Origin of the sequence: Micromonospora sp. NPDC048999 (assembly GCF_040649295.1) — a bacterium.
In the GTDB taxonomy this organism is placed as follows: Bacteria; Actinomycetota; Actinomycetes; order Mycobacteriales; family Micromonosporaceae; genus Micromonospora.
This window is the reverse complement of sequence record NZ_JBEZFI010000043.1, coordinates 1-47,989: the sequence shown is the minus strand read 5'-3', so window position 1 is coordinate 47,989 and position 47,989 is coordinate 1. Positions and strand designations below refer to the sequence as shown.

40 protein-coding genes, 5 tRNA genes and 3 pseudogenes are annotated in these 47,989 nt (G+C 72.4%); 27 read left to right on the top strand and 21 right to left on the bottom strand.

Features of this window, described 5'->3' with window-relative positions; all coding sequences use genetic code 11:
• Positions 1 to 129: 129 nt before the first annotated feature.
• The 4 genes from AB0C02_RS28520 (at position 130) to AB0C02_RS28505 (ending at position 4,570) form a co-directional block, all read left to right on the top strand.
• Complete coding sequence (locus AB0C02_RS28520) at positions 130 to 1,107, top strand: sugar ABC transporter permease (protein WP_357552097.1); 978 nt, start codon at positions 130 to 132, stop codon at positions 1,105 to 1,107.
• A gap of 105 nt (positions 1,108 to 1,212) precedes the next feature.
• Positions 1,213 to 2,013 carry a carbohydrate ABC transporter permease gene (locus tag AB0C02_RS28515; RefSeq protein WP_357552100.1) on the top strand — a complete coding sequence of 267 codons (801 nt, stop codon included), beginning with the start codon at positions 1,213 to 1,215 and terminating at the stop codon, positions 2,011 to 2,013.
• Positions 2,010 to 3,443 (top strand): GH1 family beta-glucosidase, encoded by a 1,434-nt coding sequence (locus tag AB0C02_RS28510; RefSeq protein ID WP_357552095.1) that lies wholly within the window; start codon positions 2,010 to 2,012, stop codon positions 3,441 to 3,443. The genes AB0C02_RS28515 and AB0C02_RS28510 overlap by 4 nt, the downstream gene beginning before the upstream one ends.
• 80 nt (positions 3,444 to 3,523) lie before the next feature.
• A complete protein-coding gene (locus tag AB0C02_RS28505; protein WP_357552093.1) occupies positions 3,524 to 4,570 on the top strand; it encodes a LacI family DNA-binding transcriptional regulator in 1,047 nt (348 codons plus the stop codon).
• A gap of 6 nt (positions 4,571 to 4,576) precedes the next feature.
• On the opposite strand, the gene AB0C02_RS28500 is transcribed toward AB0C02_RS28505, so the two are convergent.
• Together AB0C02_RS28500 and AB0C02_RS28495 are read right to left on the bottom strand one after the other, a co-directional pair.
• A complete protein-coding gene (locus AB0C02_RS28500; protein ID WP_357552092.1) occupies positions 4,577 to 5,788 on the bottom strand; it encodes an acyl-CoA dehydrogenase family protein in 1,212 nt (403 codons plus the stop codon).
• Positions 5,788 to 6,864 (bottom strand): phosphotransferase family protein, encoded by a 1,077-nt coding sequence (locus tag AB0C02_RS28495; RefSeq protein WP_357552090.1) that lies wholly within the window; start codon positions 6,862 to 6,864, stop codon positions 5,788 to 5,790. Before AB0C02_RS28495 ends, AB0C02_RS28500 begins: the two co-directional genes overlap by 1 nt.
• Positions 6,865 to 7,011: 147 nt before the next feature.
• Here AB0C02_RS28495 and AB0C02_RS28490 point away from each other — a divergent pair, with 147 nt between their 5' ends.
• The gene (locus tag AB0C02_RS28490; protein ID WP_357552088.1) at positions 7,012 to 7,713 is read left to right on the top strand and encodes an amino acid-binding protein; all 702 of its coding nucleotides are present in this window, start codon (positions 7,012 to 7,014) and stop codon (positions 7,711 to 7,713) included.
• 78 nt (positions 7,714 to 7,791) lie between these two features.
• On the opposite strand, the gene AB0C02_RS28485 is transcribed toward AB0C02_RS28490, so the two are convergent.
• On the bottom strand, positions 7,792 to 9,357 hold the full coding sequence (locus AB0C02_RS28485; RefSeq protein WP_357552086.1) for an aldehyde dehydrogenase family protein: 1,566 nt from the start codon (positions 9,355 to 9,357) through the stop codon (positions 7,792 to 7,794).
• Between the two features lie 317 nt (positions 9,358 to 9,674).
• Positions 9,675 to 10,481: an LPXTG cell wall anchor domain-containing protein gene (locus AB0C02_RS28480; RefSeq protein ID WP_357552085.1), complete on the bottom strand. Its 807-nt coding sequence runs from the start codon at positions 10,479 to 10,481 to the stop codon at positions 9,675 to 9,677.
• A 249-nt stretch (positions 10,482 to 10,730) separates the two neighbouring features.
• On the opposite strand from AB0C02_RS28480, the gene AB0C02_RS28475 reads away from it, so the two are divergent.
• The 3 genes from AB0C02_RS28475 (at position 10,731) to AB0C02_RS28465 (ending at position 14,822) form a co-directional block, all read left to right on the top strand.
• Positions 10,731 to 13,601, top strand: coding sequence for a glycoside hydrolase family 9 protein (locus tag AB0C02_RS28475; RefSeq protein ID WP_357552084.1), 2,871 nt, complete (start codon positions 10,731 to 10,733; stop codon positions 13,599 to 13,601).
• Between the two features lie 123 nt (positions 13,602 to 13,724).
• Entirely contained in the window at positions 13,725 to 14,246 is a 522-nt protein-coding gene (locus AB0C02_RS28470) for a DUF488 domain-containing protein (protein WP_357552082.1), read from the top strand.
• A 51-nt stretch (positions 14,247 to 14,297) separates the two neighbouring features.
• Positions 14,298 to 14,822 carry a GNAT family N-acetyltransferase gene (locus AB0C02_RS28465; protein ID WP_357552081.1) on the top strand — a complete coding sequence of 175 codons (525 nt, stop codon included), beginning with the start codon at positions 14,298 to 14,300 and terminating at the stop codon, positions 14,820 to 14,822.
• A gap of 1 nt (position 14,823) precedes the next feature.
• Here AB0C02_RS28465 and AB0C02_RS28460 read toward each other — a convergent pair whose 3' ends face one another.
• From AB0C02_RS28460 to bioB, 3 genes are read right to left on the bottom strand one after another with little or no spacing between them, the layout of a single operon-like run.
• A complete protein-coding gene (locus AB0C02_RS28460) occupies positions 14,824 to 15,330 on the bottom strand; it encodes a GNAT family protein (RefSeq protein ID WP_357552080.1) in 507 nt (168 codons plus the stop codon).
• Between the two features lie 3 nt (positions 15,331 to 15,333).
• Positions 15,334 to 15,546 carry a hypothetical protein gene (locus tag AB0C02_RS28455; RefSeq protein ID WP_357552077.1) on the bottom strand — a complete coding sequence of 71 codons (213 nt, stop codon included), beginning with the start codon at positions 15,544 to 15,546 and terminating at the stop codon, positions 15,334 to 15,336.
• A gap of 4 nt (positions 15,547 to 15,550) precedes the next feature.
• Entirely contained in the window at positions 15,551 to 16,546 is a 996-nt protein-coding gene (gene bioB / locus AB0C02_RS28450; RefSeq protein ID WP_357552075.1) for a biotin synthase BioB, read from the bottom strand.
• 156 nt (positions 16,547 to 16,702) lie between these two features.
• On the opposite strand from bioB, the gene AB0C02_RS28445 reads away from it, so the two are divergent.
• A complete protein-coding gene (locus AB0C02_RS28445; RefSeq protein WP_357552073.1) occupies positions 16,703 to 17,839 on the top strand; it encodes an 8-amino-7-oxononanoate synthase in 1,137 nt (378 codons plus the stop codon).
• Positions 17,836 to 18,564 (top strand): dethiobiotin synthase, encoded by a 729-nt coding sequence (bioD, locus tag AB0C02_RS28440; protein WP_357552072.1) that lies wholly within the window; start codon positions 17,836 to 17,838, stop codon positions 18,562 to 18,564. Before AB0C02_RS28445 ends, bioD begins: the two co-directional genes overlap by 4 nt.
• Before the next feature lie 40 nt (positions 18,565 to 18,604).
• On the opposite strand, the gene AB0C02_RS28435 is transcribed toward bioD, so the two are convergent.
• Genes AB0C02_RS28435 through AB0C02_RS28425 form a run of 3 tightly spaced genes read right to left on the bottom strand, consistent with a single transcriptional unit; the run spans position 18,605 to position 21,083 of the window.
• Positions 18,605 to 19,777 carry a cytochrome P450 gene (locus tag AB0C02_RS28435; protein WP_357552071.1) on the bottom strand — a complete coding sequence of 391 codons (1,173 nt, stop codon included), beginning with the start codon at positions 19,775 to 19,777 and terminating at the stop codon, positions 18,605 to 18,607.
• A gap of 1 nt (position 19,778) precedes the next feature.
• The gene (locus tag AB0C02_RS28430; protein WP_357552068.1) at positions 19,779 to 20,447 is read right to left on the bottom strand and encodes a 50S ribosomal protein L11 methyltransferase; all 669 of its coding nucleotides are present in this window, start codon (positions 20,445 to 20,447) and stop codon (positions 19,779 to 19,781) included.
• 33 nt (positions 20,448 to 20,480) lie between these two features.
• Positions 20,481 to 21,083 (bottom strand): TetR/AcrR family transcriptional regulator, encoded by a 603-nt coding sequence (locus AB0C02_RS28425; RefSeq protein ID WP_357552067.1) that lies wholly within the window; start codon positions 21,081 to 21,083, stop codon positions 20,481 to 20,483.
• 257 nt (positions 21,084 to 21,340) lie between these two features.
• On the opposite strand from AB0C02_RS28425, the gene AB0C02_RS28420 reads away from it, so the two are divergent.
• The 3 genes from AB0C02_RS28420 to AB0C02_RS28410 all read left to right on the top strand — a co-directional run bounded on the left by AB0C02_RS28420 (position 21,341) and on the right by AB0C02_RS28410 (position 21,608).
• A tRNA-Gly gene (locus AB0C02_RS28420) sits at positions 21,341 to 21,413 on the top strand.
• Positions 21,414 to 21,449: 36 nt separating this feature from the next.
• A tRNA-Cys gene (locus tag AB0C02_RS28415) sits at positions 21,450 to 21,520 on the top strand.
• 13 nt (positions 21,521 to 21,533) lie between these two features.
• Positions 21,534 to 21,608 (top strand) — tRNA-Val (locus AB0C02_RS28410).
• Between the two features lie 80 nt (positions 21,609 to 21,688).
• Here the strand turns inward: AB0C02_RS28410 and AB0C02_RS28405 are convergent.
• Complete coding sequence (locus AB0C02_RS28405; RefSeq protein ID WP_357552065.1) at positions 21,689 to 22,669, bottom strand: helix-turn-helix domain-containing protein; 981 nt, start codon at positions 22,667 to 22,669, stop codon at positions 21,689 to 21,691.
• A gap of 69 nt (positions 22,670 to 22,738) precedes the next feature.
• On the opposite strand from AB0C02_RS28405, the gene AB0C02_RS28400 reads away from it, so the two are divergent.
• The 5 genes and pseudogenes from AB0C02_RS28400 to AB0C02_RS28380 all read left to right on the top strand — a co-directional run bounded on the left by AB0C02_RS28400 (position 22,739) and on the right by AB0C02_RS28380 (position 26,075).
• The gene (locus AB0C02_RS28400; protein ID WP_357552064.1) at positions 22,739 to 23,557 is read left to right on the top strand and encodes an isocitrate lyase/phosphoenolpyruvate mutase family protein; all 819 of its coding nucleotides are present in this window, start codon (positions 22,739 to 22,741) and stop codon (positions 23,555 to 23,557) included.
• Positions 23,558 to 23,673: 116 nt separating this feature from the next.
• Positions 23,674 to 23,746: transfer RNA gene (locus tag AB0C02_RS28395), tRNA-Gly, on the top strand.
• A gap of 57 nt (positions 23,747 to 23,803) precedes the next feature.
• Positions 23,804 to 23,875 (top strand) — tRNA-Val (locus AB0C02_RS28390).
• 1,291 nt (positions 23,876 to 25,166) lie between these two features.
• Positions 25,167 to 25,304 (top strand): annotated as a pseudogene (locus AB0C02_RS28385) (LysR family transcriptional regulator); the annotation flags it as partial.
• An 84-nt stretch (positions 25,305 to 25,388) separates the two neighbouring features.
• Positions 25,389 to 26,075, top strand: coding sequence for a LysR family transcriptional regulator (locus AB0C02_RS28380; RefSeq protein WP_357552102.1), 687 nt, complete (start codon positions 25,389 to 25,391; stop codon positions 26,073 to 26,075).
• Positions 26,076 to 26,733: 658 nt separating this feature from the next.
• Here the strand turns inward: AB0C02_RS28380 and AB0C02_RS28375 are convergent.
• Positions 26,734 to 27,324, bottom strand: a complete 591-nt coding sequence (locus AB0C02_RS28375) for a hypothetical protein (RefSeq protein WP_357552062.1) — start codon at positions 27,322 to 27,324, stop codon at positions 26,734 to 26,736.
• A gap of 562 nt (positions 27,325 to 27,886) precedes the next feature.
• Between AB0C02_RS28375 and AB0C02_RS28370 the strand changes: the two genes are divergently transcribed.
• Positions 27,887 to 28,876: an NAD-dependent epimerase/dehydratase family protein gene (locus AB0C02_RS28370; RefSeq protein ID WP_357552060.1), complete on the top strand. Its 990-nt coding sequence runs from the start codon at positions 27,887 to 27,889 to the stop codon at positions 28,874 to 28,876.
• A gap of 24 nt (positions 28,877 to 28,900) precedes the next feature.
• On the opposite strand, the gene AB0C02_RS28365 is transcribed toward AB0C02_RS28370, so the two are convergent.
• Positions 28,901 to 29,875: a nitroreductase gene (locus AB0C02_RS28365; RefSeq protein WP_357552058.1), complete on the bottom strand. Its 975-nt coding sequence runs from the start codon at positions 29,873 to 29,875 to the stop codon at positions 28,901 to 28,903.
• Positions 29,876 to 30,061: 186 nt separating this feature from the next.
• On the opposite strand from AB0C02_RS28365, the gene AB0C02_RS28360 reads away from it, so the two are divergent.
• The gene (locus AB0C02_RS28360; RefSeq protein WP_357552056.1) at positions 30,062 to 30,700 is read left to right on the top strand and encodes a response regulator transcription factor; all 639 of its coding nucleotides are present in this window, start codon (positions 30,062 to 30,064) and stop codon (positions 30,698 to 30,700) included.
• Positions 30,701 to 30,715: 15 nt separating this feature from the next.
• On the opposite strand, the gene AB0C02_RS28355 is transcribed toward AB0C02_RS28360, so the two are convergent.
• Both AB0C02_RS28355 and AB0C02_RS28350 read right to left on the bottom strand, forming a co-directional pair.
• Entirely contained in the window at positions 30,716 to 32,389 is a 1,674-nt protein-coding gene (locus tag AB0C02_RS28355) for a GAF domain-containing sensor histidine kinase (protein WP_357552099.1), read from the bottom strand.
• A gap of 90 nt (positions 32,390 to 32,479) precedes the next feature.
• Positions 32,480 to 33,490, bottom strand: coding sequence for a nitroreductase family protein (locus tag AB0C02_RS28350; protein WP_357552055.1), 1,011 nt, complete (start codon positions 33,488 to 33,490; stop codon positions 32,480 to 32,482).
• A 190-nt stretch (positions 33,491 to 33,680) separates the two neighbouring features.
• On the opposite strand from AB0C02_RS28350, the gene AB0C02_RS28345 reads away from it, so the two are divergent.
• Entirely contained in the window at positions 33,681 to 36,029 is a 2,349-nt protein-coding gene (locus AB0C02_RS28345; protein WP_357552053.1) for a heavy metal translocating P-type ATPase, read from the top strand.
• A 12-nt stretch (positions 36,030 to 36,041) separates the two neighbouring features.
• Here AB0C02_RS28345 and AB0C02_RS28340 read toward each other — a convergent pair whose 3' ends face one another.
• The 5 genes from AB0C02_RS28340 to AB0C02_RS28320 all read right to left on the bottom strand — a co-directional run bounded on the left by AB0C02_RS28340 (position 36,042) and on the right by AB0C02_RS28320 (position 42,605).
• The gene (locus AB0C02_RS28340; RefSeq protein WP_357552051.1) at positions 36,042 to 37,463 is read right to left on the bottom strand and encodes a polysaccharide deacetylase family protein; all 1,422 of its coding nucleotides are present in this window, start codon (positions 37,461 to 37,463) and stop codon (positions 36,042 to 36,044) included.
• Positions 37,464 to 37,484: 21 nt separating this feature from the next.
• Complete coding sequence (locus tag AB0C02_RS28335) at positions 37,485 to 38,348, bottom strand: universal stress protein (protein WP_357552049.1); 864 nt, start codon at positions 38,346 to 38,348, stop codon at positions 37,485 to 37,487.
• Positions 38,349 to 38,353: 5 nt separating this feature from the next.
• Positions 38,354 to 40,756, bottom strand: a complete 2,403-nt coding sequence (locus AB0C02_RS28330; RefSeq protein WP_357552048.1) for a phosphoketolase family protein — start codon at positions 40,754 to 40,756, stop codon at positions 38,354 to 38,356.
• A 126-nt stretch (positions 40,757 to 40,882) separates the two neighbouring features.
• Positions 40,883 to 41,713 (bottom strand): universal stress protein, encoded by an 831-nt coding sequence (locus tag AB0C02_RS28325; protein WP_357552047.1) that lies wholly within the window; start codon positions 41,711 to 41,713, stop codon positions 40,883 to 40,885.
• Positions 41,714 to 41,804: 91 nt separating this feature from the next.
• Entirely contained in the window at positions 41,805 to 42,605 is an 801-nt protein-coding gene (locus tag AB0C02_RS28320) for a PP2C family serine/threonine-protein phosphatase (RefSeq protein ID WP_357552045.1), read from the bottom strand.
• A gap of 119 nt (positions 42,606 to 42,724) precedes the next feature.
• On the opposite strand from AB0C02_RS28320, the gene AB0C02_RS28315 reads away from it, so the two are divergent.
• From AB0C02_RS28315 to AB0C02_RS28300, 4 genes and pseudogenes are all read left to right on the top strand, one after another.
• Entirely contained in the window at positions 42,725 to 42,961 is a 237-nt protein-coding gene (locus AB0C02_RS28315) for an HTH domain-containing protein (protein ID WP_089010418.1), read from the top strand.
• A pseudogene (locus tag AB0C02_RS28310) lies at positions 42,961 to 43,149 on the top strand (Clp protease N-terminal domain-containing protein); the annotation flags it as partial. The gene AB0C02_RS28315 and the pseudogene AB0C02_RS28310, both read left to right, overlap by 1 nt.
• A 180-nt stretch (positions 43,150 to 43,329) precedes the next feature.
• Positions 43,330 to 43,506, top strand: a pseudogene (locus AB0C02_RS28305) (Clp protease N-terminal domain-containing protein); the annotation flags it as partial.
• A 59-nt stretch (positions 43,507 to 43,565) separates the two neighbouring features.
• Complete coding sequence (locus AB0C02_RS28300) at positions 43,566 to 44,369, top strand: endonuclease/exonuclease/phosphatase family protein (RefSeq protein WP_357552043.1); 804 nt, start codon at positions 43,566 to 43,568, stop codon at positions 44,367 to 44,369.
• Positions 44,370 to 44,530: 161 nt separating this feature from the next.
• Here the strand turns inward: AB0C02_RS28300 and AB0C02_RS28295 are convergent, their stop codons facing one another.
• Positions 44,531 to 45,493 carry a TIGR03557 family F420-dependent LLM class oxidoreductase gene (locus AB0C02_RS28295; protein WP_357552041.1) on the bottom strand — a complete coding sequence of 321 codons (963 nt, stop codon included), beginning with the start codon at positions 45,491 to 45,493 and terminating at the stop codon, positions 44,531 to 44,533.
• Between the two features lie 161 nt (positions 45,494 to 45,654).
• Between AB0C02_RS28295 and AB0C02_RS28290 the strand changes: the two genes are divergently transcribed.
• Positions 45,655 to 46,059 (top strand): hypothetical protein, encoded by a 405-nt coding sequence (locus AB0C02_RS28290; RefSeq protein ID WP_357552039.1) that lies wholly within the window; start codon positions 45,655 to 45,657, stop codon positions 46,057 to 46,059.
• Between the two features lie 414 nt (positions 46,060 to 46,473).
• Positions 46,474 to 47,862 (top strand): cellulase family glycosylhydrolase, encoded by a 1,389-nt coding sequence (locus tag AB0C02_RS28285; protein WP_357552037.1) that lies wholly within the window; start codon positions 46,474 to 46,476, stop codon positions 47,860 to 47,862.
• Positions 47,863 to 47,989: the final 127 nt, after the last annotated feature.

Below are 47,989 nucleotides of genomic sequence, written 5' to 3'. Positions count from 1 at the left end.
CACGATCCGCCGCAGTGACCCGCATCGGGCGAGGTCGGCGGGACCGGCGGTGGCCAGGAAGGCGTCCAGCATCGACGGCACGAAGTGGACGGTGGCGCGGGCGACGCCGGCCGAGGAGAAGGACTTCTCATGAGCCTCGACCTGCACGCCCCGGCGCCTCCTGGACGGGGAAAGGCCAGCGGCCGTCCCGCGCACCGCCGCAGTGCCTCGTTCACCCGGCTGGACCTGAAGTACTCGCCCTACGCCTATGTCCTGCCGTTCTTCCTGATCTTCGCGGTGTTCAGCCTGTACCCGATCGTGTACACGGTCTGGATCGCGCTGACCGACCGGTCGCCGCTGAACCCGACGATCTCCTTCGTCGGCCTGGACAACTTCGTCGAACTGCTCACCGACGACCCGAAGTTCTGGAACGCGGTGGTCAACACGTTCGGCATGTTCGTGCTCACCACCGTGCCCCAGCTCTTGCTGGCGTTGATGCTGGCCAACGCGCTGAACCGGAAGCTGCGCGGGCAGACCTTCTTCCGGATGGCCATCGCGATGCCGATCATCACCTCGACCGCCGTGGTCTCGCTGATCTTCTCGATGATCTACGCCAGGGATTTTGGCCTGATCAACTGGCTGCTCGACGGCGTCGGCCTCGACAAGATCGACTGGCGGGCCAACCGGTTCGCCTCCTGGTTCGCCATCTCGACCATGGTCGACTGGCGATGGGTCGGCTACAACGCCCTGATCTACCTGGCCGCGATGCAGTCCATCAACAAGGACGTGTATGAGGCCGCCGCGCTCGACGGTGCCTCCCGGCGGCGGCAGTTCTGGTCGATCACCATTCCGCAGCTCCGCCCGACGATCATCTTCACGCTGATCATCTCGACCATCGGCGGGCTGCAGCTCTTCACCGAGCCGCTGCTGTTCACCAGCGGTACCGGCGCCATCTCCGGCGGCTCGGAGGGGCAGTTCCAGACCATCACCATGTACCTGCTCGACGTGATGAACCAACGCTTCCGGTGGGGCTACGCCGGCGCGGTCGCGCTCGTGCTCTTCGTGCTCATCGCGCTGATGTCGGTGATCAACTACCTGCTGGCCCGCCGCATCAGTTCCGACAAGTGAGGTGACGAGATGACGACCACCACGCATCGCCCACCCACCCGACCGGCCGCTCGGGTGCGTGCCAGCCACCAGGCCGAGCGGCTCTGGAAGGCCAGCCCGCTGACCATGGTCGGGCTGATCCTCGGGGTGCTCCTGTCGCTCTTCCCGTTCTACTGGATGATCGTGATCGCCTCGCGGACCAACGACGCGGCCAACTCCTGGCCGCCGCCGTTCCTGCCCGGCGGCAACCTCGGCGACAACATCCAGCGGGTGCTCGACAACGGCGACGCCAACATCGTCCAGGGCCTGCTGAACTCGTTCCTGGTCTCCGGCACGATCACCGTGGCCACGGTCTTCTTCGGCTCCCTCGCGGGCTTCGCCTTCGCCAAGCTCCGCTTCAAGGGCAAGAGCGCGCTGCTGCTGATCATCCTGGCCTCGATGATGGTGCCCATCCAACTGGGCGTGCTGCCGCTCTACATCCTGATGGCCAAGCTCGACTGGCTGAACACCATGCCCTCGGTGACCGTGCCGTTCCTGATCGGCGGCTTCGGGATCTTCATGATGCGTCAGTACGCCGAGCAGGCCGTGCCCAACGAGCTGATCGAGGCCGCCCGGGTGGACGGCTGCTCGACCTGGCGGGTCTACTGGCACGTGGTGGCACCAGCCCTGCGCCCGGCTGCCGCGGTCCTCGGCCTGCTCACCTTCATGGAGCAGTGGAACCAGTTCTTCTGGCCCTTCGTGGTGCTGGCCGACCCGGCCAACCCGACCGTGCAGATCTCCCTGCGCAGCCTGAACGCCGCCTACTTCGCCGACAACTCCCAGATCTTCGCCGGCACGTTGATCGCGACCCTGCCCCTGTTCATCGTGTTCGTCCTGTTCGGCCGCCAGATCATTGGCGGAATCATGGAAGGCGCCGTCAAGTCGTGAGCAACCCAGCCAGTCCACCCGCCGTCGGCGTCCTCGACCAGGGTGCGGCACTCACCTTCCCGCCCGGCTTCCTCTGGGGCGCGGCGACCGCCGCGTACCAGATCGAAGGCGCCGCAACCGAAGGCGGCCGTACCCCGTCGATCTGGGACACGTTCAGCCACACCGAGGGCCGGACGGTGGCCGGGCACACCGGCGACGTGGCCTGCGACCACTACCACCGGATGTCCGACGACGTGCGGCTGATGGCCGACCTGGGCCTGAAGGCCTACCGCTTCTCGGTCTCCTGGCCCCGGGTCCAGCCGGGCGGCGTCGGGGCGGCCAACGCCGAGGGGCTGGACTTCTACCGGCGGCTGGTCGACGAGCTGCTGGCCCACGGCATCGAACCGTGGCTGACCCTCTACCACTGGGACCTGCCCCAGCCGCTGGAGGACGCCGGCGGCTGGCCGGCCCGGGACACCGCCGGCCGGTTCGCCGACTACGCGCAGCTCGTCGCCGACGCCCTCGGCGACCGGGTGCGCTCCTTCACCACCCTCAACGAGCCATGGTGCTCGGCCTTCCTCGGCTACGGCTCCGGCGTGCACGCGCCGGGCCGCTCGGACGGGGCCGACGCGGTGCGGGCCGGGCACCACCTCATGCTCGGGCACGGCCTGGCCGTCCAGGCGGTGCGCGCTGCCCGGCCGCAGGCGCAGCTGGGCATCACGGTCAACCTCTACCCGGTCACCCCGGCGACCGGCTCGCCGGCGGACGCGGACGCGGCCCGCCGCATCGACGGGCTGGCCAACCGGTTCTTCCTCGACCCGGTGCTGCGGGGGGCGTACCCGGCGGACCTACAGGCCGACCTGCGTCAGGTCACCGACTTCGGGCACGTCCGCGACGGCGACCTGGCGGTCATCTCCACCCCGCTGGACACGGTCGGCATCAACTACTACAGCCGGTACGTCGTCGCCGCGCCGCTCAAGAGCGCCGAGCCGGAGGCGTCCTGGCGGGCGCCGTCCTGCTGGCCGGGCAGCGAGGAGGTCCGGTTCGTGTCCCGAGGCGTGCCGGTGACCGACATGGACTGGGAGATCGACGCCCCCGGCCTGTTGGAGACGCTGGAGCGCCTCCACCGGGACTACACCGACCTGCCGCTCTACGTCACCGAGAACGGCTCGGCGTTCGTCGACGCGGTGATCGACGGCCGGGTCGACGACCCGGACCGGCTGGCATACTTCGACGCGCACCTGCGCGCCGCGCACGCCGCGATCAACGCCGGGGTGCCGTTGCAGGGCTACTTCGCCTGGTCGTTGATGGACAACTTCGAGTGGGCCTGGGGCTACACCAAGCGGTTTGGCATGGTGTACGTCGACTACGACAGCCAGGCACGGATCTTCAAATCGAGCGCGAGGTGGTATGCCGAGGTGATCCGACGTAACGGCCTGGCCGCACAATAAGCTGAGCCAGCAATAACGGGCGGCCCGGTGCCGATGCCGCAGCAGGTGCCGGGTTCGTTCGATGTCGGAGGAGCAGGACGATGACAACGCAGCGCACCCGGTCGCTCGGGCGCCCGACCCTGGACGCGGTCGCCGCCCGCGCCGGCGTGGGGCGCGGCACGGTCTCCCGGGTGGTCAACGGCTCACCCCAGGTCAGCCCGGAGGCCCGGGCCGCCGTCCTGGCGGCGATCGCCGAGCTGGGGTACGTGCCCAACCGCGCCGCGCGGGCGTTGGTAACCCAGCGTACGGATTCGGTGGCGTTGGTGGTCTCGGAGTCGGGGGAGCGGGTCTTCACCGAGCCGTTCTTCGCGGCCATCGTCCGGGGCGTCAGCTCCGGGCTGCTGGAGACGCCGATGCAGCTCTGGCTGGCCATGGTGCAGTCGCCGATCGAGCGGGAACGGGTCGAGCACCACCTGACCAACCAGCACGTCGACGGCGTACTGCTGCTCTCCCTGCACGACGCCGACCCGCTGCCCACCCTGCTGGAGGAGCGCGGCCTGCCCACCGTGCTCGGCGGCCGGCCGGCCCGGATGCTGCTTCCGGACGCCCAGAATGCCTGGTTCGTCGACGTGGACAACGTCGGTGGCGCCCGGCAGGCGGTCGAATATCTCTTCGCCCAGGGCCGGCGGCGGATCGCCACCATCGCCGGCCCCCAGGATATGGGCGCCGGCCTGGCCCGGTTGACGGGCTACCGGGAGGCGGTCCGGGCCGCGGGCGGCGACGTGAACTCGGATCTGATCGCGTACGGCGACTTCAGCGAGGGCAGCGGCACCGCCTGCATGCGCCGGTTGCTGGAGGTCTGCCCCGACCTCGACGCGGTCTTCGTCGCCTCCGACCTGATGGCGTTCGGCGCCCTCCGGGCGCTCCGCGAGGCCGGCCGCCGGGTGCCCGAGGAGGTGGCGGTGGTCGGCTTCGACGACGCTCCGATCGCCCGGCAGGCCGAGCCGCCGCTGACCACGGTCTTCCAGCCGGTGGAGGAGATGGGCCGCCAGATGGCCCGCCTCCTGGTCTCCCGCATCCGCGGCGAAGAGGTCCCCACCCCCCACGTCCTCCTCGACACCGAACTCGTCCACCGCGCCTCCGCCTGACCCCGGTCAGGAGTGGCGGCGGAGTTCGCGTCTGGCCAGGGAGGCCTTGTGGACCTCGTCGGGGCCGTCGGCCAGGCGGAGGGTGCGGGCCTGCGCCCAGAGGGCGGCGAGCGGGGTGTCCTGGCTGACGCCGGCCCCGCCGTACCCCTGGATGGCCTTGTCGATCACCCACTCCGCCATCGCCGGCGTGGCGATCTTGATGGCCTGGATCTCGGTGTGTGCGCCCCTGTTGCCGACGGTGTCCATCAGCCAGGCGGTCTTGAGCACCAGCAACCGGGCCTGCTCGATGCGCACCCGGGACTCGGCGATCCACTCCCGGATCACGCCCTGCTCGGCGAGGGGCCGGCCGAACGCGACCCGGTCCAGGGCCCGTTGGCAGAGCAACTCCAGGGCCCGCTCGGCCATCCCGATCAGCCGCATGCAGTGGTGGATCCGCCCCGGGCCGAGCCGGGCCTGGGCGATCGCGAAACCGGCGCCCTCGGCGCCGACCAGGTTCGCCGCCGGCACCCGGACATCGGTGAAGTCGATCTCGGCGTGCCCGCCGTGCGGGGCGTCGGTGTAGCCGAAGACGGTCATGCCCCGGCGGACGGTCACACCCGGGGTGTTCCGGGGGACCAGGATCATGCTCTGTTGCCGGTGCCGTTCGGCGTCGGGGTCGGTCTTGCCCAGCACGATGAAGACCTCGCAGCGCGGGTCCATCGCCCCGGACGACCACCACTTGCGGCCGTTGATCAGGTACGAGTCGCCGTCGCGGGCGATCCGGGTGGCGATGTTGGTGGCGTCGGAGGAGGCCACTTCCGGCTCGGTCATGCAGAAGGCGGAACGGATCTCGCCCGCCAACAGGGGCTCGAGCCACCGCCTGCGCTGCGCCGCCGAGCCGAACTCGGCGAGCAGTTCCATGTTGCCGGTGTCCGGGGCGGCGCAGTTCAACGCCTCCGGGGCCAGGTGCGGGCTGCGCCCGGTCAGCTCGGCCAGCGGGGCATACTGGAGGTTTGTCAGGCCGGCGCCGTAGCGGGGGTCGGGAAGGAAGAGGTTCCACAGGCCGCGGGCGCGGGCCTCGGCCTTCAGCGCGTCCATGACCGGCGGGCGGGCCCACGGGTCGCCGGCGGCGGCCACCTGCTCGGCGTGCACCGGCTCGGCCGGGTGGACGCACTCGGCGAGGAACGCGGTCAGCCGCTCGCACAGCTCGACCGTTCGGGCGTCGTACGCGAAGTCCATCACCGCTCCCTGACCGCGTGCAGACCGTGCTCGACCAGCGGCGCCACCAGCTCGCTGATCCGGTCGAAGCCCTCGCCGAGGGTCTGCCCGAGGGTGTGTCGGTAGTGGATCCCCTCGCAGATGACCGCGAGCTTGAAGCAGCCGAGCGCCACGTGCCAGTGCAACGGGCCGACGTCGACGTCGCTGCGGCCGGCGTATCGGTCGATCAGCTCGGCTCCGGCAGGAAAGCCGGCCCGGGAGCCGAGACCGTCGGCGACCGGGTTGCCCTCGGCGGCGTCGCTGTCGCCCAGCACGTCCCAGTAGGTCAGCAGCAGCCCCAGATCGGCCAGCGGGTCGCCGAGGGTGGCCATCTCCCAGTCGATTACCGCCCGGACGGCGACCGGGTCGACCGAGGCGAGCAGGTTGTCCAGCCGGTAGTCGCCGTGCACGATGCGCCCGGTGTTCGCGCCCTCGGGCACGCTTGCGGCGAGCGCGTCGCGCAGCTCGTCGATGCCGGACAGCGGCCGACTGCGGGAGCGGTCGAGCTGGCCCTCCCAGCGGCGTACCTGCCGGGCCAGGTAGCCGTCGGGCCGGCCGAAGTCGGCCAGCCCGACCTTGGCCGGGTCGACCAGGTGCAGCGCGGCGAGGGCGTCCATCATCGCCAGGGCCAGGTCGCGGCGCTGCCCGTCGGTGAGCGGGTCGGTCTGCGACCGGCTCCGGTAGACCACGCCGTCGACCTTCTCCATCAGGTAGAACGGCGCGCCGATGAGGTCGTCGTCGGGGCAGAGCAGCAGCGTGCGGGGCACCGGCACCTCGGTGGGCGCCAGCGCGGAGATCACCCGGTGTTCGCGGGCCATGTCGTGCGCGGTGGCCAGCACGTGCCCGAGCGGCGGCCGGCGCAGCACCACCTCGCGGTCGCCGCAACGCAGCAGGTACGTCAGGTTGGATTTGCCGCCGGCGATCAGCCGGGCGGAGAGCGGCCCGGCGGCCAGCTCAGGCCGGTGCGTGGCAAGGTAGGCGGCGAGCCGCTCGAGGTCGAGCCCGCGGGGAGCCGGACCGGTCGGTGCCGGCGCCGGCTCGACGGCCGGATCGGTCATCCGGTTAGTGGATGGCAGCTCAGCGCTCCTGTCAAGGAGGGATTTCCCGGCGGGACATGCTACGGAAACAGGGGCGAAACGGTCAACTGGCAGGCTGGTGCCAGCCTGCCGGCCGCCTCGGTCGGCCCGCTGAGCGGAGGATCGGACATGCTGCTGAGAGTTCGGGTGACCCTGCCGGACCGACCCGGCGCGCTCGGCCAGGTGGCGCGCACACTCGGCGTCGCCGGCGCCGACATCGTCCAGGTGGTCGTGCTGGAACGGCTCGGCGGCCGGGCGGTGGACGACTTCACCGTGGTGTGGCCGGGTGCCGCGCGGGTGGAACGACTGCTGGCCGGCCTGGCCGCCATCCCCGGCGTACGCGTGGACGGGGTGTGGCGGGCGATCGGCACCCCCACCACCACCGGCCAGGAAGCGGAGTTGCTCGCCCAGATCGCCGCGAACCCGGCCGACGGGGTGGCCATCCTGGTCGACGCGGTGCCTGGGCTGCTCGCCGCGGACTGGGCGGTGGCCGCGGTCGTACCCCTGGACTGGGCCTCCCGCCCCGGCGCGGGCATGGCCACCGTCGGATACGCGAGCTGGCGTGCCCCGGTGCCGTCCCGGCTGCCGGAGGTGACTCCGCTGCGGGCCCAGGCGATGATCAGCCCGGACGGGCACCATTACGCGCTCGCGCCGTTCGGCCGCGCCGGTCTGGTGCTGGTGGTGGCGCGGGACCACACCGAGCCCCTGACGGCCGCCGCGTTCCACACCAGCGAGGTGGAGCGGCTCGCGCAGCTCGTCCGGGCCGGCGCGGTGATCCTCGGCGACCGGCTGGACCTGGTCGGCACCCCTCCCGTGACCACCATCACCTGACCTGCTCCGCCGGTGGCGACCGGCCGCAGGGCCCCCGGTGCGGGGGCCCTGCCTGTTTCGGGCCGTCAGCGGCCGGGCTCAGGTGGCCGGGTAGCTGCTGTAGTCGGGGAAGTTGCCGTAGAGGCGGCCGTCGCCGTCCACGGTGACCGCCTGCACCAGCAGGTCGCCGCCGACGAAGGCACCCTTCCAGGACGCGCCCCGGCCGCCGAACGGCTCCTCCCGGTCGCCCCGGGAACGCGGCTTGTTGATGCCCACCTTGAAGGCCTGCAGGTCGACCGCGAGCTTGCCGGCCAGCTCCTCGTCGTCGCAGGCGAGGGAGGCGACCAGCGCGCCGTTGGAGGCGTTCATCTGGGCCAGCAGCTCGTCGGTGGTGTCCACCACGACGATGGTGTCGACCGGGCCGAACGGCTCGGCGTGCATCAGCCGGGACCGGCCGGGCGGAGCGAGCAGCACCGCCGGCGCCACGTACGCGGAGGTGTCCTGCCCGTCGAGGAAGGGCGCGCCGTCGAGCTTGCCCCGGTGCAGCGGCACCGCACCGCCGCGTACCGCCTCGTCGACCTTGCGGCGCAGCTCCTCGGCCTTGGCCGCGCTGATCAGCGGGCCGAAGTCCAGCTCGGGCAGCGGGTCGCCGGCCGACCAGTGCTCGTCCACGGCGAGCGGGTGTCCGAAGCGGACCGAGCGGACGACCGGCAGGTACATGTCGAGGAACTCGTCGACCAGGTCCCGCTGGACCACGAACCGCGGGTACGCGGTGCAGCGCTGCTTGCCGTACTCGAAGCCCTTCTTGAGGTGCGCGGCGAGCAGGTCCCACTGGGAGAAGTTCCAGATGCCCCAGGCGTTGAGCCCCTCCTGCTCGATGAAGTGCCGCTTGTCGGAGTCCAGCAGCGCCGCGGCCACCTTGCCGCCGTTGGAGCGGCCGCCGACGAACGCCACCGCGCCGATCTCCGGGGCACGCACCAGCACCTCGGAGAGCTCCTCACCGCCGCCGGAGAGCAGGGTGGCGGGCAGCCCGGCGCGGCGCAGCAGCGCGTGCGCCACGGTGAGGCAGACCGCGCCGCCCTGGGACGGGGTCTTGGCGATCACCGCGTTGCCGGCGAGCAACTGCACCAGCTCAGCGTGGACCAGCACGCTCATCGGGTAGTTCCAGGAGGCGATGTTGCTGACCGGTCCGGGCAGCGGTTCGCGGCCGTCGGCGAGCATCCGGTCGATCTCCTGCACGTACCAGCGCACGCCGTCCAGGGCGCGGTCGACGTCGGCGCAGGCCAGCCGCCACGGCTTGCCGATCTCCCAGACCAGCAGCATGGCGAGCAGGTCGCGGTGGGCGGTGAGCGCGTCGAGGGCCTCGGTGACCCGGGCCTTGCGCTCGGCGAGCGGGGTCTGTGCCCAGTCGACGTGGGCGGTGGCGGCGTGCGCGACGGCCCGGCGCGCGGCGTCGGCGTCGAGGCGGGCCAGGTGCACCAGGACGGTGTTGTCGAGCGGGGTGCGGACCGGGGTCGGCGTGCCGACCGCCCGCCACCCGCCTTCGGTCAGGTTGTGCAGGACGGCACCGCCGTCAGGCGCCGTGCCGAAGGCTTCGGGCGCGGCGGTCACCGCGCGGGCGAGAGTGTCAGACCAGGCGGTGCCGTCAGCGATTCGAAGTGCCATCGCGATCTCCTCAGGTTGTCCGGGGAGCGGCGGCGTCGATGGCACCGCTGATGACGGGTACTGTCCCGCGTGGCCGAGCGCGCGGGCAACCGTACGCCCGTATCCCAGGACGCCGCGTCCATCGGTTGGCGCCGCTCCCGGCCATCCGACACCGGCTTGCACCTGCGAGTACGCGGACAGGCCATCGGGGTTGGTCGATCATGTGATCCACGTCAGGGTGGCGTCGGCCGGGGTTGCCCGTCGGCGCGGTGACACCCGGATACGCGAACCGGCCGCCGGACCGAGGTCCGGCGGCCGGTCAGGGCTGATGTGTCAGGTCAGCTGGTGAAGGTGATCTTGTCGCGCCGGCGCCGGAGCGCCATTAGCGCGGCGCCGCCGCCGACGAGAACGAGGCCGGTGAGCGCGATGCCGGTCACCGCCACGCCGGTCAGCGGCAGGCCGCCACCGTTGTCGCTGCCACCGCCGACGCCGCCGTCCACCGAGGAGTTCGGCGACGGGGTCTCCGGCGTGTCGCCGGACTCACCCGGGGCCGGCGACTCCTCGTTCGGGTTCGAGGGCTCCTCGTTCGGGTTCGAGGGCTCTTTGCCCGGGTTTGAGGGTTCTTCGCCCGGGTTCGGTGACGGCGACTTCGACGAATCGCACGGCTGTAGCCAGAAGACCTTGTGCTTGCCGTCGGACGACTTGCCGCCGACCAGTTTCACGTCGAGCTTGATGTGGTAGCCCTGCTTCGGGTGCAGCTTCAGCCCGGTCAGGTCCAGGTTGTTCGCGGAGAGCTTGATGACCGCGTCGTGGTCGTTCGCCGCGCCGGAGGCCGGGTCGTCGCTGATCAACACGTCTTGTTGAGACCAGACGACCTTGTCCTTCGGGGTGGCGGACGGCGGCTGCGCCCAGAGGGTGAGGTTCGCCCGCTGCCCCTCGTCGAAGTTGAAGAACTCCAGCTCGAATTCGCAGGTGACGTGCGGTTGGTTGTCCACCTTGTCGGTGAACGGCATTCCGTCGATCTTCACGGTGCCGTTGTCGCCCGGTGGGTTGTGCGGATTGCCGGCGGCCCAGGCTGGAGCGGCGAAGGCCAGGCAGGCAGTGGCGGCGGCGGCGGTGAGGGCCGCGTGCCGACGCTTTGACATGAGGAATCCTCCGAAATTGGGAGAGGGGACGCCACATGATCTCATGTGGCCCGTTCGTTGGCGATCTCGGTCAATCAAGCCAGAGCTGGGCGGAGCGGCTCGTCTTCCCAAACGGGTGACATCGACATTACATTGTCGACTATCCATGGGAGCGCTCCCGCGCCGCATGGTTCCACCCACCCCACCACCCAGGGGAGCTCCGATCGCCGTCCGCTCGGAGCCGCCCTGCGTCACCCACAGGAGCTCGCCATGCCCCCTCGGATTCCGCCACCCCGTGGCCGGTCCCGGCTGCGCCGCCTGCTCGCCGCCGGCGCCGCCCTGGCTGTCGGCCTCGCCACCGCCGTCACCCTTCCCGCGGCCGCGCCGGCCGCCGCCGCGCCCACCTTCAACTACGCCGAGGCGTTGCAGAAGTCGCTGTTCTTCTACGAGGCGCAGCAGTCCGGGAAGAAGCCCGCCTGGAGCCGGGTCTCCTGGCGGGGCGACTCGGCGCTCACCGACGGCGCCGACGTCGGGCTCGACCTCACCGGCGGCTGGTACGACGCCGGCGACCACGTGAAGTTCGGCTTCCCCATGGCGTTCAGCGCCACCATGCTGGCCTGGGGTGCGGTCGAGTACCGGGACGGCTACGTCTCCTCCGGCCAGCTCAACAATCTGCTCAACAACCTGCGCTGGGTCAACGACTACTTCGTCAAGGCCCACCCGTCGCCGAACGTCCTCTATGGACAGATTGGCAAGGGCGACGACGACCACAAGTGGTGGGGGCCGGCCGAGGTGCTGCCGATGGCGCGGCCCGCGTACAAGATCGACGCGAGCTGCGGCGGCGCGGACCTGGCGGGGGAGACGGCGGCGGCGATGGCCGCCTCGTCGATGGTCTTCCGACCGACCGACGCCACCTACGCCGACAAGCTGCTCACCCACGCGAAGCAGCTCTACACCTTCGCCGACACGGTGCGGAAGAGCTACCACGAGTGCATCACCGATGCGACCAACTTCTACAAGTCCTGGAGCGGCTACCAGGACGAGCTGGTCTGGGGCGCGATCTGGCTCTACCGGGCCACCGGTGACGCCAGCTACCTGACCAAGGCGGAGAACGAGTACGACAAGCTCGGCACCGAGCCGCAGAGCACCACCCGCTCCTACAAGTGGACGATCGCCTGGGACAACAAGCAGTTCGGGGCGTACGTGCTGCTGGCCAACCTCACCGGCAAGCAGAAGTACGTGGACGACGCCAACCGCTGGCTCGACTGGTGGACCGTCGGCGTCAACGGCTCGAAGGTGAACTATTCGCCGGGCGGGATGGCGGTCCTCGACTCCTGGGGCGCGCTGCGCTACGCCGCCAACACCGCGTTCGCCGCGCTGGTCTACAGCGACAAGACCACCGACGCCACCCGCAAGGCCCGCTACCACGACTTCGCCGTCCGGCAGATCAACTACGCGCTCGGCGACAACCCGCGCAACTCCAGCTACGTGATCGGCTTCGGTGCCAACTCCCCGAAGAACCCGCACCACCGCACCGCGCACGGCTCCTGGTGGGACAGCATGACCGTGCCCACCGAGACCCGGCACGTGCTCTTCGGCGCGCTGGTCGGCGGCCCGTCGTCGGCGAACGACGCGTACACCGACAGCCGGTCCGACTACGTGATGAACGAGGTCGCCACCGACTACAACGCCGGCTTCACCTCCGCCCTGGTCCGGCTGACCAAGGAGTACGGCGGCACCCCGCTCGCCGGCTTCCCGGTCGCCGAACAGCCGGACATGGACGAGCTGACCGTGGAGACCACGGTGATGCAGAACGAGCCCCGAGCCACCGGGCTCAAGGTGATGATCTACAACAAGTCGGCCTTCCCGGCCCGGGCGCTGAAGACGGCGAAGTTCCGCTACTACTTCCGCCCGGACGGCACCGGCCCGGTCCAGGTCACCCCCGGCTACACCCAGGGCTGCCCGTCGCCGACCACCGCCAAGCAGTACAGCGGCGACATCTGGTACGTCGAGGTCGACTGCACCGGCTACACCATCGCCCCGACGGGGCAGTCGCAGCACCGGATGGAGGTGCAGTTCAAGGTCGGCGTGCCGGAGGGCGGCACGTGGAACCCGGCCAACGACCCGTCGTACCAGACCACCGCCGGGCCGAACCGCAAGGTGCCGCTCTACTCCGACGGCGTACGGGTCTGGGGTGAGGAGCCCGGGACGGGCACCTCGGACACCATCCCGCCCACCGTGCCCGGCACCCCGGTCGCGTCCGGGCTCACCGCCAATTCCGTCACGCTGACCTGGTCCCCCTCCACCGACACCGGCGGCAGCGGCCTGGCCGGCTACGACGTCTCCCAGGAGACGGTCGGCAGCGACGCGTTGGTGATGTACCAGAGCACCACCAACACGCTGACCGTCAGCTCGCTCCAGCCGGCCCGGACGTACCGGTTCAAGGTGAGCGCCCGTGACGGCGCCGGCAACCGGTCGGCGTACTCGCCGGTGCTGGAGGTGACCACCCCGGCCGGAACCTCGGACACCACCCCGCCGACGGCGCCCGGCACCCCGACCGCCTCGGCGATCGGCCCGAACGGGTTCAACCTCACCTGGGGGCCGTCCACCGACAACGTCGGCGTCACCGGCTACCGGGTCTACCGGCGGAACGGGTCCACCGACACCCTGGTCACCACGGTCACCGGCACCACGTACGCCGTCACCGGGCTGACCCCCTCGACCACGTACGTGTACTACGTGGTCGCCTTCGACGCCGCCGGCAACGTCTCGGCCCCGTCGCCCACGGTCACGGTGACCACGGCGCCGGCCCAGCCCACCGCACCGTGCAAGGTTGAGTACGCGACCAGCGACTGGAACGACGGGTTCACCGCGAACATCACGCTCACCAACACCGGCACGACGGCGATCAACGGCTGGGCGCTCGCGTTCAACTTCCCCAACACCGGGCAGAAGGTCGGCCAGGGCTGGTCGGCCAACTACACGCAGACCGGCACCGCGGTGACCGCGACGAACCTGTCGTACAACGGGACGCTGACGCCGGGGGCGTCGACCACCTTCGGCTTCAACGGCACCCACACCGGCACCAACCCGAAGCCCACCTCCTTCACCCTCAACGGCACCGCCTGCACCGTCTCCTGACCGCGCCCGCCGGATCGTGGCCGGTCACCGCTCCCTGCACGGACGGTGACCGGCCACGGATCTTGGAGAGTTACCGTTCGTGGCGGACGGTAACTCTCCAAGATTCCGGGGAAAGCTGGGCGGGTGTTGCTGACCGTGGGGCACGGGGCGGCCGATCGGGAGCGGCTGGGGGAGTTGCTGGCCGGCGCGGGAGTGGCGTTGGTGGTGGACGTGCGGCGCTACCCGGCCAGCCGGACCAACCCCGACGTACGGCGGGAGGCGCTCGAACACTGGCTGCCGGAGCGGGGCATCGACTACCGCTGGGAGCCCCGCCTCGGCGGCCGGCGGCACGTTCCGGCCGGCGAGCCCGAGCCGGACACCTGGTGGACGGTCGCGGCATTCCGGGCGTACGCGGCGTACACCCGTACCCCCGACTTCGACGCGGCGCTGGACGAGGTGCTCGCGGATGCGGGGCGCCGGACCACGGCGGTGCTGTGCAGCGAGAGCGTCTGGTGGCGCTGCCACCGCCGGTTGATCGCCGACGTGGCGGCGCTCGGTCACGGGGTCCCGGTGCGGCACCTCATGCCCGACGGCCGGCTCAGCCCGCACCGGCCGGCCGAGGGCGCCCACCGTCTCCCCGACGGGCACCTGATCTGGGACCGCTGACCGGGTGGTAACCCGATGGCCCGGGACACCCGACTGGGCTAACGTCTCCGCATGCCCGAGTTGATCGCTCCGACCACCCGTCTGCACAAGTCCTGGCTGGCCGCCCGCGACGACTGGGGGCGGGGCGTCCACCAGGACGGCAGCGGGCTGCACCCCGCCGACGACGTGGACTCGCCGGAGGGTTTCGCGACCTGGGTGGACCGGCTGCGGGCCGGCGCGGACGAGTCCCGGCTGCCGGAGGGCTGGGTCCCCGCGGTCTACTGGTGGATCGTCGAGGCAGACGAGGTGCTCGGCGCCATCTCGCTGCGGCTGCGCCTCAACGACTTCCTGCTGCGCGCCGGCGGCCACATCGGCTACGGCGTGCGCCCCGCCGCCCGGCGGCGGGGCGTGGCGACCTTCGCCCTGGGCGCGGCGCTTGCCGAGGCCGCCCGGCGCGGCGTCGACCCGGTCCTGGTCACCTGCGCCGACGACAACACCGCCTCGGCCCGGACCATCGAGCGGCACGGCGGCGTGCTGGAGGACGTCCGGGACACCGAGCTGGGCCGGAGCCGGCGCTACTGGATCCGTACCCGCTGACTCAGTTGGCCAGTTCGTCGGCGAGGAGGTCCATCAGCAGGCCGTCGTGCCAGCGGCCGTCGGCGCCACGCTCGTAGCGGCGCAGGATGCCCACCGGGCGGAAGCCCACCTTCGCGTACGCGCGGATCGCCGCGGTGTTGGCCGCCGCGGGGTCGATGGTGAACCGGTGATGGCCATGCTCGTCGATCAGGTGCTGGACCAGGGTGCGGATGGCGTCCCCGCCCAGGCCCGCGCCGCGTACCTCGGGGTCGAGGAAGAGGTCCAGGCCGGCGTGGCGGTAGTCCGGCTCGGTCTCGGCGGACCACTGGATCGCCCCGATCACCCGGCCGTCGTGCTCGATGGCGTAGACGGTCAACTCGTCGTCGGCCAGGTCGGCGCGGATCTCCCCGGCCAGGTCGTCGCCGCCGCGCCACCAGCGTCGGACCTCCGGGGTGGCCCGGATCGCCGCGAGGGCGGGCACGTCCGCGTCCGTCGCCGGTCGCAACGTCACCGCCCGCCCACGCAGCATCGGTCAGCCCCGAATCTCGCCGTGCTCGACGCAGACCGCCGACCAGCCGGTCGGCACCACCTGCACCTTCATCCGGCGACGGCAGTGCGCGCAGTAGCGCGGCGGCTCCAACGCCCGGGCCGCCGCGCACGCCTCGTGCCCGCCGGCGTCGGCCGGCTCGCCGCAGCGGTCACACCAGTGCCGCGCCGCCGCGGGCTCGACAAGCTCGGTCACCATCACCTCAGAGGGTCGCCGACAGCGCCTTGACCGGCATCTTCAGGTCGTCCAGCAGCTTCAGGTCGTCGGTCGCCGACCGGCCCAGTGTGGTCAGGTAATTGCCGACGATGACCGCGTTGATGCCGCCGAGCAGGCCGTCCCGGGTGCCCAGGTCGCCGAGGGTGAGCTCCCGGCCGCCCGCGTACCGGAGGATGGTCCGCGGCATCGCCAGCCGGAACGCGGCGATGGCCCGCAGCGCGTCCTTGCCCTCCACCACCGGCCGGTCGCCGAGCGGGGTGCCCGGGCGCGGGTTGAGGAAGTTCAGCGGGACCTCGTGCGGGTCCAGCGCGGCGAGCTGCGCGGCGAACTCGGCCCGCTGCTCGACCGACTCGCCCAAGCCGAGGATGCCGCCGCAGCAGACCTCCATGCCCGACTCGCGGACCATCGTCAAGGTCTCCCAGCGCTCCTCCCACGAGTGCGTGGTGACCACGTTCGGGAAGTAGGAGCGGCAGGTCTCCAGGTTGTGGTTGTAGCGGTGCACGCCCATCTCGACCAGCTCGTCGACCTGCTCCTGGGTGAGCATGCCCAGCGAGGCGGCGACCTGGATGTCGACCTCCGCCTTGATGGCGGCCACGCCCTCGCGCATCTGCTTCATCAGCCGGGCGTCGGGACCGCGCACGGCGGCCACGATGCAGAACTCGGTCGCCCCGGTCGCGGCGGTCTGCTTCGCCGCCTCGATCAGGTTGGGAATGTCCAGCCAGACCGAGCGGACCGGCGAGGTGAACAGGCCGGACTGCGAGCAGAAGTGGCAGTCCTCCGGGCAGCCGCCGGTCTTCAGCGAGATGATGCCCTCGACCTCGACCTCCGGGCCGCACCAGCGCATCCGTACCTCGTGGGCGAGCTGGAGGGCGGCGGGGAGGTGCTCGTCGGGCAGGTTGAGCACGGCAAGGACGCCGGCCTGGTCGAGGCCGACGCCGTTCTCCAGCACCTGGGTCCGGGCCTGGTCGAGGATCTCTGGCATGGCTCGTACCCTACAAGGCCCGCGGACGGCGAAAAACGGGCTCCGGATGCTGGTCGGGCAGGTCGTCGGTCGGCAGCGCCCAGGCCGCTTCCGTCGAGGTTCGGAGGGTGGGTGGTAATTTCGCCCCGCGAAACGGTCGACGGCAGGGGAGTGACAGTGGCGGACTGGCTGGCGGCTCTGCACCGTCGCGCCGAGCTGCGGGCCAGGGCGGGGCTCACCCGTACGCTGCGCCCACGCGCCGCCGGCGACGCCGTGGTCGACCTGGCCGGCAACGACTACCTCGGCCTGGCCACCCACCCCGAGGTCACCGCCGCGGCGGCGCAGGCGCTCTCCGCGTACGGGCTGGGGGCCACCGGATCACGGCTGGTGCGCGGCTCGACCGACGCCCACCACGCGCTGGAGGACGCCCTCGCGGGCTGGCTCGGCACCGACCGGGCGCTGGTCTTCTCCTCCGGCTACCTGGCCAACATCGCGGCCATCCGGGGCCTGGCGCGGCCGCGTACGCTGCTCGTCTCCGACGCGCACAATCACGCCTCGCTGATCGACGGCTGCCGGATCTCCGGCGCGGAGACCGTGGTGACCCCGCACGCCGACGTCGACGCGGTGGCCGCCGCGCTGGCCGCCGCCCCGGGCCGGCCCGCGGTGGTGGTCACCGAGTCGGTCTTCTCCGTCGACGGCGGCCTCGCTCCGCTGGCCGAGCTGCACGCCGTGGCCCGCCGGCACGGCGCGTTGCTGCTGGTCGACGACGCGCACGCGCTCGGCGTCACCGGCCCGGCCGGGGCGGGCGGGGTGGCCGCGGCGGGGCTGGCCGGAGCGCCGGACGTGGTGGTGACCGCCACGCTCTCCAAGGCGCTCGGCGGAGCCGGCGGGGTGGTCGCCGGGCCGGCGGAGTTCGTCCGGCACCTGGTGGAGACCGGGCGGACGTTCATCTTCGACACCGCGCTGCCCCCGGCGGTGGCCGCCGGCGTGCTGGCGGCGGTCGGCCTGGCCCGGGCCGGCGACGGGCTCCGCGCCGAGCTGGCCGAGCGGGCCGCGCTCGCGGTCCGCCGGCTGGGCGGTGCTGGGCTGGACGTCTCCGCGCCCGACGCGGCGGTGGTGTCGGTGACCGCGCCCGGCCCGGAGGCGGCGACCGCGTGGGCCGCCGCGTGCCGGGAGCGGGGCGTCGCGGTGGGCTGCTTCCGGCCCCCGTCAACCCCGGACAGCCGTTCCCGGCTCCGGTTGACCATCAGCGCCGGGGTGGCTCGGGCGGACTTCGCGCGGGCCCTGGACGTGATTGTGGAGTGTGCACCATGACTGCTGGCTGGACCGGGCCGGTGCTGGTGACGGGTACCGACACCGAGGTGGGCAAGACCGTCGTGACCGCGGCGATCATCGCCGCCGCGCAGGCCGCCGGGCTGCGGGTCGCGGTGATCAAGCCGGGCCAGACCGGTACGGCCACCGGCGACCCCGGCGACGTCGACTCGGTGACCCGGCTGGCCGCCCCGCTGACCGGCCGCACTCTCGCCAGCTACCCGGACCCGCTCGCCCCGCTCGCCGCGGCCCGGGTCGCGGAGCTTCCGCCGCTGGAGCTCTACGCCGCCGTCGACGCCGTCCGCGAGGAGGCCGACAAGCACGACCTGGTGCTGGTGGAGGGGGCCGGCGGGCTGCTCGTGCCGATGGGGCTGCGGCCCTCGGGCGAGCCCTGGACGGTGGCCGACCTGGCTGTGTCGCTGGGCGCGCCGGCCGTGGTGGTGGCCCGCGCCGGGCTCGGCACGCTCAACCACACCGCGCTCACCCTTGAGGCGCTGGAGCGCCGGGCGATCCCGGCGGGTGTGGTGATCGGCGCCTGGCCGGCCGAGCCGGAGCTGGTGCACTGGGCCAACCTGACCGAGCTGGCGCCCAACCTGCTCGGCGCGGTGCCGATGGGCGCCGGCGGGATGGACCCGGGTGTCTTCCGTCGGTCCGCCCCGGGCTGGCTCACCCCCAGCCTGTACGGGGTGCTCGACGACTGGCGGGCCTGGGCCGAGGACGCGAGCTGACCACCTGACCCGCTGGCTCGGTGTTCCGGCGTCCGACGGGTCAGGGCCGGCGGATCACGAAGGCGTCCGGCATCCGGAAGGTGAGGTTGTCCGGGCACCACGGCGGGCGGACCACGGTCACCCCGTCGAGCAGCGGCGTCGCCTCGGCGACCACCACGGCCGCCTCCATCCGGGCCAGCTGCGCGCCAACGCACCGGTGCGGCCCGGCCCCGAAGGCCAGGTGCCGCCGGGAGCCGCGCTGCCCGGGCCGGAACTCGCCGGGCTCGGCGAGCACCTCCGGGTCCCGGCCGGCCCGGGCCAGCCAGGCCACGATGCTGGTGCCCGCCGCGACGGCGGTGCCGCCCAGCGTGGTGTCCACCGCCGCCACCCGCCGCCAGGTGACGATCGGCGGCTCCAGCCGCAGCCCCTCCTCGACCACGTCGGCGACCGCGATCCCGCCCGCGCGCAGCCCGGCCCGCACCGCCGGTTCGCCGGTCAGCCGGTGCAGCAGCAGGGTGAGGAACTGCGAGGTGGTTTCCTGCCCGGCGACCAGCAGGAAGAACAGGGCGCCGACGACCACGTCGGGGGAGTGCCCGGCGTCGCGCAGCCGGGCGGCCAGCCCACCGCCGGTCGCGGCGAACGCGCGCAGCGCGGTGTGGAACCGGCCGACCTCGGTGGCGAGGGCGAGCTGCCGGGGCTCGTCGAGCGGCGCCCAGAACAGTTCCAGGGCGGCTCGGGCGAAGTCCTTGACCGCGCCGACCGGGGCGTCCGGCAGCTCGACCAGCCGGGCCAGCACCAGCAGCGGCAGGTCGGCGGCGAGTTCGGCGTACAGGTCGACCGGCTCGCCGGCGTCGAGGGTGGTGGCGAGCCGGGCCACCCGGCGCCGCACCAGGTCGGTCAGCCAGGGCTGCTGCGCGGCCACCCGGTCGGGGTGCAGCGCGTCGGCGACGATGCCCCGGATCTCGGGGTGGCTGGCGGCCGAGTTGTTGGCCAGCGTGGGCGGCAGCCGGAACCGGTGCCCGGCGAGGACCCGCAGGGCGGCCACCGGCATCGGGGTCACCGCGTCGAGGGCGTTGTCCGGCCGGAACGTCTCCGGGTCGGTGAGCAGCCGCCGGACCAGGGCGTGCCGGGTCACCACCAGATGCGGCACGCCGACGTGGTCGACCACGGTCGCCACGTCGGGCCACGGACCGTCGACGGCCTCTCCCCAGCCCCGAAACAGCACGGACGACACGCTAACGGGCGGCCCCCGGGGGAGTGGGATCCAGCTCCCACACGGTGGTGTGCTTCACCCGTACGCCCTCCAGCGCCTCCGGCACCGGCACGTCGTAGCCGGCCAGCTCGTGGAACCGCTCGCGGGGCAGGTACGCCCGGCCGGGGTCGCCGACCAGCACCCGGGCCCCGGATCGAGCGGCTTTGAGTTGGAAGCGCAGCATCCGTCGCGCCATCGCCTCGCTGTAGAAGACGTCCCCGGCCAGCACCACCTCGGCGTCCCCGGCGTCCCCGTCGAGGATGTCGCCGAGTTCGGCGTCGACGCGTACCCCGTTGGCCTCGGCGTTGAGCGCGACGGCCGCGACCGCCCGCTCGTCCACCTCCACGGCCCGGACGGCGGCGGCGCCCACCCGGGCGGCGGCGATGGCGACCAGGCCGGAGCCAGAGGCGAGGTCGAGCACCCGCCGCCCGGCGACCAGTTCGGGGTGGTCGGTGACGTAGCGGGCGAGCGCCTGCCCGCCGGCCCAGGCGAAGGCCCAGAACGGTGGCGGTTGGGTGCTGCGGAACTCACCCTCGGTCAGCTCCCAGAGGCCGATCGGCTCGTCGGCCTGGTGCAGCCGCACCTCGGGGACGAAGGCCACCGGGGCGAGTCGGGCGTGCAGCCGGATGAAGGCCGCGGACAGGTTGGACACCGGGTGATTCTCTCGTATGGCCTGCGGCCGGCCTCAGTCGAGCTGGCCCGGCTCCAACCCCAGCTCGCGCGCGGCGACGAGGCGGATCCACTGGGCGATCTGCCGCCGGGTGATCACCCGCTCGTGGACCGCGAGCTGCACGGCCAGGCCGTCCATCACCGCGCTGATCCGCCACGCCGCGCCCGCCGGATCCGGGCAGTCGAAGGTGCCCTCGGCCACCCCGTCGGAGATCACCTGGGCGAGATCCTGCCGCCAGCGCAGGTCGAGCCGGCGGGAGAGCTTCTCCAGCTCGGGGGTGCGCAGCGACTCCGCCCAGCCGTCGATCCAGATGGACCACGAGGTCGCCCGGCCGGCCGGGGCGTAGAGGCGGAGCATCCGGCGCAGCTTCGCCAGCGGCGGGGCGGAGGAGCGGATCACCGCGTCGAGCCGGGTCAGATCCTGCTCGACGGCGTACGCGAACGCCTGTGCGAGCAGCCGGTCCTTCGTCGCGAAGTGGTAGAAGACCAGGGCCTGGCTGACTCCGGCGGCTTCCGCCACATCGGCGGTGCGAGTGTTGGCGAGGCCACGTTCCGCGATCACGTCACAGGCCGTGCGAAGCAGGGCATCCAGGCGGATATCGGCGGCGCGTCTCGTCACGGCGTTACCGTAACCCATTGACGTGACCACGAGGAGTTACCTGAGCGGCCGGTCGGACGCGTCTCAGTCGGAAGCCGGACAGTTGCCGGCAAGCGTGTCGGCGCGCGGCGCCCGGGCCCGGCGGGCTCTTGCCACCCGGAAGCTCTACGCGAAGCGGGACGCCGTCACCCGGACGCGCCCGAAAGACCACCCCGATTTGGCAACGGTTCCGGGCTCGGCTAAAGTTCTCATCCGTCACCGGGAAACACCGGGGACACGCGGACGTAGCGCAGCTGGTAGCGCATCACCTTGCCAAGGTGAGGGTCGCGGGTTCGAATCCCGTCGTCCGCTCGGAGATATGCCACCATGCATGTCGGGGGCAAGCTCGGTGGAGTGGCCGAGAGGCGAGGCAACGGCCTGCAAAGCCGTGTACACGGGTTCAAATCCCGTCTCCACCTCGGCAGTAGACGAGGGCGATTGGCGCAGTGGGAGCGCGCTTCCTTGACACGGAAGAGGTCACTGGTTCAAACCCAGTATCGCCCACCAATTCGATGAACAGAAAGGCTCGTCACCGGACCTCGGTGACGAGCCTTTCTGTTGCTCCGATGGTATTTGCCCGCACCGCGTCAGGCGGAGGCGGTCAGGAGCGCCTCCGCGACAGCCGTCCGGCTGCTCAGCAACGACCGGCCCTGCCGGTGCGTCACCACGAGGCCAGCTGCCCGCAGCGCGGTGAGGTGCTGCGACACCCCGGCCGGGGACAGGCCCGTCCGCCGGGCCAGCTCGGTGCTCGACCGTGGCGTGCCCAGCTCGGCGAGCAGCCGTGCCCGCCCCCGGCCGAGCACGGCGCTCAACGCGTCCGGCGCGGTCGGCGGGCACTCCCACAGCGCGCCGACGCCCCGGGCCGGGTAGGCCAGCTGGGGCAGGTCGCCAGCCGCGATGCTGAGCACGGACGGCCAGACGAAGACCGAGGGCACCAGGACCAGCCCGCTGCCGTCCGGCACGTCCGGCGCCGCGCAGTGGCGCTGGTTGATCAGCAGGGCGTCGTCCTCCCAGCGGACCCGTTCGTGCAGGTCGTTGAGCAACCCGGCCGCGCCGTCCTCGGCCAGCCGGCGGGCCCGCCGGAACACCTCCGCGTCGAGCAGCGCCCGGATCCGGGGCCAGTCCCCGGCCAGGGCCAGCCGCCAGTACGCCTCGATCTCCTCGGCGAGCCGGTGCAGCCCCTTTTCAGGGTCGGCGTAGAGGGCGGACAGGGCCGGGGGGCGGAGGCCGGGGTAGAGGTCCAGGTGGGCGCGGACGGTCCTGGGCGGGGTGGCGCGCAGCACGGCCAGTTCCTGCCCGAGGTCGGGGGCCAGACCGACGGGTGGCGGGTTGAGGAAGTCGGCGAGGTAGCCCGGCGCGGGCGGGACGAGCTGCCAGAGCAGGCCGCTGTCGGTGCTGACCAGGCCCGCCTCGGCCAGGCGCGGCTGGACCCGGTTCACCCAGGGCAGGTGGATCGCGTGCTGGCCCGGGTCGCGCAGCACCCGCACGCTGGCGACAACCTCCCAGAGGCAGGAGAGCGCGAAGCGGACCCGCGCCACGGCGCCCGCCGACAGACCGATCGCGACCACACCGCCTCCTTCGTTTCAGTCAGGACTGAAACAATAGGGCCGACGGCCTCGCCCACCCAGACTGGTCGGGTGAACGATCACCACACCCGAGCCCTGCACTTCCATTCCCTGCACGTCCCCGGCGAGCCGCTGGTCCTGGTGAATGCCTGGGACGCCGCGAGCGCCCGGATCGTCGCCGCCGCCGGCGCCCGCGCGGTCGCCACCACCAGCGCCGGCGTGGCCTGGAGCCTCGGCGCGCCGGACGGCGACGCTCTCGGCCGTGACGCCGCCGTCGACCTGGTGCGCCGGGTCGTCGCGGCGGTGCCGCTGCCGGTCACCGCCGACATCGAGTCCGGGTACGGCGACACCGCCGACGAGGTTGCCGGGACCATCGCGGCGGTGATCGCGGCCGGTGCCGTCGGGGTGAACGTCGAGGACGCCCGGCACGGCGGGGCGACGCCACTGCGGGAGGTCGACGACCAGTGCGACCGCCTGGCAGCCGTCCGGTCCGCCGCGGACCGGGCCGGGATCCCGCTGTTCGTCAACGCGCGCGTCGACACGTTCCTGAGGGGCGCCGGGGGCATCGCGGAGACAGTGGCGCGGGCCCGGGCGTACCTGGCGGCCGGCGCCGACGGGGTGTTCGTGCCCGGGACGGTCGACCCCGGCACGCTGGCCGCCCTGGTCGAGGCGATCCCGGCACCGCTGAACGTGCTCGCCGGGCCGGGCGCACCACCCGTGCCGGAGCTGGCGAAGCTGGGGGTGGCCCGGGTCAGCCTCGGCTCCTCCGTGGCGCAGGCGGCGTACGCGGTGGCCCGCCGGGCGGCCGAGGAGGCACTCGCCGCCGGGACGTACGACGCCCTCGCCGATGCCGTCGACTACGGCACGCTCAACGGGCTCATGCGGGGCTGACCCGACGCGCGAACGGGGCGCCGGCCACGGCCGGCGCCCCACGGGCGGGGGGCTGCCGCACGGCGATCTTGCCATCGGGTACAGTTCTACCCGTCGCCGACGCAAGCCGGCGACACGCGGACGTAGCGCAGCTGGTAGCGCATCACCTTGCCAAGGTGAGGGTCGCGGGTTCGAATCCCGTCGTCCGCTCGCGATCCGCCCCTCACGGGGTCGACCGTCGCCGGTGTTCCGACCCGGCGTGCGCTCGGGCGATTGGCGCAGTGGGAGCGCGCTTCCTTGACACGGAAGAGGTCACTGGTTCAAACCCAGTATCGCCCACACCTATCCGAGCAGACGGCGCCAGCGAACGGCGGCGTCTGCGTGGCACGCTCAGCCACGGTCCGGCAAGCAGCGCGGCGACCAGCTGGGCGGCGCCGGCCGCGACGAGCGTCGGTCCGGCGCCGACGAGGCCGATGACCGCACCCCCGGCGAGCAGGCCGATCGAGACCGCGCCGTCGTGCACGAAGCTCTCGGCCGCGAAGGCGGCTCGCCGGTCGGCGCCTTCGGTGTGTGTGGTGATGAGGCGGTTGAGCGCGCCGATGCCGAGCGGCATGGCGAAGCCGCCAACCGCGGCCACGCACCCCAGGAGGGTGAGGGACGACGTCACGGCGGGTAGGGCCAGGAATGCCGCGCCCAGAACGGCCCATCCGGTCGCCATCGTCGGGAGCGCCGGAAGCCGCGGTACGAGCACCGGCGCCAGCAGGGCACCGGCGAGCGAGCCCACGCCGTACCCGGTCATGCCGGCCGAGATGAGCAGCCCGGGCCGTCCGGTCTCGACGCCGAGGATCGCGAGGCCGAGGGTGAAGGCGAACCATACGAGTCCGCCGACTCCCGACATCGTCACCGCGCGGCGGATGTCCCCATGCCGGGCCAGCACGTGACGCAGGGCGGGCGCGCCGGCCGGTCGAGCTGCGGCGGCAACTGTCGCGGTGCCGCGTACGGTCAGCAGGAGCGCCGCTGCGGCGCTGACCCCGAGGGCCTCGGCCCAGAGCAGGGGCAACGGCCCGCCGACCGTGACGGCCCAACCGGCGGCCGGTGGGGCGAGGATCATCGTGACGCGGTGCGCGAAGTCCTGCCAGGCGAGCATCTTCGTTGCGACGGTGGGACCGAGACGGTCGCAGATGTCCGAGAGCAGGGCTCGTTGCCCTGGCCCGCTGAGCGCGGTGGCGCAGCCGGTGACGAGCCCGGCGGCGGCGAGGTGGGCGGCGCTGATCGTCCCGACGGCCGCGCCGACGGGCACGACGAGCAGCCCGACCACCTGGATCACGAGTACGCCGGCGAGGGCCCTGCCTGTGGTCAGTCGCTGACGCAGGCCCCGCGCCCACCACGGCGATGCCAGCATGGGGAGCCCGACCGCTCCGCCGACCAGTCCGGTCGACCAGGCGGAACCGGTTTCGGCCAGCGCGACGAGCGGTAGCGCGACGGCCGTTGTGCGTTGACCCATCCAGGCCACGAAGGTGGTTGTCAGCATGGCGGCGATGTCACGTCTGGCGTTCACGGACCGATCCTCCGGCCGGGCAGAACCCGCTGGTAGGAGCCGGATCCGCACGGCAGCTCATAATGGTGGGCTATGAGCTCATTCCCGTCCGTCGAAGATCTTCGGCTGGTCGAGGCCGTCGCGCGGCACGGTTCGCTCGGGGCCGCCGGCCGGGAACTGCTGATCAGCCAGCCAGCCGCGAGCAACCGCCTGGCGGCCCTCGAACGACGGATCGGCGAGCAGCTCTTCGACCGCGACACGACGGGAGCGCGACCGACGCCGGCCGGTCGCGCGCTCTACGCCGAGGCGGCGCACGTGCTCGATCACCTCGGGGGGATCTTCGACCGGGCGCGAGCGGCGGCGCGGGCGACGACGCTCAATGTCGGCACCTTCGGCAGTCTTGCGCCCTGGCTGTTCCCCGCACTGGAAGAGTTGCTGGACGGCGTCATCGTGAACCAGGTCACGGACCATGGGGACCGGCTCGTGGAATGGGTCGGCGAAGGGTCGCTGGATGCGGCCTTCGTCGCCATCGCCAATCAGATGCGCCTGCCGGCCACCGTGAGCGCCGTACCCGTCGCGAGCGACCGCCTGGCACGTCTGACACCGGCGGCGCTGTCGGTCAAAGGCGGCCGGCGACCCTTCGCCGGCCTCGACGTCGTCGCCTACACCTACGACATGTCCACGGACACGCTGCACCAACGACTCTCCGAACTCGGTGCCAGGCCCCGCACGGCGGCCACTGCCGAGACCGCCGTGCGGATGGCCCGACTGCTGGGCTGCCCGGCCGTCCTGCCCCGCGGGCTCGGGCTCGCCTACGCTCAGGAGGGGGAACGGGTGACAACCATGTCGATCCCCGGCAGGCTCACCCTGTTCATGGTGACCCGCCGGCCCGCTCCGCAGGCGTTCGCGGCGGTGGTACGCCGGCTCCCCGGCCACCTCGGGCTGCAGCGCGCGGGACGGCCCGCGCCGCGGTCGCGCGACGAGGGCCCGCCACACGCCTAGTCCCACCCGCGTGTCGCGCCCGGATCTCTCCGCGGCATCTCGCCTGGGCGCAGGGTGCCCGGAAGGGCCCTGGGCCTGTCCTTTCAAGCCGCCGCACCTCCTCAGGGCGGCGCCGCACCGGGACCGGATGTCCCTCACGCTTCCCTACAGACTTGATGTCGTAAGCGACTCAGCCATCCGCGGTGGATCGCCGTAGCTCGCCTAGCGGGGCCGGGGCAGGCCGGGCAACCATGATCAACGCGGTGTGCGGCAACGTGGCTCTCCCCGACGCCGAACAGCACGACTTGCCGCATCCCGCGCACGGCCAAGCCGCCAAGCGAGCCAAGCAAGGCCAGGCAGGACCGAGCGAGCCGGAAACGGCCAGGGGGTACCGGGACACGTCGACCTGGTGCCGCGCAGCCTCGACATCAAACCCCGACGTCCAAGGTGATCGCGTTCGTGATCACCGCTAACCTGCTTGCCGGGCCGATCGGATACGCGCTTGCCGGGCCACTGCTGGACCAGGTGGGAATCACTCCCGTCGTGGCGCCGCCACCGGGCGGCCGGATCGTGGAGAGGTTCCGTTCGCGCTGGACGACGATAACGGTCCAAGATCTGGAGATGCCGTTGGCCGGCACCCCGGGTTCGGGGTGCCGGCCAACGTGTCGTTCAAGCGGGGTCAGTTGTTCCAGTACTGGGCGACCAGGTCAGCGGCCTGCTGCTCCCACTGGGCGTACGCGTCCGGGTACGCCGAGACCTGGACGGTCTGCGCGGCCTTGGTCAGGGGCATGTCCTGCCACCCGTCGACCTGCTTGAGGCCCTTCAGGAACGCGGTGGTCGAGTACTCGGGGTTCGTGATCTGCTCCGGGGTGCCCCAACCGGAGGAGGGGCGCTGCTGGAACAGACCCAGCGAGTCGTGATCGTTCTGGTCACCCAGGTGACCCAGGTTCTCCAGCTTCGACTCCTGCAGACTCGTGGCGATCGAGATGACCGCCGCCCGCTCCGGCATACCGGCCTTCTTCGTCGCCGCGATGATCGCCTTCGCATCCGCGGTCTGCTCATCGTTCAGAGCGATCTTCGACTGCGCGCCCTGCACACCATGCGGAATCAACTTGCCCATGTCCACGGCCGGCTTACCGGCCTGCACCGCGACGGCCGGGGCGGCGTGCACCGGCTCAGCAGCATGAGCAGCGATCGGACCAGCGAACACACCACCGGTGAAAGCCAGACCAGCAACACCAAGAATGCTCTTACGCAGCATCGAATTCATGACAAAGCTCCATTCGGGGGTCGACGCACACGCCGATGGGGGTCGGCATCATGCGCAAGCACCACGTCAGGCGCCCAAAAACAGGGGGAAAGACTTCAACCGGCTGGCCCACGGGGCGAGGAAGCTCGCCTCTACGCGGCGCCGGGACCGTGTACAACGACCGGCGGCCCGCCATCATTCCGGGCCTCACGCACCCCGCCAGGCGGGGGCGTCCTCCTCGGCCGTGCACCCGTGTTCAACGACCGACCCCCACCAGCCATTCCGCCCCCGGGACCCCCCGACCACACCCACAAACCGGACACAACACCCCAGCGGCACCCGCGCCGCCCAAACATCGAGGCCGTCAGTGGAACGGCATGGACGTCAAACGACTCCCGTGACCTCCATACCGTTCCACCCACCAACGCGACAGTCACCCGGCAACCGGCAACCGGACATTCACCCCACACCGGCAGGGCGGCTGCCGGGCAGGGGCGGGCAGGCCGGGGCTTCTGCTCTGGGCAGATCCGCCGACCGCGAACGGGACGCCTAGCCCGGGCCGGCAGCGGGCAGGCTGGGGCGTATGAGGCTGCTGATGCTGGGTGGAACGGGATTCGTCGGTGGGGCCGTGGTGACCGAGGCGGCACGCCGTGGCTGGTCGGTGACGGTGTTCAACCGGGGGCTGCACGGCGTCGCGCCGGTGGGCGTACGCCGGTTGCGGGGTGACCGGACGGCGCCGGATGGGCTGGCGGCGCTCACCGGCGGTGAGTGGGACCTGGTGGTGGACACCTGGGACGGCGCACCGCGGGCGGTGCGGGACGCGGCCCGCGCACTGGCCAGCTCGGTCCGGCACTACTGCTACGTCTCCAGCGGCTCGGTCTACACCGAGCCGGTGCAGCCGGGCACGGCCGAGGACGCGCCGGTCGTCGAGGCGTCGGCTGACGCGGTCGACGGCGACTATCCGCAGCTCAAGGCCGGCGGGGAGCGGGCCGCGGTGGAGGTCTTCGGCGAGCGGGCGCTGCTGGCGCGCGCCGGCCTGATCCTCGGGCCGGGCGAGGACATCGGGCGGCTGCCGTGGTGGCTGCGGCGGATCGCCCGGGGCGGAGCGGTGCTGGCCCCGGGGCCGCGCGACCTGCCGGTGCAGTACATCGACGTCCGGGACCTGGCGATCTGGCTGCTGGATCGGGGCGCTGAAGGGGCCGGCGGGGCGTACAACGTGGTGAGCCGGACCGGGCACACGACGATGGGTGAGCTGCTCGACGCGGCCGTGGCGGTGACCGGCGCGGACGCGGCCCTGCGCTGGACGGACCCGGGGCCGATCCTGGCCGCAGGCATCGAGCCCTGGAACGACCTGCCGATCTGGATCCCGGTCGGGCACGAGTACCGCTGGCTGCAGGAGATGGGTATCGAGCGGGCGTACGCGGCGGGGCTGGTCTGCCGGCCGGTGGCCGAGACGGTCGCCGACACCTGGCGCTGGCTGGGCGAGGTGGGCCGGGTGCCAGCGCGGGCGGGGCGGCCGGCGCGGGCGACGGTGGGGCTCGACCCCGAGCGGGAGGTGGCCTTGCTCAAATGACGGCCCGGCCTCAGTGCGTGCTGTTCACGGCTGCGGCATCGGCACGTCGAGCACCTCGTCGACCGACCGGCGGGGCGTCGGTCGCCCCGGCTGGCCGTACCCGATCCGCAACCCCATCTGCGGGGTGCCGAACCGGCCCAGGGAGAGCCGCAGCGCCTCCCGCGCCCCGGACACCTCGATCGGCTGGGAGATCATCGACACGCTCAGCCCGGCGTCGGTGGCGGCCAGCAGCACCCGTTGCAGGGCCTGGCCGGCGACGACCTGGTCGGCGCTGGTGTTTCCCGGCGACCCCAGCACCGCGACCAGCGGTTCCGGTTCGAAGTCCCGCCCCGGGGCCCGGTCGCGGCCCCCGAAGCCGCGCTGCGGCAGCAGGTCCTGCGGCTCGCCCTGCGGGCCGGCGGCGGTGGTCGGCACGCCGTCGGGGGCGGGCTCGGAGCGGATCCAGGCGGCCCGCTCGGCCACGTACGCGGGGTCCCGTTCGAGGACGCGGTGGGCGCTGCGGGTGATCTCGGCGAACGCGTTGACCGCGCTGGTGCCGATCAGCAGCTCCAACCAGCAGTGCTCGGCCCGGGCGGCCTCGCCGAGCCGCCACCGGGCCTCGGCGGGGACCGGGTCGGGCCAGAACGGGGCGCGGTTGCTGAACCGGTGGCCGATCGCCGCGTACAGGCTCTGCTCGGTGGGGGTGGGGCGGCGCGGCACGTCCGGGACGAGTCGGGCCACCACGTTCGGGTCGGCGGGGTACGGGCGGAGCCGGACCGTGGCCGGGGTGCCCGCCACGGCGAGGGCCAGCCGCAGGTTGAACAGGGCCGCCCCGCAGGCGATCCGGGCGCCCCAGCCGCTCGGGTCGGTGGCCGGCAACCGGCGCAGCGGGTCGACGGACAGCTCGATCCCGCCGTCGTGCAGCCGGAACCGCCACGGCTGGGTGTTGTGCAGGGATGGCGCCCGGACGGCGTCGGTGACGGCGGCCCGCAACTGCTCGACGGTGAAGCCGGTGGTCATGATGCTGCTCCCTCCGTGGGCGGGCGGTGTCGCCTCCCGGTCGTTCCCATCAACGGTGCGTCAACCAGGGGTTGTGCGAGCAGGGCCCAAGGTCCCCACCTCGGCGGGACCGTCTGCCCGCCGCCGCGCCGGGGTCGGGACCTTCGGCCCGTGCACGACACCGGGGCGTGGCGGTAGAAAGGACGAATGATCCGGGTGTTCCTGCTCGACGACCATGAGGTCGTTCGTCGTGGCCTTGCCGACCTGCTCACCAACAGCGGTGACATCGAGGTGGTGGGTGAGTCCGGCTCCGCCCAGGAGGCGGCCCGCCGCATCCCGGCGCTCCGCCCCGACGTGGCGATCCTCGACGCCCGGCTGCCCGACGGCAACGGCATCGACGTGTGCCGGGACATCCGGGCCGTGGACTCCTCGATCAAGGGCCTGATCCTCACCTCGTACGAGGACGACGAGGCGCTCTTCGCCGCGATCATGGCCGGGGCCGCCGGCTACGTGCTCAAGCAGATCCGGGGCACCGACCTGGTGGACGCGGTGCGCCGGGTGGCGGCCGGGCAGTCGCTGCTCGACCCGGCGATCACCACCCGGGTGCTGGAGCGGATCCGCAGCGGCGTCGAGCAGCCGCGCGAGCTGAAGGCGCTCACCGAGCAGGAGCGGCGGATCCTGGAGTACGTGGCCGAAGGGCTCACCAACCGGGAGATCGCCGGCAAGATGTTCCTGGCCGAGAAGACGGTGAAGAACTACGTCTCCAGCGTGCTGGCCAAGCTCGGCCTGGAGCGGCGTACGCAGGCGGCGGTGCTGGCCACCCGCCTGCTCGGCCAGCGGCACTGAGGACCCGGCCGGCTGTCAGTCGCGGAGCGGAACGCTCCAGCGCACCTCGGTGCCGTGCGGCCGCACCCGGCTCAGCGCGAAGTCACCGTCGAGGCGTTCTGCCCGCTCGCGCAGGTTCACCAGGCCGCTGCGGGCCGCCTCCGGGTCGCAGCCGACCCCGTCGTCGGTGACCGTCACGGTCACCCAGCCGGCGTCGACCAGCACCGTCACCGACACCCGGTCGGCCTGCGCGTGGCGTACCGCGTTGGACAGCGCCTCCCGCAGCACGGCGGTGAGCTCGGGACGCAGCTCGTCCGGGACGGCGCTGTCGATCGGGCCGATCAGGTCCAGGTGGGGTCGGTAGCCCAGCGACTCGGCGGCCACCTCGATCGCCTCACGGATCTCGGTCCGCAGCGCGGCGCTCATCGGCGTGCGCAGCTCGAAGATGGTCCGCCGGATGTCCCGGATGGTGGCGTCCAGGTCGTCGACGGCCGCGTTGATCCGCTTGGTCACCTCGGGGCGGGCGTTCATCGGCGCGGCGCTCTGCAACTGCAGGCCGGTGGCGAAGAGCCGTTGGATCACCACGTCGTGCAGGTCACGGGCGATCCGCTCGCGGTCCTCCAGGACCGCCAGCAGCTCCCGCTCCTCCTGGCCGCGGGCTCGCTCCATGGCCAGCGCGGCCTGGCCGGCGAAGCTGTTCAGCAGCGCGACGTCGTCATCGCCGCCCGCGGCGTGGTCGGCGCGGTGGGCGATCACCAGGACACCGTGCAGGGTGTCCGCCGTGGCGAGCGGGGAGACCACCGCCGGGCCGGCGACCACCGGTAGCGGCCAGGGGGCGGCCTCGGCGAGGTTGCCCAGCAGGTCGTGGCGGCGCTCGGTGACCGAACCGGCGAAGGTGGTCTCGGCGGCCGGCAGCACCGCGCCGACCAGCGCCCGGGCGTCCTCGTCGACGCCGTCGACCACCTCGACGGTGAACTGCTCCTCGTCCTCGTCGTAGAGCAGCACCATCGCCAGCTCCGCCTCGGCGACCTCCCGGGCCCGGCGGGCCACCAGGGTCAGCGCGTCGGTACGCCGCACCTCGCCGAGCAGCACCGAGGTGATCTCGGCGGTGGCGGCCAGCCAGCGTTCCCGCCGGTGGGCGAGGGCGTAGAGGCGGGCGTTCTCGATCGCCACGCCGGCCGCGGCGGCCAGCGCCACCACGATCTCCTCGTCGTCCTCGGTGAACTCGGCCGCGCCCTGCTTCTCGGCGAGGTAGAGGTTGCCGAAGACGTGGTCGCGGATGCGGACCGGCACGCCGAGGAAGCTGTGCATCGGCGGGTGGTTCGGCGGGAAGCCGTACGACCTGGGGTGCCGGGTGATGTCCGGCATGCGCAGGGGCCGGGGGTGGTCGATGAGCAGGCCGAGCACGCCCCTGCCGTGCGGCAGCTCGCCGATCTCGGCGTGCAGCTCCGGCCCGATCCCGTGGACGATGAAGTCGTGCAGCAGCCGGTCGGGGCCGATCACCCCGAGCGCGCCGTACTTCGCGCCGACCAGCTCGCACGCCGACTGCACGATCCGTTGCAGGGTGCTGCGCAGGTCGAGGTCGGTGCCGATGCCCACCACCGCGTCGAGCAGGGCGCGCAGCCGCTCCCGGCTGGTGACCACCTCACCGACCCGGTCCAGCATCTCCTGGAGCAGCTCGTCGAGGCGCACCCGGGACAGCGGGGTCAGCCCCAGCGAGGGGGTGGCGGGTTCGTTCCGGGGATTCGGTGCGCTGGCCACCGGGCGATGGTATCGCCCGGCGGCCGGCGCTACGAGCCGTCAAGCGTGGCCGGCGCGTACCGCGGAGGTGTCGACGATCTCCTCGGTGGGCAGCCGCGGGGTGTGCGGTGGCCCCGCGTGCGCCGGGTCCGCGAGCCCCAGCCGCAGCGCAAGGTACGGGAAGCCGAGCCCGGCCAGCAGCCGCCGGACGGTCTGCCGGGTGCCCTCCACCTCCACCACACCGCTGAGCGGCACCACGGAGACCCCGAGCCGGGTGGCGGCCAGCCAGGCGGAGGAAAGCGCCTCACCGGCGCGCAGCCAGTTGTCCGGCTCGTCCTCGATGCCCCAGAGGATCCCGTAGCGGGCGGCCCGGTCGTGCCCGGGACCGACCGGCAGGGTGCCGGGGCGGCCGAAATCCCGGCCCGGCACGGTGGTCTGCGGGGCCTGCTCGGGCAGCACCTCGGGCGGCAGCCCGGTGCCGGTGTCGGCCCGGCTGGTCCAGTACTCCAGCTCCTCGCGCGTTTGCGGGTCCTCGGACGTGACCGTGGCGGCCTGCGACGCCGCGGCGGCCAGATCCATCACCTGGTCCGAGTTGAGCACCTGGAGTCGCACCCCGTCCGCGCGGGCCGCCTCGACGATCTCGTCGAGCGTCGCAGCCGGCACCGGCTCGTCGCTCACCGGCCGGCGGTCGGTGTGCCGCACCTGCATGCACTGCACGAGGCGCATCGCGTCCGGGTCCGCCCCGGTGTGCCGGAACCCGGTGAGCCGGGCGAGCAGCTCCGGCTGCTTCGGGTCGGGCAGCCGCTCCACCACCGCCGTCCAGCCCCCGGCGGCCAGCGCCACGCACGCGTGGTGCAGCGCCGCGCCGCAGCTCAGCGTCACCAGCTGGCCCTCCGGGTCGGTGGCGGCGAGCCGGGGATCCCGCACCATCCGCAGCTCCAGCGCGTCGGGGAGGACCTTCCAGCGCCACGGCTGGGTGTTGTGCACCGAGGGCGCCCGACCGGATGTCGCGGCGGCCTCGGTGAGCGCGGTGGCCAGCGCCGGGTCGGTAGCCGACGTCTCGTGGCTCATCCTCACGACCTTTCCGTTTTCCTCATCGTGCCCCACCCCGGCCGGGCCCGGGCGGCGTTGCCGCTCCATCCTCTGCCATCCGGCGGGCGGTCGCACGGCCCGCCCCTCCCGCGTATCCGGGCCGTTCGCCCCTGCGCCGGATACCCCGGTTGCCCTGTCCGGCCACCCGCGTCGCTGAGACGATCCGCACGTGGACGCGGAACCGCGCGAGTGCGTATCCGAGCGGCCGGCGCGGCGGCGCCGACTGGACTGGCGGCAATGGGCCCCGCTGACGCTGCTCACCCTGGCCGTGCTGGTCGGCGCCGGGTTGTGGCTCGCCGGGCTGCACGGCGCGGCCCAGCTGGTCTGGGCGGCGGTGACCGTAGTGGCGCTGCTGCCGGCCGCGTGGACGATGGCGCGGCAGTTGTGGCGCCGGCAGTTCGGGGTGGACGTGATCGCCGTGCTGGCGCTGGTCGGCACGCTGCTGGTCCGGCAGTACCTGGCCGGCGCGGTGATCGCCGTGATGGTCGCCACCGGGCAGGCGTTGGAGGACTACGCCGAGCAGCGGGCCAGCCGCGACCTGCGCGCGCTGCTGGAACGCGCCCCGCGCCGGGCCCGCCGGCGTACCCCCGACGGGGGCCTCGAGGTGGTGCCGTCGGAGCAGGTGGCGGTGGGGGACCGGCTGGTGGTCGGCCCCGGCGACGTGGTGCCGGTCGACGGGACCGTCGAGGAACCCGCGACGTTGGACGAGTCGGTGGTCACCGGCGAGTCGCAGTTGGTCACCCGCGCCGCGGGCGAGCAGGTGGCCAGCGGCGCGGTCAACGCCGGCGCCGGGTTCGGGCTGCGGGCCGGCAGGAGCGCGGCGGAGAGCACGTACGCCGGAATCGTCCGGCTCGCCCAGGAGGCCACCGCGCGCAAGGCCCCGATGGTCCGCCTCGCCGACCGGTACGCCGCCGCGTTCGTGCCGTTCACCCTGCTGGTGGCCGGGGTGGCCTGGGCCCTGTCCGGCCAGTTCCTGCGCGCGGTGGCGGTGCTGGTGGTGGCCACCCCCTGCCCGCTGCTGCTGGCCACCCCGATCGCCATCGTCTCCGGGCTGTCCCGGGTGGCCCGGCGTGGGGTGCTGGTCCGCGACGGCGGTTCGCTGGAGCAGCTCGGCCGCGCCCGTACCCTGCTGATGGACAAGACCGGGACGCTCACCGCCGGCCGGCCGCGCGCCGCCGAGACCGTGGTCCCGCCCGGCGGCGACCGGGACGAGGTGCTGCGGCTGGCCGCCTCCGTCGAGCAGCTCTCCCCGCACGTGCTGGCCGCCGCCCTGGTTCGGCAGGCCCGCGCGCAGGGGCTGCGCCTGCAGGAGCCGACGGACGTCACGGAGGAGCCGGGGCGCGGGGTGACCGGCCGGGTGGACGGCCGTCTGGTCCGGGTGGGCCAGCTCTCCGGTGAGCCCCCCGAGTGGGCGCGCCGGGTACGCGAGCGCGCCGAGCTGGCCGGCCGGTCCACCGTCTGGGTCAGCGATGATCGCGCCCCGCTCGGCGCGATCATGCTGGAGGATCCGGTACGCCCCGACGCCCGGCGCACCGTGCGGCGGCTCCGCGAGAGCGGGCTGAACCGCCTGGTCATGGTGACCGGCGACCGGCCGCGTACCGCCCGGCACGTCGCGCAGACCGTCGGCGTGGACGACGTGATCGCCGAATGCTCGCCGCAGGAGAAGGTCGAGCGGGTGAAAGCGGAATCCGGTCGGGCGGTGACCGTGATGGTCGGCGACGGCGTCAACGACGCGCCGGCGCTGGCCGAGGCGCACGTCGGGGTGGCGATGGGCGCCACCGGGGCGACCGCCTCCGCCGACGTGGCGGACGCGGTGCTCACCGTGGACCGGCTGGACCGGCTCGCCGACGCCGTCGAGATCGCCCGGTACGTCCGCCGCATCGCGGTGCAGAGCGCCACCGTCGGGATGGGCCTGGCCGTCGTGGCGATGGTGGCGGCCGCCGCTGGCGGGCTGCCCCCGGTCGCCGGCGCGTTCCTCCAGGAGGGCATCGACGTGCTGGTGATCGCCAACGCGCTGCGTGCCCTGCGGGGCGGTCTGCGCCGCCAGGACGTCCCGCCGGAGATCCGGGAACTGCTCGACCGGTACGCGGGCGAGCACCGGGGCGTACGCGACGTGCTGGACCGGCTGCGCGACACCGCCGACCTGGTGGCGACCCGCCCGGACGCGCCGGAGTGCGTACCGGCGCTACGGGAGGTGCACCGCCGGCTGGTTGACGAGGTGCTGCCGCACGAGGCGGCCGAGGAGCGGCAGCTCTATCCGGTGCTCGCGGGGCTGCTCGGCAGCGACGAGGCGACCTCGACGATGAGCCGGGGACACGTGGAGATCGGCCGGCTGGTGGACCGGATCGGCGGCCACCTGTCCCAGCACCTGGACGGCCGGCTGCGCCACGACGAGATACCCGACCTGCTCGCCGCCCTGTACGGCCTGGACGCGGTGCTGCGGCTGCACCTGGCACAGGAAGAGGAGGACTACTTCTCGCTCAGCCCGGGGGAGGAGCAGGCCGCGTCCGGCCGGTGACGGGGACGGAGGTCAGACACCTGCCCTGCGAACGACGTCGCTCACCGGGATGACGGGGATTTCCCGGGCGGCGATGGCGTCCATGATCAGGTTGAAGTCGGTTTGGGTGATCTCGGCCGGGTCGGTGGGCGCACCGGTCACGATCTGGTGGAAGACCAGGTTGAGCCAGCCGCCGTTGCTTGCCACCTTGTCGAGCATTCCGCCCGTCGCAGTCAGTTTGGTGGGGTTGTTCGGCCCGGGCGACAGGGAGCTGACCGAGGACAGGGCGCGCATCCGGTACGGCATCGCCGCCGGAATCGCGTCGAGCGCCACGTGCGTCGACACCCCTACCTCGGACAGGATCGTCCGCGCCGAGCCGAAGTAGCGGGCCACCAGTTGGTCGACGGGCACCCCGTCGACGGTGTTCTCGTACCGGCCGCCCGGGTACGCGAAGCTGTCACCGTGGAAGCCGTTGCTGACCAGCCATTCCTTCAGGCTGCGGGCGTCGTCGTCGACCTGCTGCGCCGTCAGGTTCGGATAACGGGTGGCGTGCGCCAACGACGTGTACGAGTGCCCGGCGATCTCCCAGCCGGACATGGCCTGCAATGACCGCAGCTCGGCAAGGGTGAGCATGTCCGGGGTTCCGATCGCGTCCGCGATCGTGTACTGCGTGCCCCGGAAGCCCAGCGTGTCCATCTTCCGCATGGCCAGCCGGGCGGAGTCGTTGGAATCGTCGAAGGTGATGGAGATGATGCCTTTCGGCCAGGTCGACACCGCCGAGTCGATGATCTCGACCGCTTGCAGCCACAGGGAGACCGGGCCCGTGCCCTTGTCGGCCACCTGGATCTGCAGGTCCGTGAACCCGCTCGTGGTGCTCGGCGCACCGGTCGGCGACAGGGTGTAGGCGCCCGCAGCGGTGTTGATCTCTGACCAGTGGAGGGTCACCGCAACCCAGTCGCCGGCCATGCCGATCTGCGACGAGCTGGTGTTGGCGTTGAAACGCCATTTGAAGTTGTTCACCAAGCTGGACGTGCCGACCATGAAGTTGAGGGTGTTCACCTGGGTGTAGTTGTCCACCCGCAGCAGCAGCCGCAACGCCTTGCCGGTCAGGTTGATCGCCGGCAGGCCGAACCGGCGCAGGGTTGCCGTGGCGCCCGCCCCGTTGGTCGTGATCGACGCCGACTGGCTGCCACGGACGAAGACCGCGCTGTCGTTGAGGTTGGCGCCGCCGATGGTGCCGGTGGTGGTCCACCCGTGCCCGGCCTGCATCGACGTGACGATGCTGGAGACGTCCCGCCACCCCGACGCAAAGGAAGGGCCGATCATCGGTTTCCCTTTGCTGGCGGGCGACAGCGGCGCGTCCGAGGCAAGATTCGCGATGGCGGTCGTGGACGTGGCCGCCCCGAGAGCGCCGGCGGCGAACAGGCCGCGCCGAGAAACCTTCACATGTGTCATGGCCGTAGATTTTGGCAAATGTCAGCGTTCCCGGACCACCGCCACCGGGCATCGCGAGTGGTGGATGAGTTGCTGGCTGACCGAGCCGAGCAGCATGCCGCGCAACCCGCCCCGGCCCCGGCTGCCGACCACCACCAGCCGTGCCTCGCGGCTCGCCTCGACCAGCAGCGCGGCCGGGTTGGCCGGGGTCACCCGAAGCTCGACCGGCACGTCCGGAAAGGTCTTCCGCCACTGGGCCAGCTCCTGCTCGACCGCCGCCCGTTCGGTGGCGGCGGCCTCCTGCGCGTCGAAGCCGGGCACCCACCGGTCACCGGGTGGCCCCCAGGCCCGCAGCACCCGTACCGGGACATCCCACTGGGCCGCCCGCTCGACGGCGAAGCCGAGGGCAAGCAGGGAGGATTCGGAGCCGTCCACGCCGACCGCCACCGGCCCGGAGGCAGCCGTCTGCCCCTCGCGTACCACCACGACCGGGCAGTGGGCGTGGGCGGTCACGGAGACCGCGGTGGAGCCGGCGAGCAGGCCGCCGAACCCGCCGTGCCCCCGGCTGCCGAGCACCAGCATCCCCGCCTGGGCCGAGCGTTCCTGCAGCACCATGGCGGGCGGGCCGTCGTAGACCTCGCCGTGCACGGTGCGGCCGGGCCGGTCGGCGGCGGCCTTCGCCGCCGCCGATCGGACCAGCTCCTCGACCTGCCGGCGGGCGGTGTCGTCCGGCACGGCCCCGGCCGCCACGCCGGGACCGACCCAGCCGGCAACCGTCAGCCACTCGAAGACGTACGCCAGCCGGACCGGGCGGCCCGAGCGGTCCGCCTCGTCCAGCGCCCAGTTCAGGGCCACCGTGGCGTCGGCGGAGCCGTCGTAACCGACCAGGATCTCGTCGGAACTCACCGCGCTCACCTTCCGCTCTCCAGCCCCTGCTCGGTCTCCCGGATCCACCGCCACTCGGCGACCCGGGGGTCGTCCTCGCCGTATTCGCGGGTGTGGTCGCGGCAGGACTGCCGGGTGTCGATCATCTCCTGGCGCAGGTGCGCGGCCCGCGAGGCGAGCCCGGGCACCCGGTCGATGACGTCGATGACCAGGTGGAACCGGTCCAGGTCGTTGAGCATCACCATGTCGAACGGCGTGGTGGTGGTGCCCTCCTCCTTGTAGCCGCGCACGTGCAGGTTGTCGTGGTTGGTCCGCCGGTAGGTGAGCCGGTGGATCAGCCACGGATAGCCGTGGTACGCGAAGATGATCGGCCGGTCGCGGGTGAAGATGGTGTCGAACTCGTTGTCCGGCAGGCCGTGCGGGTGCTCCGACGGCGGCTGCAGGCGCATCAGGTCGACCACGTTGACCACCCGGACCTTCAGCTCGGGCAGGTGCTGACGCAGCAGGTCGGCCGCGGCCAGGGTCTCCAGCGTCGGCACGTCACCGGCGCAGGCCAGCACCACGTCCGGTTCGCTGCCGTCGTCGCTGCTGGCCCAGTCCCAGATGCCCAGGCCGCGCCGGCAGTGCTGAATCGCCTCGTCCATGGTCAGCCAGTTCGGCGCCGGCTGCTTTCCGGCCACCACCACGTTGATGTAGTGCCGGCTGCGCAGGCAGTGGTCCATGGTGGAGAGCAGGGTGTTGGCGTCCGGCGGCAGGTAGACCCGAACCACCTCGGCCTTCTTGTTCACCACGTGGTCGATGAAGCCCGGGTCCTGGTGCGAGAAGCCGTTGTGGTCCTGCCGCCAGACGTGGCTGGACAGCAGGTAGTTCAGCGAGGCCACCGGCGCCCGCCACGGGATGTTCCGGGTCACCTTGAGCCACTTGGCGTGCTGGTTGACCATCGAGTCGACGATGTGGATGAACGCCTCGTAGCTGGTGAAGATGCCGTGCCGGCCGGTCAGCAGGTAGCCCTCCAGCCAGCCCTGGCACAGGTGCTCGGACAGCACCTCCATCACCCGGCCGTTGGGGGAGAGGTGGTCGTCGCCGGGGACCGTGTCGCCGACGAACGCCCGGTCGGTGACCTCGAAGGCGGCGCCGAGCCGGTTGGAGGCGACCTCGTCGGGCCCGAAGAGCCGGAAGGTCTGCGGGTTTCGGCTGATCACGTCGCGGACCCAGGGGCCCAGCGCGCCGGCCGCACCGACGATCGGCTCCCCCGGCCGCTGCACGTCGACCGCGTAGTCGCGGAAGTCGGGCAGTTCCAGGTCGCGCAGCAGCCGCCCGCCGTTGGCCACCGGGTTGGCGCTCATCCGCCGGTCGCCCCGAGGCGGCAGGGCGGTCAGTTCGGCGACCGGGCCGCCGGTGGCGTCGAAAAGTTCCTCCGGCCGGTAGCTGCGCAGCCAGCGCTCCAGCTCGGCCAGGTGCTCGGGATTGGTCCGTACCTGGTCGATGGGCACCTGGTGGGCGCGATAGGTGCCCTCGACCTGCTTGCCGTCGACCTGCCCGGGGCCGGTCCAGCCCTTCGGCGTACGCAGGATGATCATGGGCCAGCGGGGGCGCTCGACGGGACCGCCGGAGCGGGCCCGGCGCTGGATCTCGGCGATCTCGTCGACCGCCCGGTCCAGGGTCGCGGCGAGGCTCTGGTGCACCCTGGTCGGGTCGTTGCCCTCGACGACGTACGGCTGGTAGCCGTAACCGCGCATCAGTTCGAGCAGCTCCTCGGCGGGGATCCGGTCCAGCACCGTGGGGTTGGCGATCTTGTAGCCGTTGAGGTGCAGGATGGGCAGCACCGCCCCGTCCCGGGCCGGGTTGAGAAAGACGTTGGACAGCCAGCTCCCGGACAGCGGGCCGGTCTCCGCCTCGCCGTCCCCGACCACGCAGGCGACCAGCAGGTCCGGGTTGTCGAACGCGGCACCGTACGCGTGGCTGAGCGAGTAGCCCAGCTCACCGCCCTCGTGGATCGAGCCGGGCACCTCCGGCGCCACGTGGCTGGGAATGCCGCCGGGGAACGAGAACTGGCGGAACAGCCGGGCCATGCCGGTCTCGTCCCGGCCCACCGAGTGGTACAGCTCGCTGTACGTGCCCTCCAGCCAGGTGTTCGCCACCAGGGCGGGGCCACCGTGGCCGGGGCCGGTGACGAAGATGGCGGACAGATCCCGGTCGACGATGACCCGGTTGAGGTGTGCGTAGATCAGGTTGAGGCCGGGACTGGTGCCCCAGTGCCCCAGCAGCCGCGGCTTGACGTGCTCCGGCTTCAGCGGCTCGCGCAGCAGCGGGTTGGCGAGCAGGTAGATCTGCCCGACGGTGAGGTAGTTGGCCGCCCGCCAGTAGGCGTCAAGCCGGCGCAACTCGTCTTCGGTCAGCGGGCTGTGCAGGTCGAGAGCGGTGTCCATGCTGCAGTAGCCTCTCGTGGCTCGGGGACTTCTGCCACCCGAAGGCGGACATCCGTCCGGTCCCGTCCAGGCTCTCCCCGTCGCCATGGGTCAGGTCAGGGTCGTTGGTCCCGGGACGTACGGGCGTCATGACCTCTCCCCGATTTCGGGCCCGAGTCCACGGACGACGATCACCGGTGCCGGCGAGTGATAGAGCAGCGTCTGACTGACCGCGCCCAGCATGCCCCGCTGTGGTTCCTCGCCCCGAGCCGCGACCACCGCGAGCTGTGCCGAGCGGGACTGTTCGACGAGGACGTTGCCCGGATCGCCGCGCAGCGTGTGACACTCGGCGGCCACCGTGGGGTGCTGGGCGGCGTACCGGGCCACCGCCTCGGCGAGCAGGTCGCCGTTGTCGTCCGGGCGGCCGGGCTCGATGACCCGGATCGCGAGCAGCCGCGCCCCGCGACGGTCCGCGCAGTCGAAGGCGTAGCCGAGGGCGTCGTCACCCGCCTTCGAGCCGTCCACGCCTACCAGCAGCGGCCCCTGCGGCGGCGGCTCGGCCCGGCCCACCAGCACCGGGCAGCCGGCGCGGGCGGCGACCTGCACTGCCGGGGCGTCGGACGGTACGCAGGTCGGGCAGGTGGCTATTCCGCCGTCGCCGAGGGCCACCAGGTACGCCGATTCGGCGGCCCGGAGCAGCGCCTCGACCGGTGAACCCTCGACGATCTCACCCTGCACCGGTATGGCCGGGTCGACCTCGGCGGCTGCCCGTTCGGCGCGTTCCAGCAGATCCTCGGCGGCGTCGCGCGGCCCGGCCACCGAGGGCTCTGCCAGGGCCGCCGTCCAGTTGAAGGCGTGCAGCAGGTGCAGTGGACGGTCGTGCGCGGCGGCCTCCCGGGCGGCCGCGCGGACCACCTGGAGGTCCTCCTCGGAGCCGCCGACGCCGACCACCACCGCGTCGTTGGTGGGCGTGGCCATCCCGCCTCACCTCCCGACCGTGCTCTCCTCACCCACCGTAGTCGGGAGCGTGTCGGCTGCGGGCCGAGACAGCCGAACCCCGGCTCTCCGCTCAGCGGGGGGTGGGGACGGTGGGGTGCACGCGGACCACCACGGCGGTGGCGTTGTCGTCGCCGCCCTCGTCCAGCGTGGCGGAGAGAAGGGCGCCGACCGTCCGCGCCGGTTCCCGCCGAGCGGCCAGCAGGTCCCGTAGCCGGTGGTAGCCGAGCTGGTCGCTCACCCCGTCGGTGCAGAGCAGCCAGGTGTCCCCGGTGCGCAGCGGCACGGCCAGCACGTCCGGCTCGGGCTTGTCCGGATGGCCGACATAGCGCAGCAGTTGGTAGCGGGCCCGGTCCGCCTCTGGTGAGGTCGCCGGCCACCAGCCGTGCAGCACCCCGAGCCAGGCCATGGTGTGGTCGACCGTCATCAGCTCCAGCAACCCGTCGCGCAGCCGGTAGGCCCGCGAGTCGCCGAGCTGGACCAACCAGCCCTGCCCGCCGTCGGGGTCGGCGACCAGGGCGGTCAGCGCGCAGCCGGTCAGCCCGGCCAGTTCCGCCCCGGCCTGGCGTACCCGCAGCTGGGTCTGGGCGGTGGCGGCGTGCAGCTCGTGCGCGCCGACGGCCGGCCAGCCGGCGCGGACCTGTGCCACGAACGTGCGCATCGCGGTGGCGCCGGCGACCCGGCTGCCCTCCCCGTCGCCCATGCCGTCGATGACCACGGCGAGCGGCAGCGCCGGGTCGACGTGCAGAACGTCGAAGTTCTCCGAATAGTGGTGCCCGACCACGCTGCCCCCGGCGATCTCCAGGGTGAGCCGCCCGACGACCAGCCGGTGGGCGGGGTCGACGGGTTGGTCCGGCGAGCGGCGGCGGAACACCAGCGGACGGTAACACCGGCCGGGGTACGCCACCGGCGGGTCGCCGCCGTGTCGGGTCGGCCAGAACGGCCTTGTCAACCATGGTTGACAAACCCCGACTGTCAACCTATGTTGACATTATGAGTCAGGCGACGGAACTCGCGGCGGCCGCCGGCAGCACCGACCCGAAGGTCGGGCTCCGGGCGGTCCTCGCCCTGCGCCGGCTGCTTGAGCGGCTGGAGGTGGTCCAGGTGGACAACGCCCGACGTCAGGGCTGGTCCTGGCAGGAGATCGCCGACGCGCTCGAGGTCAGCCGGCAGGCGGTCCACAAGAAGCACGCCGGGCGACCGGCGGTCCGAGGAAGCTGGGAGGCGTGATGTTCGAACGGTTCACCGACCGGGCCCGAGCGGTGGTGCGCCACGCGGTCGACGAGGCCCGCGCCGAGGGCCGACACCCGGTCGGCACCGAGCACCTGCTGCTCGGCGTCCTCGCCGACGACGACAACCTGGCCGTCCGGGTGCTGACTGCGTCCGGCATCCGCGCCGAGGCCCTACGCGCCGCGGTGGCCCGGCACCTCGCGTCCGGCGTCGACGGTCTCGGCGAGGCCGACGCCGCGGCGCTGCGCGAGATCGGCATCGACCTCACGGCGATCGTCGCGCGGATCGAGCAGTCCTTCGGCCCCGACGCGTTGCGCGAGGCGGCACCCGCCCCGCGCCGCCGCTGGGCCCGCCGCCAAGACGGCCGCTTCTCGCCCCGGGCGAAGAAGGTGCTCGAACTCTCCCTGCGCGAGGCGATCCGGCTGCGCCACCATCACATCGGCACCGAGCACATCCTGCTCGGCCTGCTTCAGGAAGGAAACGGCCTGGGCGCGCTGGTGCTCGCCGAGGCCGGCGCCGACCTCGACGACCTGCGCCGCCGGGTGGAGGCGGCGCTGCGTACGGCGGCCTGACGCGCCCGGCCACACGGATTGAGGGAACGCCGATGCTGCGGGTCATGACCTGGAACATCCTGACCGGCGGACGGGACCGCGACGGGACCGACCGGTGGGACCGGATCGTCTCGGTCGTCGCCACGCAGCGCCCCGACGTGCTGGCCCTGCAGGAGCTGCGGGGCCTCGACCGCGCCGGCCGGATGGCGGAGCTGGCCGGCCGGCTGGGCATGACGCCCCACCTGGCCCGCTCCTGGTTCGGGCAGCCGGTCGCGGTGCTGGTCCGCGCGCCGCTGCGGGTGCTCCACGCCGGCCGGGTGCGCCGCCCTTTCCACCACGCCACCGCCCAGATCCAGGTGGCCACCGGGGTCGGCCCGTTGACCGTGTTCAGCAGCCACCTGAACCCGTGGTCCGGTGGGCGGCGGCGGATGGAGGCGGACTGGCTCGCGGCGGCGATCCGGCGCGCCGGGGGCCGGCTGGCCCTGCTCGCCGGGGACCTGAACACGCTCGACCCGGCCGTCGACCACACCGCGCGGCTGGCCGGCCTGTCCCCCCTCTACCGGCGGCGGCACCTGCGCCGCGACGGCCGTACCGTCGACACCCGCGCGGTGTCCCGCCTGCTCGACGCCGGCCTGGTCGACCTCTGGCGGCACACCGGCGGCGGCGAGCCGGACGGGCCGACCGTGCCGACCCGGCACGGCGGGGCCGAGTTCGCTCCGATGCGCCTGGACTACCTGCTCGCCACCCCGGAGCTGGCCGCGCTGACCCGCGCGGTCCGGGTGGTCCGCGGCGGCGACGCCGACACCGCCTCCGACCACTATCCGGTCGTCGCCGACCTGGCGCTGGAGCCGGGCTGACCTGTCCGGCCGTGGTTCACAAAACCCAGTTCACCAGCAGGGTGAGCACCACCGAGGCGAGAATCGACAGCAGGATCATCAGCAGGCAGCCGGCCCCGCCACCGAGGGGGCGGATCTCGACGTTCCCGATACGCATGGACCCACCTTCCCAGGCCGGCGGGTCACAGCGCACGCAGCCGGGGCAGCAACTCCTCCTGCGCCCAGTCCAGGAACATCGGCTGGCTGTCACCACCGACCTGCAGCAGCGCCACATAGGTGAACCCGGCGTCGACGTACTTCCTGAACGCCTCGACGTGCCGGTCCACGTCCGGCCCGCAGGAGATGCTCTCAGCCACGTCCTCCTCGCGGACGAACTGGGTGGCCCCGGCGAACGCGGCCGGGTCGGGCAGGTTGGCGTTGACCTTCCAGCCCAGGCCGAACCAGCGGAACTGGTCGTGCACGATCCGGCGGCACTCCGCCTCGTCCGGGCCGTAGCAGATCGCCACCTGCCCGTAGCGGGGTCGGCCCGCGCCGCCGGCCTGCTCGTACATCTCGATCAGCCGCGGCAGTGGCTCGGTGGCGATCATCCCGTCGGCGTACTCGGCGGCGAGGGTGGCCGACTGCCGGCCGGACGCGGCGACGGCCATCCGCACCGGGCGCTCCGGCCGGTCCCAGACGTACGCGTCGGGCACGTCATAGTGGTTGCCGGAGAAGGTCAACGTCTCGCCGTTGAGCAGCGGCCGGATGATCTGCAGCGCCTCCTCGAACATCTCGTGCCGCTGCTCCACGTGCGGCCAGCCGCCGACCACGTGCTCGTTGAGGTTCTCCCCGGCGCCCAGGCCGAGGGTGAACCGGCCGTCCGAGAGCACCCCGATCGTGCTGGCCTTCTGCGCTACCACCGCCGGGTGGTAGCGGCGGATCGGGCAGGTCACGAACGACATCAGCCCGACCCGGCCGGTGGCGTGGGCGACCGCGCCGAGCACCGACCAGGCGTACGGGGAGTGGCCCTGCGCGTCGAGCCACGGGTAGTAGTGGTCGGACATGACCAGGTGGTCGAAGCCGGCGGCCTCGGCGCGTACGGCATGGTCGACCAGTTCCTTCGGACCGGACTGCTCGCACATGAGGGTGTAGCCGACGTTGACCATGGCGTCTCTCCTTCCGGCCGGATCGTCCCCGGATACCCAGGAGTGCGGCGATCAACCCTGGTGTCTGTGGTATCTGCCATTCGGCGCGATGGCGCATAAATGGCAGTTCGTGCATCAATCGCGATTGAAGCTCGTTGCTGTCTGAGACGACGCTGCATACGATGCATTCATCATTTGGCAAGCCGGCTGCCATCCTGCTAATTGCTAGGAGAAACGCGTTGTTGTCCCATTTCGTGAGGCGACTCGCTGCCCTCTCTGCCGCAGCGCTCGCCGTCGTAGCTGTCACGCTCGTACCCGCAACGCCGGCCGCTGCCGCCCCGGCGATCGCATGGCACAATTGCGAATCCGGCGCGGCGACCTACTACTGCTCCGTCGGATACAGCGGCGGCGTTTCTCCCGTTTACATCGACTGGTATGAGAACGGCTGGTTGGTGCAGACCGGGTCCAATGATTTGATGAACTGGTGCCGAGTCGACAGCTGGCTGACTGTCGAGGTGGTGGTGCACGACGGCACCGGCTCCACCAGGTCGAGCCGATACTTCCGGTGCCAGGAGAATTGGAACTGAGGACGGACTGCCGGTGACGGGATCCGCCTCGGCGCCCGTCTCGGGGTTCCTCGGCTTGCGCTTGGAGGACCATCAACGACCAGGCCCCTGCCTCGCGGGGGCCTGGTTCGCGTGCGGGGGACACCTAGACGCTGGGCGGGATGGTGCCTACAGTCCGGCCTTAACCGGTTCAGGCCGGGGTGGCGCGAAGTCCTGTGGTGGGATGACCGCCCTCGTGGCGGCTCATGGCGACATGGGCCGCCACGGCCGCCGCGTCAAGTGATCGACAAACTTAACCGGTTGCCTTCGGTGTTTCATCGCCCTACGCTGATGCCTGCGTCCGCCGGGAGTCGGACGGTGGCTGTCGGGCTCAGCCGCCTTGTCATCACCACCGCACCCCGATCTGGGCACGGGGAAACCTCCCTGAGGACAGCCATGAAGAAACTGCTTTCCGCCGCGGGCGCCGCCCTGCTGGCGGTTTTCGCCGCCGTCTTCGCCTTCGGGCAGCCGGCGCACGCCGCCGCCGGCTTCTCCGTCTCGAACGGCAAGCTCTACGACGCCAACGGCAACGAGTTCATCATGCGCGGGGTCAACCACGCGCACACCTGGTACCAGCAGCAGACCAGTTCGTTCGCCAACATCAAGGCGCTCGGCGCGAACACGGTGCGGGTGGTGCTGGCCAGCGGCGACCGCTGGGCCAAGAACGACACCGCCGACGTCGCCAACGTCATTTCGCTGTGCAAGGCCAACAAGCTGATCTGCGTCCTGGAGGTGCACGACACCACCGGGTACGGCGAGCAGAGCGGCGCGATCACCCTGGACCGGGCGGTCACCTACTGGCTGAGCATCGCCAGCGCCCTGCAGGGCCAGGAGAAGTACGTCATCGTCAACATCGGCAACGAGCCGTACGGCAATCAGAACTACGGCACCTGGGCCACTGACACCGGCAACGCGATCAAGCGGCTGCGCACCGGCGGCCTCACCCACACCATCATGGTCGACGGGCCGAACTGGGGTCAGGACTGGTCCTTCACCATGCGTGACAATGCGGCCACGGTCTTCAACGCCGACCCGGCGAAGAACACGATCTTCTCGATCCACATGTACGGCGTCTTCGACACCGCCGCCAAGGTGTCCGACTACCTGGGCCGGTTCCGCACCGCCAAGCTGCCCATCCTGGTCGGTGAGTTCGGGAACCTCCACTCGGACGGTGTCCCCGACGCGGACTCCATCATGTCGTACAGCCAGGCCAACGGCATCGGCTACCTGGGCTGGTCATGGAGCGGCAACGGCGGCGGCGTCGAGTACCTGGACATGACCAACAACTTCAACCCGAACAGCCTGACCAGCTGGGGCCAGCGGATCTTCAACGGGGCCAACGGCATCAAGTCGACCGCCAAGGAGGCGTCGGTCTACTCCGGTACCACCCCGCCCACCACGGCCCCGCCCACGACCACGCCGCCCACGACCGCCCCGCCGACCACGGCCCCGCCCACGACGGCCCCGCCGACCACCCCGCCGGCCGGCGGCTGCACGGCGAGCTACGTGATCACCAACTCGTGGCCGGGCGGCTTCCAGGCCGAGATCACGGTGAAGGCCGGCTCGTCGGCGATCAACGGCTGGACGGCGAAGTGGACCTTCGCCAACGGCCAGACGATCACCCAGGTCTGGAACGCCACGGTCACCAACAGCGGCTCGGCGTACACCGCCCGAAACGTCGACTACAACGGCAAGCTCGGTGCCGGGGCCAGCACCAGCTTCGGCTTCCTCGGCGCCGCGAACAGCACCAACAACGCCCCCGCGGTGACCTGCACCGCGAGCTGATCGCCCACGTACCGCCGGTGGCCGGGGGGGGGCGGGCCCCCCCCCCCCCCGCGCGGGGGGGGGGCGGGAGGGTTAGGTGAGACAAAACCGTGCCCGGGGGGTGCAAGGAAACGGCCAAGGTCACCGC

Bases quoted from the DNA above. Each gene is read 5' to 3' on its own strand.
- AB0C02_RS28520 (WP_357552097.1), top strand. From the start codon at position 130: ATGAGCCTCGACCTGCACGCCCCGGCGCCTCCTGGACGGGGAAAGGCC.
- AB0C02_RS28515 (WP_357552100.1), top strand. From the start codon at position 1,213: ATGGTCGGGCTGATCCTCGGGGTGCTCCTGTCGCTCTTCCCGTTCTAC.
- AB0C02_RS28505 (WP_357552093.1), top strand. From the start codon at position 3,524: ATGACAACGCAGCGCACCCGGTCGCTCGGGCGCCCGACCCTGGACGCG.
- AB0C02_RS28500 (WP_357552092.1), bottom strand. From the start codon at position 5,788: ATGGACTTCGCGTACGACGCCCGAACGGTCGAGCTGTGCGAGCGGCTG.
- AB0C02_RS28495 (WP_357552090.1), bottom strand. From the start codon at position 6,864: ATGACCGATCCGGCCGTCGAGCCGGCGCCGGCACCGACCGGTCCGGCT.
- AB0C02_RS28490 (WP_357552088.1), top strand. From the start codon at position 7,012: ATGCTGCTGAGAGTTCGGGTGACCCTGCCGGACCGACCCGGCGCGCTC.
- AB0C02_RS28485 (WP_357552086.1), bottom strand. From the start codon at position 9,357: ATGGCACTTCGAATCGCTGACGGCACCGCCTGGTCTGACACTCTCGCC.
- AB0C02_RS28480 (WP_357552085.1), bottom strand. From the start codon at position 10,481: ATGTCAAAGCGTCGGCACGCGGCCCTCACCGCCGCCGCCGCCACTGCC.
- AB0C02_RS28475 (WP_357552084.1), top strand. From the start codon at position 10,731: ATGCCCCCTCGGATTCCGCCACCCCGTGGCCGGTCCCGGCTGCGCCGC.
- AB0C02_RS28465 (WP_357552081.1), top strand. From the start codon at position 14,298: ATGCCCGAGTTGATCGCTCCGACCACCCGTCTGCACAAGTCCTGGCTG.
- AB0C02_RS28460 (WP_357552080.1), bottom strand. From the start codon at position 15,330: ATGCTGCGTGGGCGGGCGGTGACGTTGCGACCGGCGACGGACGCGGAC.
- AB0C02_RS28455 (WP_357552077.1), bottom strand. From the start codon at position 15,546: ATGGTGACCGAGCTTGTCGAGCCCGCGGCGGCGCGGCACTGGTGTGAC.
- bioB (WP_357552075.1), bottom strand. From the start codon at position 16,546: ATGCCAGAGATCCTCGACCAGGCCCGGACCCAGGTGCTGGAGAACGGC.
- bioD (WP_357552072.1), top strand. From the start codon at position 17,836: ATGACTGCTGGCTGGACCGGGCCGGTGCTGGTGACGGGTACCGACACC.
- AB0C02_RS28375 (WP_357552062.1), bottom strand. From the start codon at position 27,324: ATGAATTCGATGCTGCGTAAGAGCATTCTTGGTGTTGCTGGTCTGGCT.
- AB0C02_RS28370 (WP_357552060.1), top strand. From the start codon at position 27,887: ATGAGGCTGCTGATGCTGGGTGGAACGGGATTCGTCGGTGGGGCCGTG.
- AB0C02_RS28365 (WP_357552058.1), bottom strand. From the start codon at position 29,875: ATGACCACCGGCTTCACCGTCGAGCAGTTGCGGGCCGCCGTCACCGAC.
- AB0C02_RS28360 (WP_357552056.1), top strand. From the start codon at position 30,062: ATGATCCGGGTGTTCCTGCTCGACGACCATGAGGTCGTTCGTCGTGGC.
- AB0C02_RS28350 (WP_357552055.1), bottom strand. From the start codon at position 33,490: ATGAGCCACGAGACGTCGGCTACCGACCCGGCGCTGGCCACCGCGCTC.
- AB0C02_RS28340 (WP_357552051.1), bottom strand. From the start codon at position 37,463: ATGACACATGTGAAGGTTTCTCGGCGCGGCCTGTTCGCCGCCGGCGCT.
- AB0C02_RS28330 (WP_357552048.1), bottom strand. From the start codon at position 40,756: ATGGACACCGCTCTCGACCTGCACAGCCCGCTGACCGAAGACGAGTTG.
- AB0C02_RS28325 (WP_357552047.1), bottom strand. From the start codon at position 41,713: ATGGCCACGCCCACCAACGACGCGGTGGTGGTCGGCGTCGGCGGCTCC.
- AB0C02_RS28315 (WP_089010418.1), top strand. From the start codon at position 42,725: ATGAGTCAGGCGACGGAACTCGCGGCGGCCGCCGGCAGCACCGACCCG.
- AB0C02_RS28300 (WP_357552043.1), top strand. From the start codon at position 43,566: ATGCTGCGGGTCATGACCTGGAACATCCTGACCGGCGGACGGGACCGC.
- AB0C02_RS28295 (WP_357552041.1), bottom strand. From the start codon at position 45,493: ATGGTCAACGTCGGCTACACCCTCATGTGCGAGCAGTCCGGTCCGAAG.
- AB0C02_RS28290 (WP_357552039.1), top strand. From the start codon at position 45,655: ATGCATTCATCATTTGGCAAGCCGGCTGCCATCCTGCTAATTGCTAGG.
- AB0C02_RS28285 (WP_357552037.1), top strand. From the start codon at position 46,474: ATGAAGAAACTGCTTTCCGCCGCGGGCGCCGCCCTGCTGGCGGTTTTC.